General features: G+C 48.0%; 45 protein-coding genes and 1 pseudogene (2 of these 46 running past the window's edge). 28 read left to right on the top strand and 18 right to left on the bottom strand.

Going from position 1 to position 57,671, the window contains the following annotated elements; genetic code table 11:
* Together S7335_RS16245 and S7335_RS16240 are read right to left on the bottom strand one after the other, a co-directional pair.
* Window positions 1-126, bottom strand: partial view of an SGNH/GDSL hydrolase family protein gene (locus tag S7335_RS16245; RefSeq protein ID WP_006454717.1) — the 5' portion only. The gene continues 957 nt to the left of window position 1, outside the view; only the first 126 of its 1,083 coding nucleotides appear in the window; it begins with the start codon at window positions 124-126; its stop codon lies off the left edge, out of view.
* 139 nt (window positions 127-265) lie between these two features.
* A complete protein-coding gene (locus S7335_RS16240) occupies window positions 266-5,323 on the bottom strand; it encodes a putative Ig domain-containing protein (RefSeq protein WP_038016398.1) in 5,058 nt (1,685 codons plus the stop codon).
* 1,197 nt (window positions 5,324-6,520) lie between these two features.
* On the opposite strand from S7335_RS16240, the gene S7335_RS16230 reads away from it, so the two are divergent.
* The 16 genes and pseudogenes from S7335_RS16230 to S7335_RS16155 all read left to right on the top strand — a co-directional run bounded on the left by S7335_RS16230 (window position 6,521) and on the right by S7335_RS16155 (window position 25,743).
* A complete protein-coding gene (locus S7335_RS16230) occupies window positions 6,521-7,846 on the top strand; it encodes a TldD/PmbA family protein (protein WP_006456553.1) in 1,326 nt (441 codons plus the stop codon).
* A gap of 294 nt (window positions 7,847-8,140) precedes the next feature.
* Window positions 8,141-8,485: a cation:proton antiporter subunit C gene (locus S7335_RS16225; protein WP_038016388.1), complete on the top strand. Its 345-nt coding sequence runs from the start codon at window positions 8,141-8,143 to the stop codon at window positions 8,483-8,485.
* Window positions 8,486-8,496: 11 nt separating this feature from the next.
* A complete protein-coding gene (locus S7335_RS16220; RefSeq protein ID WP_006456432.1) occupies window positions 8,497-9,984 on the top strand; it encodes a cation:proton antiporter in 1,488 nt (495 codons plus the stop codon).
* A complete protein-coding gene (locus tag S7335_RS16215) occupies window positions 9,981-10,418 on the top strand; it encodes a Na+/H+ antiporter subunit E (protein ID WP_038016385.1) in 438 nt (145 codons plus the stop codon). Before S7335_RS16220 ends, S7335_RS16215 begins: the two co-directional genes overlap by 4 nt.
* Window positions 10,415-10,666: a hypothetical protein gene (locus S7335_RS16210; protein WP_006455666.1), complete on the top strand. Its 252-nt coding sequence runs from the start codon at window positions 10,415-10,417 to the stop codon at window positions 10,664-10,666. Before S7335_RS16215 ends, S7335_RS16210 begins: the two co-directional genes overlap by 4 nt.
* Window positions 10,667-10,673: 7 nt before the next feature.
* Window positions 10,674-10,997, top strand: a complete 324-nt coding sequence (locus S7335_RS16205; protein ID WP_006454609.1) for a monovalent cation/H(+) antiporter subunit G — start codon at window positions 10,674-10,676, stop codon at window positions 10,995-10,997.
* Between the two features lie 67 nt (window positions 10,998-11,064).
* Window positions 11,065-11,253: pseudogene (locus tag S7335_RS28900) on the top strand (hydrogenase subunit MbhD domain-containing protein); the annotation flags it as partial.
* Between the two features lie 59 nt (window positions 11,254-11,312).
* Window positions 11,313-12,014 (top strand): Na(+)/H(+) antiporter subunit B, encoded by a 702-nt coding sequence (locus S7335_RS16195; RefSeq protein WP_006456958.1) that lies wholly within the window; start codon window positions 11,313-11,315, stop codon window positions 12,012-12,014.
* Between the two features lie 594 nt (window positions 12,015-12,608).
* On the top strand, window positions 12,609-14,402 hold the full coding sequence (locus tag S7335_RS16190; RefSeq protein WP_050766003.1) for a sedoheptulose 7-phosphate cyclase: 1,794 nt from the start codon (window positions 12,609-12,611) through the stop codon (window positions 14,400-14,402).
* Between the two features lie 315 nt (window positions 14,403-14,717).
* The gene (locus tag S7335_RS16185; RefSeq protein ID WP_006455008.1) at window positions 14,718-15,662 is read left to right on the top strand and encodes an O-methyltransferase; all 945 of its coding nucleotides are present in this window, start codon (window positions 14,718-14,720) and stop codon (window positions 15,660-15,662) included.
* A 54-nt stretch (window positions 15,663-15,716) separates the two neighbouring features.
* Window positions 15,717-17,123 (top strand): hypothetical protein, encoded by a 1,407-nt coding sequence (locus tag S7335_RS16180; protein ID WP_006456065.1) that lies wholly within the window; start codon window positions 15,717-15,719, stop codon window positions 17,121-17,123.
* 19 nt (window positions 17,124-17,142) lie between these two features.
* A complete protein-coding gene (locus S7335_RS16175; RefSeq protein ID WP_006454201.1) occupies window positions 17,143-18,192 on the top strand; it encodes a methyltransferase in 1,050 nt (349 codons plus the stop codon).
* 63 nt (window positions 18,193-18,255) lie between these two features.
* A complete protein-coding gene (locus tag S7335_RS16170) occupies window positions 18,256-19,464 on the top strand; it encodes a NupC/NupG family nucleoside CNT transporter (protein ID WP_006456224.1) in 1,209 nt (402 codons plus the stop codon).
* Window positions 19,465-19,798: 334 nt separating this feature from the next.
* Complete coding sequence (locus S7335_RS16165) at window positions 19,799-21,787, top strand: calcium-binding protein (RefSeq protein WP_006454412.1); 1,989 nt, start codon at window positions 19,799-19,801, stop codon at window positions 21,785-21,787.
* A 1,290-nt stretch (window positions 21,788-23,077) separates the two neighbouring features.
* Window positions 23,078-25,363, top strand: a complete 2,286-nt coding sequence (locus S7335_RS16160) for a heavy metal translocating P-type ATPase (protein ID WP_006455808.1) — start codon at window positions 23,078-23,080, stop codon at window positions 25,361-25,363.
* A 119-nt stretch (window positions 25,364-25,482) separates the two neighbouring features.
* On the top strand, window positions 25,483-25,743 hold the full coding sequence (locus tag S7335_RS16155; RefSeq protein WP_006456539.1) for a hypothetical protein: 261 nt from the start codon (window positions 25,483-25,485) through the stop codon (window positions 25,741-25,743).
* A 125-nt stretch (window positions 25,744-25,868) separates the two neighbouring features.
* Here S7335_RS16155 and S7335_RS16150 read toward each other — a convergent pair whose 3' ends face one another.
* The gene (locus tag S7335_RS16150; protein ID WP_006456535.1) at window positions 25,869-26,834 is read right to left on the bottom strand and encodes a YegS/Rv2252/BmrU family lipid kinase; all 966 of its coding nucleotides are present in this window, start codon (window positions 26,832-26,834) and stop codon (window positions 25,869-25,871) included.
* 525 nt (window positions 26,835-27,359) lie between these two features.
* Window positions 27,360-28,097, bottom strand: a complete 738-nt coding sequence (locus S7335_RS16145) for a DUF2993 domain-containing protein (RefSeq protein ID WP_006457080.1) — start codon at window positions 28,095-28,097, stop codon at window positions 27,360-27,362.
* 343 nt (window positions 28,098-28,440) lie between these two features.
* Between S7335_RS16145 and S7335_RS16140 the strand changes: the two genes are divergently transcribed.
* Both S7335_RS16140 and S7335_RS16135 read left to right on the top strand, forming a co-directional pair.
* Window positions 28,441-29,316: a TIGR02587 family membrane protein gene (locus tag S7335_RS16140; protein WP_006457516.1), complete on the top strand. Its 876-nt coding sequence runs from the start codon at window positions 28,441-28,443 to the stop codon at window positions 29,314-29,316.
* Window positions 29,317-29,367: 51 nt separating this feature from the next.
* Window positions 29,368-29,832 (top strand): TIGR02588 family protein, encoded by a 465-nt coding sequence (locus S7335_RS16135; RefSeq protein ID WP_006455198.1) that lies wholly within the window; start codon window positions 29,368-29,370, stop codon window positions 29,830-29,832.
* A gap of 1 nt (window position 29,833) precedes the next feature.
* Here the strand turns inward: S7335_RS16135 and S7335_RS16130 are convergent, their stop codons facing one another.
* The 4 genes from S7335_RS16130 to S7335_RS16115 all read right to left on the bottom strand — a co-directional run bounded on the left by S7335_RS16130 (window position 29,834) and on the right by S7335_RS16115 (window position 34,884).
* The gene (locus tag S7335_RS16130; protein WP_038016381.1) at window positions 29,834-30,553 is read right to left on the bottom strand and encodes a hypothetical protein; all 720 of its coding nucleotides are present in this window, start codon (window positions 30,551-30,553) and stop codon (window positions 29,834-29,836) included.
* Window positions 30,554-30,648: 95 nt separating this feature from the next.
* Window positions 30,649-32,121 (bottom strand): 1-acyl-sn-glycerol-3-phosphate acyltransferase, encoded by a 1,473-nt coding sequence (locus S7335_RS16125; RefSeq protein WP_006456072.1) that lies wholly within the window; start codon window positions 32,119-32,121, stop codon window positions 30,649-30,651.
* Window positions 32,122-32,269: 148 nt separating this feature from the next.
* Window positions 32,270-32,737, bottom strand: a complete 468-nt coding sequence (gene infC, locus S7335_RS16120) for a translation initiation factor IF-3 (RefSeq protein ID WP_227500069.1) — start codon at window positions 32,735-32,737, stop codon at window positions 32,270-32,272.
* Window positions 32,738-33,102: 365 nt separating this feature from the next.
* Window positions 33,103-34,884, bottom strand: coding sequence for a vanadium-dependent haloperoxidase (locus S7335_RS16115; protein WP_006454446.1), 1,782 nt, complete (start codon window positions 34,882-34,884; stop codon window positions 33,103-33,105).
* Window positions 34,885-35,123: 239 nt separating this feature from the next.
* Between S7335_RS16115 and nudC the strand changes: the two genes are divergently transcribed.
* Window positions 35,124-36,011 (top strand): NAD(+) diphosphatase, encoded by an 888-nt coding sequence (gene nudC, locus S7335_RS16110; protein WP_006457552.1) that lies wholly within the window; start codon window positions 35,124-35,126, stop codon window positions 36,009-36,011.
* A gap of 100 nt (window positions 36,012-36,111) precedes the next feature.
* On the opposite strand, the gene S7335_RS16105 is transcribed toward nudC, so the two are convergent.
* Complete coding sequence (locus tag S7335_RS16105; protein ID WP_006455968.1) at window positions 36,112-36,924, bottom strand: sulfotransferase; 813 nt, start codon at window positions 36,922-36,924, stop codon at window positions 36,112-36,114.
* 382 nt (window positions 36,925-37,306) lie between these two features.
* Here S7335_RS16105 and S7335_RS16100 point away from each other — a divergent pair, with 382 nt between their 5' ends.
* From S7335_RS16100 to S7335_RS16070, 8 genes are all read left to right on the top strand, one after another.
* The gene (locus tag S7335_RS16100; protein ID WP_006453516.1) at window positions 37,307-39,094 is read left to right on the top strand and encodes a GAF domain-containing protein; all 1,788 of its coding nucleotides are present in this window, start codon (window positions 37,307-37,309) and stop codon (window positions 39,092-39,094) included.
* Between the two features lie 496 nt (window positions 39,095-39,590).
* Window positions 39,591-40,337 carry a response regulator transcription factor gene (locus S7335_RS16095; protein WP_006456980.1) on the top strand — a complete coding sequence of 249 codons (747 nt, stop codon included), beginning with the start codon at window positions 39,591-39,593 and terminating at the stop codon, window positions 40,335-40,337.
* A gap of 395 nt (window positions 40,338-40,732) precedes the next feature.
* Window positions 40,733-42,406 carry a glucose-6-phosphate dehydrogenase gene (gene zwf, locus S7335_RS16090; protein ID WP_006457230.1) on the top strand — a complete coding sequence of 558 codons (1,674 nt, stop codon included), beginning with the start codon at window positions 40,733-40,735 and terminating at the stop codon, window positions 42,404-42,406.
* A gap of 188 nt (window positions 42,407-42,594) precedes the next feature.
* Window positions 42,595-43,650: a class 1 fructose-bisphosphatase gene (gene fbp, locus S7335_RS16085; protein WP_006453579.1), complete on the top strand. Its 1,056-nt coding sequence runs from the start codon at window positions 42,595-42,597 to the stop codon at window positions 43,648-43,650.
* A gap of 281 nt (window positions 43,651-43,931) precedes the next feature.
* Window positions 43,932-44,108, top strand: coding sequence for a hypothetical protein (locus S7335_RS28485; RefSeq protein ID WP_198011383.1), 177 nt, complete (start codon window positions 43,932-43,934; stop codon window positions 44,106-44,108).
* An 82-nt stretch (window positions 44,109-44,190) separates the two neighbouring features.
* A complete protein-coding gene (locus S7335_RS16080) occupies window positions 44,191-44,952 on the top strand; it encodes a 2OG-Fe dioxygenase family protein (protein WP_006456252.1) in 762 nt (253 codons plus the stop codon).
* Window positions 44,953-45,123: 171 nt separating this feature from the next.
* Window positions 45,124-50,433, top strand: coding sequence for a GAF domain-containing protein (locus S7335_RS16075; RefSeq protein ID WP_006455581.1), 5,310 nt, complete (start codon window positions 45,124-45,126; stop codon window positions 50,431-50,433).
* Window positions 50,430-51,068 carry a response regulator transcription factor gene (locus S7335_RS16070; protein WP_006455292.1) on the top strand — a complete coding sequence of 213 codons (639 nt, stop codon included), beginning with the start codon at window positions 50,430-50,432 and terminating at the stop codon, window positions 51,066-51,068. Before S7335_RS16075 ends, S7335_RS16070 begins: the two co-directional genes overlap by 4 nt.
* 47 nt (window positions 51,069-51,115) lie before the next feature.
* On the opposite strand, the gene S7335_RS28480 is transcribed toward S7335_RS16070, so the two are convergent.
* Window positions 51,116-51,268: a hypothetical protein gene (locus S7335_RS28480; RefSeq protein WP_198011382.1), complete on the bottom strand. Its 153-nt coding sequence runs from the start codon at window positions 51,266-51,268 to the stop codon at window positions 51,116-51,118.
* 355 nt (window positions 51,269-51,623) lie between these two features.
* Here S7335_RS28480 and S7335_RS16060 point away from each other — a divergent pair, with 355 nt between their 5' ends.
* A complete protein-coding gene (locus tag S7335_RS16060; protein WP_006454282.1) occupies window positions 51,624-52,226 on the top strand; it encodes a thioredoxin domain-containing protein in 603 nt (200 codons plus the stop codon).
* A 228-nt stretch (window positions 52,227-52,454) separates the two neighbouring features.
* Here the strand turns inward: S7335_RS16060 and S7335_RS16055 are convergent, their stop codons facing one another.
* The 8 genes from S7335_RS16055 to trmB form a co-directional block, all read right to left on the bottom strand.
* A complete protein-coding gene (locus S7335_RS16055) occupies window positions 52,455-53,237 on the bottom strand; it encodes a response regulator transcription factor (protein WP_006456331.1) in 783 nt (260 codons plus the stop codon).
* A gap of 376 nt (window positions 53,238-53,613) precedes the next feature.
* Window positions 53,614-54,873 carry a Y-family DNA polymerase gene (locus S7335_RS16050; protein WP_006456263.1) on the bottom strand — a complete coding sequence of 420 codons (1,260 nt, stop codon included), beginning with the start codon at window positions 54,871-54,873 and terminating at the stop codon, window positions 53,614-53,616.
* Complete coding sequence (locus tag S7335_RS16045) at window positions 54,870-55,340, bottom strand: LexA family transcriptional regulator (protein WP_006457434.1); 471 nt, start codon at window positions 55,338-55,340, stop codon at window positions 54,870-54,872. The genes S7335_RS16050 and S7335_RS16045 overlap by 4 nt, the downstream gene beginning before the upstream one ends.
* Before the next feature lie 108 nt (window positions 55,341-55,448).
* Window positions 55,449-55,700 (bottom strand): hypothetical protein, encoded by a 252-nt coding sequence (locus S7335_RS16040; RefSeq protein WP_006456226.1) that lies wholly within the window; start codon window positions 55,698-55,700, stop codon window positions 55,449-55,451.
* A 151-nt stretch (window positions 55,701-55,851) separates the two neighbouring features.
* The gene (locus tag S7335_RS29520; protein WP_006457534.1) at window positions 55,852-56,259 is read right to left on the bottom strand and encodes a TIGR03643 family protein; all 408 of its coding nucleotides are present in this window, start codon (window positions 56,257-56,259) and stop codon (window positions 55,852-55,854) included.
* 188 nt (window positions 56,260-56,447) lie between these two features.
* Entirely contained in the window at window positions 56,448-56,903 is a 456-nt protein-coding gene (locus S7335_RS16030) for a cupin domain-containing protein (protein WP_006456195.1), read from the bottom strand.
* 120 nt (window positions 56,904-57,023) lie between these two features.
* A complete protein-coding gene (locus tag S7335_RS16025) occupies window positions 57,024-57,452 on the bottom strand; it encodes an HHL1-like protein (RefSeq protein ID WP_006456965.1) in 429 nt (142 codons plus the stop codon).
* A 41-nt stretch (window positions 57,453-57,493) separates the two neighbouring features.
* Window positions 57,494-57,671 carry the end of a tRNA (guanosine(46)-N7)-methyltransferase TrmB gene (trmB, locus tag S7335_RS16020; RefSeq protein WP_038016376.1) on the bottom strand. Its footprint extends 488 nt past the window's final position, so 178 of the gene's 666 nt are visible here — the last part of the coding sequence; its start codon lies beyond the right edge, outside the window; the stop codon is at window positions 57,494-57,496.

The following is a 57,671-nucleotide window of genomic DNA, read 5'->3' as shown; positions in this document are numbered from 1 at the left end:
GTCGTCTGAAGGGGCAGCTTCTACAGCTTGTGTGTAGCTAAAAGTGATGCTGCTTATGAGCGCTATACCTGCAGCTAGTAGTGTGAGGCGATTTCTCAGAGTTGAGTTAAAAAAGTAGCTATTCATGAGGGTTGCTCAGTTCTTAAAACAGAGATTATTGAGGGACCTCTCTATCTCATCAAACGAGCAACCGAGATCATGACTGAGTTTGTATGACTTATGACTCACTTTTAGTCAGGTATGGCTTTTGTCCCTAATGAAGTTGCTAGGCGATGTCGACTTTTACAACGACATCGTTGAAGTCTTGGTCGCCCATGCCACCCATGTCTTCAAAGCCAAAGATATTATCGCCCAGTGCCTTCACATGGTCATTGCCGCCGTTCATGCCCATGCTGCTGAAGAATAGATCATCGTTAGTCGCATCGCTTCCGTTTGAAATGAGATAGATTCCGAGGAAGCCGCCGCCCTCTAGAGTGGTAGAGAAGATAGAGACTTCCCTGTTGCGAGTCGAGAGCTGTACATTTTGCTGACGAGAAAGTGCAGCTTCCCTATAGCCATCGTCACCAGGCTGTAGAGTCTCACCAGTCAAGGGATCGATGATACTGCCATCGGCATCGTCAGTACGGTAGAATCCGACGATGCTGTTGAATGCAGCTTCTCTATATACAGTGAAGTTGAGGGTAACGTCGCTACCGTTCTGTTCAGTCAGATCGAGCGTTGTTGCATCGTTCCGTAGTAGGTTTGGCGCGGTGTCCTCATCGTTGAGTAGAACGGCTAGTCGCGCATTATCACCGAAGTCAAAGACAGCCCGATTATCGTTTTCCAACGCTAAGGTGCCAGTACGAACATTACCATTCTCGACTAGCTCAAACTGTAGCTGTCCGCCAGAGAATAGTAGGTCACTATTGATTGAGAAGTCAGCTCTGTAGTCGCTAGAGAGTCTTTTCCCATCGAGTGAAAAGAAGCTGTCAATTCGAGTTCTGCTGCCGTCTTCTTCTACGTTATAGATAACTAACTCGCCTACCCCCTTAAGGCCAAAGTCGTCGAAGCCTAGTCGAAGCGATTTGGCAGAGCCGATGTCTTCGATGCTAAGTCCGCCTGCTTGCCTACCAGTATTTAACTTAGATACGGAAGAGGCGATATTTAGTTGGAAGTTGCTGCTAACTGAAGCGGTAGATGAGTCTGTTGCGGTGACCTTGATGTTTACAGTGCCGATATCACTTCTAGAGGGGATGCCGCTGAAGGTTCGGGTAGCCGGGTCGAAGCTTAGCCAGCTAGGTAGAGGACTGTCATCGGCGAGCGTCGCAGCGTAGGTAAGTGGATCTGAGTCCGCATCGGTGAAGCTGTTTTGAGGAAGAGAGAAACTGAACGGAGTGCCTCGGAATACTGTCGGGTCTGAGATTGTTTGGCCTACTACTGGTGTGAAATTAGAGGCGACATCTAGTTGGAAGTTGCTACTAACCGAAGCGGAAGCGGGGTCCGATGCGGTGACCTTAACGTTTACAGTGCCGACATCACTTCTAGAGGGGACACCGCTGAAGGTTCGAGTAGCCGGGTCGAAGCTTAGCCAGCTAGGTAGAGGACTGTCATCGCTGAGCGTCGCAGCGTAGGTAAGCGGATCCGAGTCCGCATCGGTGAAGCTGTTTTGAGGAAGAGAGAAACTAAACGGAATGTCTTGTGTTATTGCCTGGGTCGAAATTGCCTGACCTACTACTGGTATGAAATTAGAGGCGACATCTAGTTGGAAGTTGCTACTAACTGAAGCGGTAGATGAGTCTGTTGCGGTGACCTTCACGTTCACAGTACCGACGTCACTTCCAGAAGGGATACCGCTGAAGGTAAGAGTAGCCGGATCAAAGCTTAGCCAGCTAGGTAGAGGACTGCCATCGGCGAGCGTTGCAGTGTAGATGAGAGGATCCGAATCCGCATCGGTGAAGCTGTTTTGAGGAAGAGAGAAACTGAACGGAATGTCTTGTGTTGCTGTTGGGTCTGAGATCGTTTGGCCTACTACTGGCGTGAAATTAGAGGCGACATCTAGTTGGAAGTTGCTACTAACCGAAGCGGAAGCGGGGTCTGATGCGGTGACCTTAACGTTCACAGTGCCGACGTCACTTCCGGCAGGGATACCACTGAAGGTGAGAGTAGCCGGGTCGAAGCTCAGCCAGCTAGGTAGAGGACTGTCATCGGCGAGCGTTGCAGTGTAGGTAAGCGGGTCCCCCTCAACATCGGTGAAGCTGTTTTGTGGAATAGAGAAACTAAACGGAATGTCTTGTGTCGCTGTTGGGTCTGAGATTGTTTGGCCTACTACTGGCGTATCGTTTTCAGCATCTACAGTGATGGTAAAGGTCTGAGAAGCGCTGGTATCGACGCCGCCGTTTGCAGTACCGCCATCATCTGAGAGACTGACGGTAACGATTGCACTCCCGTTCGCATCTTGTGCAGCAGTATAGGTCAGGTTCCCTGACGCATCAATACTAGGTAGAACGCTGAAGAGTGAGTCATTGTCAGTGCTGACGTTGAAGCTTAGGGTCTGGTCTGCTTCGTTATCTGCTCCTGCCGAGATATTAGTGGCCCAACCGGTGATGCTCTGTGCGCCAGCATCTTCTGTAACCGTTTGGTCTGCCCCTATCGTGAATAGGGGAACATCATTTACTAAATCTGTGAAAGTACTGTCACGGAAGTCAACGTCGCCACCAAATTCTAGGTCACCATCTGCATCGGGTAAAGTTGTGGGGTCATCAATGATGCCGTTTACGTCACTATAATCATCCGAAGATTCGGCATCGTTATCAAGACCATTCGCTCCGACATCAAGGGTGTTGAGTGTTAGCTCTGCTTCTTCAGTGTCGCTTATGCCATCGCCATCGCTGTCAATGTCGATGTAGTCAGGAGCTGAGTCAGAATCACTATTAATAGGAGTGAGACCAGCATCTCCTGCACCTTCGTATGCATCGTCTAAGCCATCGTTATCACTATCGCTACCAGAAGGGACTATGTAAGAAACTGTTGATTGAGCTTCGATGTTGTCAGGAAGTCCATCATTATCAGAATCTAAATCGAGGTGGTTGGCGATTCCATCACCATCACTGTCAACGGCAAAGGTGATCTTGGCGACTTGTGTATCTTCGTCTGCATCTTCATCGAGAAGTTCAATTTTGCCAACATTGAAGATGCCTCCGAGATCAACAGTGTAAGTGATTCCACCACCTGAGAGGTTGCTGCGATTGACTTCGGCTCCATCAGCATCATAGACAACTAGTACATCCCCATCGTTGACACCAGCAGTGGCGACTTCCAACGTCACTTCACTCATGTCCTGAGGAGTGTTCAGCGTGTATGTGAAGACTGAAAGCTCAGGCTCTGCAAACGACTGAATACTGCTAAAAAAACCAGCATTAGCCTCTTCATACATGTTGACGTCGCCAACCAGGATTAGATTTCCTGTGAATCCGTCCTGCATATCAGAAGAGTCATAAACGACACCATAGATATCACTGTTGGAGTCGTTGACGATGAGCTGGTTTTGAGATGAAATAGGCTGACTGTCTTCTCGGCTGAAGATGCCTGAAGCTGCAGTTGTGACGCTACCTGACGCACCAACTAAGTTACCTTCTGGAGCTGAAGATGGGCCGCTACTATCACTATCGATGCGTAGGTTGAAATTAAGAACCCGGTCTACGATTTGGCTAAACTTAGCTTCGTTTTGAGTAGTGAAATTAAGGTTCTCGAATCCAACATACAGGGTGCCACCATCGCGAACATAATTCAGCATGGCAGTTGCTTCAGCAGTAGTAGGCGATGCATTGAAGTCATGCCAGACGACCATTGCATGCTTTGATGCATCAATTTCTGCTATGTCAGAGCCTGTGGATTTAGGCTCGCCAAAGAATGAATCTACGTTCCGGCCAGAAGGGGGATTATATATGTATGTAGAAGTAGATTCAGAAGCACCACTATCTACTGGTTCTACTTCCCAATATGTCGTGGCGTCGCCATCGACGGCGTTGCTAGCTTCATGCCCGGCTGTCGCGCTGACCACCGTTGCGGTTCCGGCTCCTGCTGATGCAATTGTAAATCCTTCTATTGAATTCAAGATGCCGTCGCTGTCTGAGTCGAGATCAACGTCGTTGTTAATACCATCGCCGTCTGAATCTTCAACGGTATTCACGATGTTGTTACCAGAGTCATCGATCAGGCGACCGTTAAAAGTTTGTACCCGAACTCTGTGCTCGTTTGTTGAACCACCAGTTGCAGCACCAAAACCCCAGTAAATAAGATTACTGCCTCCAAAGTCTGAAGTGATGAGGTCTTGCGTGAGAGAGTCTATGTCAATGCTATCAATGCTGTAGCTTAGAGTTTGGGCACCCGCATCCCAACTGACAACAACCGTATGGTAATTACCATCTTCAAGGTTTGGTAGAGCGCTTGGCGATGTGAAAGATGATTCTGTTTCAGGATCTAGAATCGACGTGTGATCAGAAGAGATATCACTAGTTCCACTATTGAAGAAAGTATCAAACTCAATACCCACTGACCTTTCTACGCCTGCAATACCAAGTCCCCCTCCAGAAAGACCTACAGCTCTGTCACCATCAGGATCGTTATGTAGCACAAAGCCGATACCATCTGCTCCGCCATCGTTTGTGCCAAAATACAGGTCGAAAGTAAAGTCCCAGTCAAAGTTGAAGTCAATGCGAGCATTGGAATAAGCTGAACCACTTTGGCCGTTAGCGTTTTCAGTAAGTCGAATTTCGTTGGCACTAGTTCGAGACGCATTTCCATTAATAGTGAAAATTTCATCCACGTCAGGTAATGCGGCTAAAGCATGAGCATAGACGTGAGTTGTGAATGGATTGATCGCCAACTCAACATTTTGTTGATGAGTAGTGACATCTAGCATCCAGTTGCCATCAAGCGCTGCATTTCCAATTTTGGTACTGGACGCAGCGATGGGTACTCTAGTCGAGCGATAGAGTTTTGTGATAAATTCTTCGCCTGCATCACCCGCTGCAACGTTACAGCCGTAGAGTAGAAGTTCATCAACCGGCCAAGTTTTCAGCTCCTCTACATATCGACTCAGATTTTTGAGGCTGAGTTCACCATCGCCTAGGTAGAGGGTACCAGGTGCACCGTGGGAGACAATATGGAGAGATGAGGAAGTTGTAGGTTGGTGTGTAAGAATTTCGGTGATTTGCTGGACGCCGTCGCGGTGGGAGTCGAGAACAAATACTTCTGCTCCTTCAATTACTCCATCAACAAGCACTTGATAGTCGTCAACGTTAGAATCAATGATGACTAGGGAACGTTGAAGTAATTTGTTCATGTCAGGAATAGCACTCACTGTATGTCAACTATGTGGCAGTAAACCAAAGCCAAAAGTGTTCGATAAAGACGAGCAAGACGAAGATAGTATCGGAACGTATATTTCTTGTTGCTTTTATGGCTTTGTTGTTTCGTTGCCTAAAGAAGGATTCCCAAGAATCAAGTTCAAGAATCAAGCCAAAGTTACAGCAGCAATTCTCAATTCTAAGGTGCACTTATGTGAAACCCCTGATTCTCCGCCGGAATTCAAATCTGCTTAAATTTAAGCTGGGGCCTATAAATGGTTAAAGCAATAGGGGGTTTATGGTGAACCTAAGCTGGGAAATTGATTTACCTGACTCGGCTTCAAAACTGGACGCGAGGTAGGGTAGACAACCAGCGAGCTGCTTAGACAGACACTTTTCCAATTAATCCCTCTCCAAACCACGCATGACCGCTTTCCGTATCGTGGCTTTCTAGTAATCCCGACGTGTAAGGGCTTTTACGTCGTGGCATCCTTGATCCACACAATTCACATTCCTGAGTCAGAAGAGGCTCTAGCAATTCGCTCCGCTTGCTTCAGGTTCGGCTATGACTTTGCTCATCGTTAAGTGTGACCCATTTTTTCCAACGCAAGGGCACCGCTCCAAAGTGAAACTCTAGAGGATTCTTCGCGCCTCTTTTTATCACTACTTGTAGAAGCTTTAGAACACCCTCACGCACGCCCCTTCGACAGCAGACGACAGTTCAGCTCAGCGCGACCAAATATCTGTTGTTTATGTCTCTTCGATCAAATGTTCTAAGCTTCTACTTGTCAGTTGCTGACTTCTAGAATGACGTTTGCCTTGACCGCCACATCATCTTCTATCAAGCTCTTGGAAAAATCTGAGATCCTTCGGTAGAGCTATTCACCACTTGCCTATTTGTATTAGACGTTTTCACTCAGCTTCCGCGACATCGAGGAAGCGATGCTCTTCAGTCCGATCAGGCCGTTTCAAAATACAGAAAAGAACGACGTGTTAGCGGCTAGAAGGTTGACGCTCATTGACAAGGTTGAGTGTGATCGCACAAGCTGGGCTGATGATGTTCATTCAACAAATCTAACCTAGAGCCGGCTAATCAGGCTTAATGTGACAATGCCTTGTAGATATTGCTATTCTTTGAAGCTAGTTCGTCACTCGTTTAGATACACTTTAAACTTCTGAACGTAGTGAAGGACATGGCCAAGACAGTAAAGGAGAATGATTTTGTCGCTGATTTGCCAGAGCAGCTTTTAGATAGGGCGATCGCAGCGGGTGCGCAGGCAGCAGAGGTCTATCAGTCTAGCTCGTTTGATCGGCCTGCTATCTTTGAAGCCAATCGGCTGAAGCAAGTTGAGACAACGCAGGCTGAGGGCGTTTCCTTACGGCTATGGAAAGAGGGCAGGCCCGGTGTTGCAGTAGGCTATGGCCCCGTTGAACCCAACGTACTCATCGAAAAGGCACTAGCGGTGAGTCAGTTGAACCAGTCTGAAACTCCCCGGCTAGCAAGTGGTCAGCAACTAGACTTTGGTGCGATTGGGCATTCAGTGCCAGTAGAGCAGCTAATTGAGCAAGGCCAGGCGGCGATCGCCCATATAAAAGAGCACTTTCCAGACGCTGTCTGCGAAGCAGAACTCTCTTGTAATGTGGAAACGACTCGGCTGATTAATTCTAAGGGTCTAGATTATCGCCATCAGGATACGACATTAGGCGGCTATCTTAATGCTGATCTGATTGGCCAAGATGATTTTTTGAGTGTAGGCGACGGGGTGATTGGACGCGATCGCATTGACGTGATCAGGGCTGCTAATAGCATTGTAGAGAGAATGGCCTGGGCGCAGCAGACGGTAGCTTCTAGAAGCGCTCAGATACCCGTAATTTTTACGACAAGAGCAGCAGGTCTGCTCTGGGGCACATTGCGATCGGCGCTTAATGGAAAGAACGTAGTAGAAGGTACCTCGCCTTGGGGAAATAGGTGGGGCGATTGTGTTATCTCGCCAGCGATCACACTGCGCCAAGATCCTCAGATAGGGCCTTATAGCTGTCCTTTTGATGATGAGGGAGTATTGACTCAGCCAATTGAATTTGTAGATAAAGGCGTAGTCAAAAACTGGTATACAGACTTAGCAACTGGGCTGAGGACTGATATTCCTAGTATCGATGGATCGAGTGGCAATGGCATCCGACCTGGATTAGGCGGATATCCTACGCCAGGACTGATTAATCTGTTGGTAACTACTAGCGACTTATCGTGGAACGAGCTGATTGCCCAACCGACTGAGGCAATTATCGTCGATCAGATCATGGGAGAGGGCGGCGATATTGCCGGCAACCTTTCAGTCAACTTAGACTTAGGCTATCGAGTCAGTGCCGGGGAGATAATTGGCCGTGTGAAAGACACTATGGTTTCTGGCAATGCCTACGTCGCCTTAAAGAACCTAATTGCTTTAGGGAGTGATGCTGAATGGAGCGGTTCTACCTATACGCCCTCGGTAGTAGTAGATGGTCTTTTTGTGACAGGCTAAGCGTGGTGATTAGCTCTTGTGTTGCTCCTCGATTCGACCACATAAAGGTCCATAGTTAGAAAAGTACACGAACTAACGTAAGAGAAGAAACGAGCTGGTCTGCAAGTCATTTGATTCATTTCTAGCCGTTTATCTGCTATGAACTACAGTCTATAGACCACATCCTAAAAGCTAAAGATAGAGTTTAGTCAATGAAACATTATCTACCATTGACTAATAGCTATGAACCTTTCATAATCTATAGACTATCAAGTATGTGTTGAGAAGTATGAGCTACGAACTCAAGGGGGCAATATGATCTTTTTAGAAGCGTGCGTGTTCACCACCGTATTATTTGGATTTTTTGGTATTTTACTCAAGAAAAATCTGCTGATGAAGGTGCTATCGATGGACGTGATGAGCACAGGCGTCATCTCGTTTTATGTCTTGGTTGCGGCGCGTACGGGTGTGTTTACTCCTATTCTCTCAGATGAGTCGCCACAGGCTGTTGCCTATGCAGACCCCGTTCCTCAAGCAGTAATCTTGACAGCAATTGTGATTGGTCTGTCGATCCAAGCGCTGATGCTAGTAGGGGTAATGAAGCTCTCAAACCACTACCCTTCTCTAAACTGTGATGAGATAGAGGAGTCAGTTGGGTGATAGAGACCGGGATGATTGCTTGGCTGGCGATTCCATTATTTGTAGGGTTTGCGGTTTATCTACTACCTCAGCTAGACCGAGCTTCGGCCTTTACGGTAATGCTCGTTTCTATCTGCGTAGGGCTTTTTCAGGTTTCTTTGCCTTCGCCACTAACAATGCAGCTAGTAGACAGCTTCGGCGTCACGTTGCTGGTCAACCAGATGAGTGGGTATTTTGTGCTGCTAAATGCGCTAGTGATGATGGCCGTCGTGCTCTATTGCTGGCCAACTGAGAAGGGTGCTTTTTTCTATACGCAGATCCTAATCTTGCATGGTAGTGTGAATGCCATTTTTGTCTGTGCGGACTTCATGAGTCTGTATGTGGGGCTAGAAGTAATTGGGGTGTCGGCTTTTTTGCTGATGGTCTATCCACGAACGGACCGGGCGCTTTGGATCGGACTGCGCTATCTGCTGATCAGTAATACAGCAATGCTGTTTTATCTGCTAGGAGCCGTACTGGTCTATCAAGCCAATCAGTCTTTTGCCTTTACTGGGTTAGCCACCGCACCAAAAGAGGCGATCGCGCTAATCTTTGTCGGACTGTTGACCAAAGGCGGTATCTTTGTCTCTGGTCTGTGGCTCCCACTAACTCATTCACAATCCGACACGCCTGTTTCTGCCTTGCTATCTGGCGCAGTGATTAAAACGGGCGCATTTCCCCTAGTGCGCTGCGCATTGCTCGTTGAAGAAATCTCACCTATTGTTCAATTTTTTGGGGTGGCGACGGCTGTATTGGGAACTAGCTGCGCCATTTTGGAGAAAGACACTAAGCGGCTGCTAGCGTGGAGCACAATCTCACAGATGGGATTTGTCCTGGTTGCCCCAGTCGTCGCTGGCCTATACGCGCTGAGCCACGGCCTTGCTAAGGCAATGCTTTTTTTGATTGCTGGTAACTTGCCGAGCCGTCAGTTTGAGGTGCTACAGCAATCGCCGCTAAAGCGAGAGCTGTGGGCTGGGCTTGCGATCGCCTCCCTTTCGATCTCAGGTTTTCCGCTACTAGCAGGCTATGGAGCAAAGGCACTGACGCTTGAGGCCTTAAGCGGCTGGCCGCTGTGGATACTTAGCATCACAGCTGTTGGTAGCGCGATCGCTTTTGCAAAGTTCATATTCCTGCCGTTTGTAACTAGCTCTGAAGCCAGCGAATCCTTGGTTGCAAGCGATCTTTCTATAGCAGCTAAATCTTCGAAGGGTAGAACGGATAGTTGGTTTTGGGCAGCTATAGTGCTGCTGACGGTGGGGCTAGTAGCTGTTAGCGGGCTGACATTAGAAGCCTACAACGTTCAGAAGATAGTCCAATCGCTAGGGACGATTGCGGCTGGCTGGCTGGCCTATCTGCTGATATTCAAAAGAGTTAAAACAGCTTTGCCTAAAGCGCCCGAACGGTTTGAGCATCTAGTAGGGGCTATGAGCCTAGTACTAGTCATATTTCTGTGGGGTATCTCGAGGAAGGGTTCGATATGAATAGGCTCTTTGGCTTTATTTTCAAGCTGACACTCTGGCTGCTGCTAACAGCAGATACAGGCCCAACTAATGTAATCATTGGCATAGCGCTCGCCGCGCTGCTCCCGCATCAAAGAGTGAGGTCATCAGATGCTTCAAGGCCGCGCTCTGATTCCTTAAGAGAGTGGTTAAGCGTAGGCCGCAAACTAATTATTGCCATTCCAACCGCGTATATAGAAGCGGTAGAGATGATTTTTCGACCTCATTCACATGAGACAGTTGGGCCCATTAGATCTAAGCCTAGAAGGCCGCCTGCTTTGGTTTTTTTAGACGTGTTTTTGATTACTTACACGCCCAAAACAATTGTTATCCGACATGATGAGAACAATTTTTATGAGGTTCACTATGTAGAACCTCCTCGTCAGAACAGACGCAGCAAACAGGAGCAGCTATGAATGGATTGTTGATTGTGATGATTTTGGCGTTGTTGATTCCTATCGCAAGCGCCTGTCGCGATGAGGGCGTCTGGGAGCGAATGCTAGCGTTTGCCAGCATCTCTACGAAGACTTCTTTAATTGTGCTGATAATTTCAGTGCTAAGAGATGATTGGATGATTGGGCTAGCTGGTGTGTTAATTCTGAGCATGGGAAATGCGGCGGTGATGCTACTGTCGCAAGCGTTGAGGCTAGTAGAGAGTGACTGAAACAATTATGAATTCTCTAAGTTTGTTTTGTATGGGTGTAGGGACTGTGTTCTGGGTGTGGGGTAGCTGGCCGCTGCTGGGTAACCGCGGTATTTTGTTTAAGCTGCATGCGCTTTCAGTTTCCGACACGCTAGGATCGATGGCCATTGTCGTCGGACTGTTGTTTCGAATTCCTAGAGAATGGCCTTTGTTAGTGCTTGCTCTGATTTCTCTTTGTGTTTGGAATACGGTTTTGGGCTACGTGCTTGCTTACTCTTGTACAGTTTGCGGTGCGGCTGGCCCTACAGTTAATTCGAAAGGCAATTCTACAATAGGAGGCCTAGATGCTTGAGTATCTTTTTGGGAGTTTCTCAGAGAGCCTAATAGACCAGAGCTACCTGCTGGTAATTGTGGCATTAATGCCGATGGTAAGTGGTTTGCTGGTGTTCCAGACGAGCCCTTATCAGGCGCTGATACTCAGAGGAATTTTGGGTGCGATCGCCGCGCTGGTCTATGCTCTGTTCGGCGCCGCCGACGTAGCCCTAACCGAGGCTCTAGTCGGTACGATGCTGTCGATGACGCTCTATATCGTAGCTATCTTCTCCTCTCGAAAGTCAGAACAAGAATCGAGTCAACCACTTTCAAGCAAGACCATGGAGGAATCATCATGAGAAACCTCTATCTCGCTGCGGGAGTCATCTTATTTATAGAGATTCTAATCTCTCCTAGTTTTCTGCCTTCGGTAACGCTAATGGGTACTGCAGTAGATCCTGGGGGGACACTTGGAGTCTCAATTGTTGATGCTATCGCTCAGGAAAGCGAAGTTCCGAACACGGTTTCTGGGATTATCTTTAGAAATCGGCTATACGACACCATCTTCGAGGTCGTTGTTTTTACACTGGCGATTATGGGCGTCCGATTTTTGCTCTCTGATGAGCAGCCAGCTAGTAACATTCGTCAATTCACCGACTACCCGTCAATTGTATTAGCCAAACTAGGCGCTACGATTGCGGCGTTGATTGCAGTCGAGCTGGCCATTCGAGGTCACCTTAGTCCAGGCGGTGGATTTGCGGCGGGTGTAGCGGGAGGCACAGCGATTGGCCTAGTGGTGATTGTTTCTGATGCGAAGCTGATGGAAACACTATATCAGCGCTGGCGAGCATCGACTTTAGAGAAAGTTTCTGTTCTGATTTTTATCGTATTTTCAGCGCTGTCCTTATCTGGGGTAATGGCGCCAGACTTGGTACCAAAAGGCACGCTACTATATGGCGGTTGGATTCCTGTATTGAATATCCTGGTTGCTGTTAAGGTTGCCTTGGGCAGCTGGTCTGCTGTGCTGTTGTTTATTCGCTATAGAGGGTTACTGTGAGTGTGAGTCTTTAGACAGCTAATCTATCCCCGAGCAATCGAACAAAGCCCTTCCACTAACCAGAGATCTCTTCAGAAGAGTCTTCGTGACAGAAGCTTTTGTGATGGCTGTAACAAATGAAACCGTCAAACGCTCTTTTCCACTTAGGTCTAGCAATTTTCTGCCTAAAGATACATTGACTCTAAAACGTAGTTATGGAGATTGAGAACAGTGAATTTTCACTAGATTATTTCTCTAGATTAGACCACCTAATTTAATACCGTGCTATCTTAAATGCAGTCCGTACAACTGCTTTAACAACAGAATAACTAAACGTTTAAAGAAAAAGATTAACTACTAGAACGATCTAAGTAGATCAGCTTAATTTGATTGAGGATTCAACCAAGCTTCGAGATAACTTCTTTGAAAATGAGCTTCTAAGCTTACCTGCACTGAATTATTTTGTATGTGCGCCAGTCATCGTGCTGGCAGACTTAATTCTAAGACGCTGGTTGAGGAGGAATGTATCAAGTTCTTGTCATCTTTAATTGAATTTGCTTGTCTTTAGGGGTAGTTCTCTCGTCGTTTGTGCATCAGTCGCTATCTAGCTCAGATATGACCACTTCTATTGCTCCTATGCCCGTCGCTTCTGTATTTCAGGCTTTTATAGCCCATCAAAAAGCCAAGCCACTAGCTACTACTTCTAGCTTAGAGAACGATCTTAGATCACTCTTCTCTACGGAAGCGTTCAACAATCTAATCTTGACGCTAATAAACAGCCCAGCTTTCTCTGCGAACCTGGGAGAAGAGTTTGCTGCCGTGGAAGCGATCGCCGGAATATCTGCCTGCCGCAGCTTAAGAAGCTGCCTTAACTTTTCATTAGGTCAGTTTTTTATTACGCTAGCTGAGCTGTTCTCTGCTTTTGATTCAGCGACAGGAGAGCAGTGGTATGCGCTTGCCAATCGGGTGCTTCAGTCTGATCTAAATGATGTGAAAGTGCTGAGCTATCTTTTGCAAGGGGAGCGAAAAGACTTCTATACAGATCTCGTAGGGCAGTTGACTGAGTCGAATCCACACGCTATCTATCCTACATCTTGTTTTAGAGAGAGTGCTGGTTTTGTTGAAAGCACCGCAGATGATCAAACGGTAGAAGCGGTGGTAAGTACCCGTACATTTACCACTGTCAGAATCGTCGACAACACACTAAATGTTGACAACCTGCTTCTAAGAGATGTTTACATTGCACATGGACGCTGCGTTTGTCTGATTGATCAAAACGTAGAACAGTATTATGGCGAAAGACTAGAGTACTACTTCGCGCATCACAATATTCCGCTACATAAACGGGTGCATAGAGCTATGGAAGTAGACAAAGGCATCTATACCGTAGAGAAGATGCTGGGAGAGTTTAAGCAATTAGGAGTCTCTCGTAACGAACCTGTCTTGCTTGTAGGCGGTGGCGTTCTAGCTGATACAGGTGGGCTAGCCTGCGCGCTTTATCATCGCAATACTCCATATGTAATGCTTTCTACCTCTATTGTGGCTGGAGTTGACGCAGGACCATCGCCTCGGACATGTTGCGACGGTTTTGGCTACAAAAATCTCTTTGGTGCCTATCATCCCCCTATTCTTTCTATCACCGACCGCTTCTTCTTTAGCACGCTTAGAGAGGGCTGGCTGCGTCATGGCATCATTGAGATTATCAAAATGGCTGTCATTAAAGACATCGAACTGTTCGAAGCTTTAGAAGTGGCTGGACCCAGACTTATCTCTACTCGGTTTGGGACTACGGGTACTCAAGATGATCAGAGTATCAACGCACTTTCACAGAAGATTTTAGGTGGCGCTATTCGGAGCTACGTTGCCGCCGAATACAACAACCTGTACGAAACACATCAATGCCGTCCTCATGCCTACGGCCATACCTGGTCTCCTGGATTTGAGATTGAGGCGGGCTTGTTACACGGTCATGCAGTTGCCATTGGTATGGGATTCGGCGCGTATCTTAGCTGTCGTATGAACTGGATTAGTGAAGCTGAATTCCATCGAATTATGACTTTGATTAGCTCATTTGGTCTGAGCTTGTGGCATGACGTTCTTAATAACAAAGAGACGTTGTGGGCTTCGCAGCAGAAGATCTATCAAAAACGAGGTCAGAACTTGGTGGCGCCCTTACCTAAGGGTGAGATAGGTCAGTGTGGCTATTTGAACGAGTTGAGCAAAGCGGATTTGTTCCAGGCCATTGATGACTATACCGACATTTGCGCTAGCTACCCCAGAGGCGGTTGGGGAGTTGAACCCCACTGTAGCGATGTGGGGCTAGAAGATCCTTCTACGGTTGGTCAACCGCTCTCCTCGCCCTTACTACTAGAGGAAGAAAGCTCTCTAGGGGCGCTATCGATAGCGTAGTTCTCATTTGAGACTTAGAGACTAAAATTCGTGCCGTCTCTTTGGGTATCTCTCTACCTAGAGGCGCTAGAGACTGCATCTGTAGAAATCTATCCTAGCAGAAGAGGTAGCTCGTAACCGAGTGAGGACGTTCATGAAGAACGTTTATGCAGAAAATGTGCTTAGAGCGTGTATGGCTAGCGTCGGATACTTGGCCCAAAGACACGTCTGTGCTCACGCATCCTTGCCAAACACTCTGCGCTTTTATATCACTTTTATACCACTTTCATACCAAAGGTTTCTCCCTAAAAATTAATGTATGGGGCAAAGTAGCTGATGCTACAGAGGAAAACTGCTCCGATTGGACTAGCCCAGCTCACTGGTTCAACTTACTGGCTCAATTTAATCGATCGACTTATGACAATTAGACCTACATCTCCTAAGGAGACAGCCTGGCCAGTAGCCCGGCCGGTTACTCCGCACGGCATACTCGTAGAGCAACTAGAACGGCTTCAATCGGCTGCTGAAACCGAGTCCGTTACTGCTCAATTTAAAGCAGATCTATCACAGACGACTCGTCTAGCCGCTGGTCTTGATCCTTATCTAGAAGCTTGTACGACGGCTGAGTCTCCTGCCCTAGCACAGCTAGCCAAAGCCACACAGCAGGAAGACTGGAGTAAACACTTTGATAGTGGTGCGACGGTCAAAGAACTAGAGCAAGAGATGCTCTCAGGTCATATTGAAGGACAGTTCTTGAAGATGTTAGTGGCGATCAGCCAATCTAAGCGAGTGCTAGAGATTGGTATGTTTACCGGATATTCCGCGTTGGCGATCGCAGAGGCCCTGCCCGAAGACGGTTTGTTGATTGCCTGTGAAGTGGACGCCTACGCTGCAAAGTTTGCCCAGCGATGTTTTGAGGCCTCCTCGCACGGCGATAAAATTCAGGTAAAAGTTGCTCCTGCTGCAGAAACGCTGCGTGAATTGGCCACAGCGGGCGAATCTTTTGACATAGCCTTTATCGACGCAGACAAGGGTGGCTACATCGACTATGTCAATCTTCTGCTGGAGTCTTCGCTACTGACACCTGATGGATTTATCTGCATAGACAATACGTTAATGCAAGGTCAGCCTTACCTTGATAAGACTAGTCGAACCGCTAATGGAGAAGCGATTACCCAGTTTAATCAATTCCTTACTGAAGACGACCGAATAGAACAGGTGATGCTACCTATTCGAGATGGCTTCACCTTGATCAAGCGGCGTTCTGATAGGCCTGTATAGCCAAGAGCAGAGTAAGCCAGAGCCAGCAAGCTAAAACACAGCAACAAAAATCATATGTCACAGGTTCTAGCCCCACCACAGCCTAGCGCTAATCTTCTCACCAACTTCTTGCTAGTATTCTTCAAAAATGTAGGCACGCTGTGCTTGCTGCTGCTCTTACTGCCGCTAAACGTCAGCCTGATTCTCTCATCTATTGCAGTAAATGCTCTTTACGAGAAAGTAGGTTCAAAGCGGCAGTTGAAACTGCCTAACGAAAATACCCAAACGGTGCTCGAAAGCAAGAGAATCCTCATTACGGGTGCGAAAATGACGAAAGCGCTGCAGCTCGCTCGCTCTTTTCATCGCGATGGCCATGAAGTATATTTGGTCGAAACCCATAAGTACTGGCTGAGCGGACATCGGTTCTCTAGATCTGTTAAGCAATTTTTCACGGTCCCTGCTCCAGAGAAAGACAGTACTGGCTATTGTCAGGCGCTCGTAGAAATTGCAAGAGACCACGATATCGATCTGTTTATTCCTGTTTCTAGTCCGGTTGCTAGCTATTATGATTCTCTTGCCAAAGTAGCGCTCTCGCCCTACTGCGAGTCTCTTCATCTAGATCCGGAAGAAACTGCGCTTTTGGATGACAAGCACGCCTTTTGTAGCAAAGCTGCGACACTGGGTCTGTCTGCGCCTAAAGTCTTTCGGATCACCGATCCGCAGCAGATCCTAGCGTTTGATTTTGAAAGTGATGGCCGTCAGTACATTATCAAGAGCATTCCCTACGATTCGGTGCTGAGGCTAGATCTGACTAAATTGCCGTTTGAAGGCATGGAGGATTATGTGCGATCGCTTCCTATCAGCGAAGATAAACCTTGGGTGATGCAAGAATTCATTCGCGGTCAAGAATACTGCTTTCACGCCACTGCTCGTAAAGGGAAGATCAGACTCCACTGCTGCTCAAAATCTTCTCCATTTCAGATCAATTACGAACAGGTTGATAATCCTGCGCTCTATCGATGGGTAGAGACCTTCATTCGAGAAATGAACCTCACAGGTCAAATCTGTTTTGACCTGGTTCAAACTGAAAACGCTCAGGTCTACCCCATCGAGTGTAACCCTCGCCTGCATTCGGCCATTACCATGTTCCACGATCACCCTGGCGTCGCTAGAGCTTATCTCACCGACAGTGAACCTAACGAGCCACCTATCACACCACTACCTAATAGCCAGCCAACCTACTGGACTTACCACGAGCTTTGGAGGTTACTCAGTATTCGTTCTGTCAATGACTTTAGTACCTGGTGGAACAAAGTCACCGTTGGAACCGATGCTGTCCTTAGCCCTGACGACCCGCTGCCTTTTTTAATGCTGCACAACTGGCAAATTCCTTTGCTTTTACTCGATAACCTGCGTCGGCTCAAAGGCTGGGTCAAAATCGATTTTAACATTGGCAAACTTGTCGAACTTGGCGGCGACTAAACTCCCCACTACAAAAACAATGACAACTATCCAAAATCCCAACAGCGAAGCCAAGCAGAAAGTCTTTGATCTTATGCTCGCCTTTGTTAAAAGCCAGTGCCTCTACGTTTCTGCTCGCTTAGGCATTTTTGATCTGCTAGACGATAGTGGAGAACAATCTGTAGACTCGCTAGCTGAGCAAACGAACACTGACGCCGATAGGCTGTATTTCATTCTTAGGGGGCTTGCGCACGTAGACATTCTCGAAGAAAAGCCGGGTAGGATTTTTGCCCCGACAGAGGCTTCTAGCCTGCTTGTGACGAACAAAGCGCCTTCTGCTGGTCACCTGGCTATGCACCTAATCGAACCTGCACAGTGGGATGCTTGGAAAGTTCTGCCTGAGGCGCTAGAGAAAGGTGTTGTTCCCTTTGAACTTGCTAATGGTAAAGGCGTCTATCCCTACTGCTATGAAAACGAATGGAGCAAGGATACTTTTATCAAGGCAATGAGCTTTCTAACAGACTCTCAGGTAGAGGGGCTATTAGAGGCTTATGATTTTGGTCAGTATAAGTGTGTGATGGATGTAGGCGGCGGACAGGGCGGGCTAATTGCCAGTATCGTCAAGCGCTACGGCTGCAAGGGTATTCTCTTTGACTTACCAGATGTTGCCCATACGGCTAAAGACTACATTGCTAAACGAGGGGTCGATCCAGACGTAATTGAAATTAAGACTGGGAATGTCTTTGAGTCAATACCGCAGGGGGCAGATGCCATTGTCATGAAACACTTTATCTCCGCGTGGAGTGATGTGGACGCGAAGAAAATTCTGGCTAATTGCAAAGTAGCGCTACCAGCCGATGGCCGGCTAATTCTACTACAGTCTTTTGTTCCAGATATTGACGAACCAAAGATAGAAGCCGATGGGATTATGCCAGGTATCTTTGCTGTACAAATCAATGTTGCTACGCCAGGTGGTGGCTGGCGTACGAAAAAGCAGTTTCAAACATTGTTTGAAGAAAGTGGCTTCAAGCTCGAAAGAACTATCAGAACCTCGAATAGTCTTTCAGGAATGGAATTTAGTGTGGCGTAGCTTTCAGTATGGAACACTTATGCCTGGTAGTATTTGCGATATCTACTGGTTTGGAGTGGGCCTATGGAACGACTGGTTGGACTATTAGGGCTAGGTGTATTCGTTGGATTTGCTTATTTGGTGTCTGTCAACCGTCAGGCGGTACGCTGGCGACCGGTACTGTGGGGATTTGCGCTCCAGATATTTTTTGCGCTGATTATCTTGAGAACGGCGGTAGGGTTAGCCGTCTTTCAATGGTTGGGAAATATCGTTAGCGCTTTTCTAGACTACTCAGACGCAGGTGCTTCTTTTGTTTTCGGTGAAAATTTTGAAGACTTTTTCTTTGCATTTAAGGTGCTGCCGACGATTGTCTTTTTCTCTGCCTTCATCAGTATGCTGTATCACTATGGAATTTTGCAGTTTGTGGTGAATGCGATCGCCCGCCTGATGGTTCGCACCATGAAAACCTCAGGCTCTGAAACCCTCTCTGTCGCTGGCAATATCTTTGTGGGTCAAACCGAAGCGCCGCTACTGATCAAACCCTACGTTTCTAGCATGACTATGTCTGAGCTGCATGCGGTGATGACTGGCGGCTTTGCTACGATTGCCGGGGGCGTTTTGGCAGCGTATGTCTCTTTTGGTATTCCTGCTGAGCATTTGATCGCGGCCTCAGTGATGTCGGCTCCAGCAGCGCTGGCCATTTCCAAAATTATGTTTCCAGAGACCGAAGACTCTCCTACCAAAGGAAATGTCAAACTGATTGTTGAAAAGACGAGCGTCAATGGCATTGATGCACTGACCACCGGTACTTTAGACGGACTGCGCTTAGCCCTAAATGTCGGTGCTATCATCATTGCTTTTCTTGGCATATTGGCGGCTGCGAATGCTTTGATCGGCTTTTTTGGTGGACTAGTTGGCTATCCAGAACTTTCTTTAGAATCTATCTTGGCGGTATTGCTAGCGCCGATTGCTTGGCTAATGGGTGTTCAATGGGCCGACTGTAGCGCGGTGGGTACGCTGCTAGGAAAGAAGACAATTCTCAATGAATTTATTGCCTATCTCGATTTGCAAGCCTTGATAGAAGAGAATGCTATTTCGGAGCGATCGATTGTGATTGCTACCTATGCGCTGTGTGGCTTTGCGAACGTCGGCTCAATTGGCATTCAGATTGGTGGCATTGGTGGTATTGCTCCTAAACGGCAATCAGATCTGGCTAAGATTAGTATTAGGGCAATGGTCGCAGGGACGCTCGCCTGTTTTACCACTGCTTGTATCGCTGGAATATTGCTGTGAGGGGACTGTAGTGATTCAAGCTTAGATCTACACGCTGCCCCTTTTGTAAGGCTGAGAAAGGAAAAAGAGTGTCAAGTCGATACGGTTGTTCTCTGAGTTGATGCTTAATAAGCAATCGAGAAGAACTCGGGAAGATTTCTAGCCGTCTGTGATCTCTTACCTATGCTTGTTTCTATCGTCTTTTATCAAGTATAAGAAGTCAGTCATAAGTCATACAAACTCAGTCATGATCTCACTCATCGATTGGATGAGATAGAGGTGTTCAAAAGTAGCTGCGACGAATGGCCTACGTAAACAGGCTGTTGCAGTGAAGCCTCTATAGAAGGACAGCAAAATGACTTTTCCAGCACAGTTTGATTTAAGTTCGCTCGACGGTAGCAACGGCTTCGTCATTAATGCCATCGATGCCAGTTTTAACTCCATACGTAGGGTGAGCAATGCAGGTGATATTAACGGCGACGGCTTCGATGACATTATCCTTGGCGCCGATGCTGCCGACCCCATGCAGGAAGGCAAAAGCTACGTCGTGTTTGGCAGTAACACGGGTTTTGCCGCTCTTGACCTTTCTAGCCTAGACGGCAGCAACGGCTTCGTCATCAACGGCGTCGACGCATATGACTTCTTTGGAAGTTCGGTAAGCGGTGCGGGTGACATCAATGGCGATGGTATCGATGACATCATTATTGGTGCGTATGAGGCTGGATATTCTGGATATATCGGCGAGAGCTATGTGGTGTTTGGCCGCGATACAGGTTTTGGTGCGACCATAGAGGTATCTAGCTTGAATGATAGCACTGGCTTTAAACTGGAAGGCTACGAGAACTATGACCGGTTTGGACGTTCGGTAAGCGGCGCGGGCGACATCAATGGCGATGGTATTGATGACATCATTATTGGTGCGCCTAATGCCAACCCTAATGGCAACAATTCAGGCAGGAGCTACGTCGTGTTTGGCAGCAGCGATGTGGGCTTCGGTTCTGACCTCAACTTTTCCGGCTTATCGGTCAGCTTGGACGGCAGCAACGGCTTCAAACTCGATGGCATCGATGAAAACGACAGATCGGGCCACTCGGTAAGCAATGCGGGCGACGTCAATGGCGATGGTATCGATGACATCATTATTGGTGCGTATAGTGCCGACTCTAATGGCAACAGTTCAGGCGAGAGTTACGTTGTGTTTGGCCGCGCTGCCGGCTTTGCCTCTTCTCTTTCGTTTTCTAGCTTGGACGGCAGCAACGGCTTCAAACTCAATGGTATCGATGTAGGCGACAGTTCTGGTCGCTCGGTAAGCGGTGCAGGCGATATCAACGGCGATGGCATCGATGACATCATTATTGGTGCGCCTAGTGCCAACCCTAATGGCAATGATTCAGGTGAGAGCTACGTCGTGTTCGGCAGCAGTACAGGTTTCGGTGCTACTCTTGACCTTTCTAGCCTGGACGGCAGCAATGGTTTTGTTATCAATGGTATTAGTGCAGCTGACTTGTCTGGTTTCTCGGTAAGCGGTGCAGGTGATGTTAACGACGATGGTATCGATGACATCATTGTCAACGGAGGAGGCGAGAGCTACGTCGTGTATGGTAGCGATGCAGGCTTTAGCGCTACCGTCGAACTGTCTAGCTTAGATGGCAGCAACGGCTTCGTGCTTGATCAAGGTCGTGTGGTCAGTGGTGCGGGCGACGTCAACGGTGATGGCATCGATGACATCGTTATTGGTGGTTATGGAAGCGAGAACTATGTGGTGTTTGGCGCCGCTAAGTCCGAGACGCTTACCGGCACTGATGGTAATGATGTACTCATCGGCGATACGGGTAAGGACACGCTCGATGGCAAAGCTGGCAACGACTTCCTCGATGGCGATGAAGGTGACGACACGCTCTTTGGCGGAAAAGATGCAGACATCTTGATTGGTGGCGATGGCAACGACTGGCTTACCGGCGGGCAAGGCTTCGATACCCTCTATGGCGGCAACGGCAACGATACCCTACTCGGTGGTAACGGCAAAGATACGCTTATCGGCGGCAACGGCAACGATATTATCAAAGGCGAGGTGGGTAAAGATACGCTTATCGGCGGTATGGGTGATGACAATCTCTTTGGTGGTGCAGGTGACGACATCTTTGTCCTGGGAGTTGGCGAAGGCAGGGATATTATTGTTGACTTCAGTGGTCGAGACCGGATTGGCTTAGCCAGTGGACTGGGCATCGGCGACCTCTCCTTTTTCGGGAACCAAATCATACATACTGATACGGCTGAAATCCTCGCCGTTGTTAAGGGCGTAAACACTATGAGCTTGAACAACAGTCAGTTCGTACAGGTCTAGGCTCTTTCGTATCACTACCGTTCAGGCATGGAACTAATAGGGAACTGGCTACGCGCTACGGGTTATGAAATCTCTTCTAATCCCGTAGGCATCCCTTAGAAACGCTCATCTTGGGCAAGTAGATTCATTCCCGGTTCACGGTCTGAACGGTGAGGAGGTCTGTATGTGGAGTCTCATACCCCTGCCTTACTCACTACCGAAGCTTGCAGATATCAACTTTGTTGCTTTCTATATTCAAGTCTTGCTATGACAGTTACGCTAAGTACGCTACCTCAGAATCCTATGCCATTGCTGCGATCGCCCGAACTAACTGTCTCTCTAGACAAGTAGCCGATGACTGGCGCAACCTAAAGAGCAAGTAGGGGCTGTGTGATAGACGTGCAGAACAATGAGGTCGTGATCGTCGCGAGGAAATAAAATCTTGGCAGCGACTCAACCCTGAGCGTAGAGAGTCTTAACGAATGTTCACTAACCACATATACCACTGCTCTACGATCAAGCGTTCTATGTTTGCGCGATATGCTAACGCCCTAAGCGTTTGCCCCTGGCCAAACGGCTAATGCGTGAAGTACCCTATTCAACCCATCCGCTGCTAAAACCGTCCGCTACCTCTGTGGTATAGAGCAGATATATGGATACTCACATTAGGTAACCATCTATGAAAATGTGCCCAGAGTCTTTGCCACTCCGTACAAGCATAGCCTTGAAGCATCATACTCATATCACTCTCCTTATTAATTATTCGCAGAGGTGTTGAATTACTCTTCTACTCTACAGAAAGATGTTGAAGAAATTGTGAGTTTGAACAGTATAGGGAGTATGGAGTCCTGAACGTTAATAGAAAACTTTTGAATATGTTTCTTATTTACAAACTCAACTATCTTGACTACCAGGAGATATCTAATTAGAGCTAAGTTGTCGCTAATGGGAACAATAGTTGATAAGTCATCAGCGGTGATCGACGAGCATTCACTGGTCAAACGAAAGCCACTAAGCGGGAATCTCTACAATAGTTCATTTAACTACTTTTGCATAATTATTCCCGTTTGGTTTAAAGGCAACCACTACTTTTAAATCAAGCTGTTAGTTGGTTACTAATACCTAGATAATCCTCGACTTTTTCGATTCCATCCCGTTTTACTATGCACTTGGGCAGAGTGTTTATGCTACTCACTATTCGTAAAACAGATTGGTTAGAAGTATCGTACTTACTAGAGTAAATTGTTTTATCTTTTCCTTTGCTAATCCATTAAGACTTACACAAAAAGACCTATATAGTAGAAATCACCAATGACAGAGGCCACCTTAAAACTCAAAGGCATGAGCTGTGCCGCTTGTGCAAGTAATATCGAATCCGTAATTGCTCAAGTAGCAGGAATCAGCAGCATACGGGTAAATTTCGCAGCTGAGCAAGCCAGCGTTGAATATGATGAGAGCAGCACCAATATAAGAAAGATTCAGGCCGCTATCTCTGAAGCTGGTTACGAAGCGAGTGCTAGAGTCAACTTAAGCGTAAAACAAGAAGATATTCAGGCACAGGAAGAGAGGAAAGCCTATCAGAAAGAACTACTAACCAAAACAATTGTCAGCGGTATGGTTGGATTAGTCCTTACTATAGGCATGTTGCCAATGATGTTAGGTGTTAGCATTCCTAACTGGCCAATGTTTTTACATAATCCTTGGCTACAGCTTGTACTAGCAACACCTGTATTGTTTTGGTGTGGTCAGTCATTTTATACAAATGCTTGGAAAACGTTTCTGCGCCGAGCTGCCAATATGAATACGCTGGTGGCACTAGGAACTGGAGCTGCCTATATCTATTCTCTTTTTGTCACACTGTTTCCTACCGTCTTGGTGTCTAAGGGGCTAGCGCCAGATGTGTATTATGAAGCAGCAGTTGTGATTATTGCGCTATTGCTGCTAGGACGTTACCTGGAAAACAGAGCCAGAAGTCAGACTTCAGATGCCATTCGCCAGCTTATGGATTTACAGGCAAACACAGCTCATATTATTAGGAAGGGCGAAGAAGTTGAACTTCCTCTAGAAGATGTGATTGTTGGTGATGTGGTTGTTGTTCGTCCTGGTGAGAAGATTCCTGTAGATGGTGTAGTTATAGCAGGTATATCTACTGTAGATGAGTCGATGGTGACTGGAGAGCCAATGCCTGTCAAGAAAGAGCAGGGCGAAACAGTCATCGGTTCGACAATAAACAAGACAGGTAGCTTTAGGTTTAGGGCTTCGCGGGTAGGCTCTGATACTATGCTGGCGCAGATCGTCCAGCTTGTTCAAGAAGCTCAAGGATCAAAAGCACCCATCCAAAGGGTAGCCGATCAAGTAACAGGATGGTTCGTTCCGGTAGTAATTGCGATCGCGCTGCTCACTTTCATTCTCTGGTTCACCCTGATGGGGAACATTACATTAGCATTGCTGACAGCGGTAGGCGTGCTAATCATCGCCTGTCCGTGCGCTTTGGGCCTGGCAACACCAACCTCAATCATGGTGGGTACTGGTAAAGGTGCAGAAAATGGCATCCTCATCAAGAACGCCGAGAGCCTAGAACGTGCCCATAAGCTACGAGCAATTGTTGTCGATAAGACTGGAACCCTGACGGAGGGAAAACCTACCGTCACTGATTACCTAACCGTTCGTGGTACGGCAAATAGTAACGAGATTAGGCTGTTAAAAATGGCCGCAGCCGTCGAGAAAAATTCTGAGCATCCTTTAGCAGAAGCCGTCGTCAACTATGCCAAAGCGCAGGGCATTCAGCAAAGCACACTTGATGACGTTCAAGACTTTGAAGCTGTCATTGGCAAAGGCGTTCAGGCCACTGTTGAAGGCCGTTTAGTGCAGATTGGCACCGATCGCTGGATGCGAGAATTAGGCATTGATACCCAAGTGCTCCAGTCTCAACGACAGGCATGGGAAAGCGCTGCCAAAACAACGGCTTGGATCGCGCTTGATGGCAAGGTAGAAGCACTGATGGGTATCTCAGACGCTTTGAAAGAGACATCTGCTCGAGTGGTCCATACGCTTCAGAAGATGGGCTTGGAAGTAGTGATGCTAACTGGAGATAATCAGCAAACAGCAGAGGCGATCGCTAAAGCAGTCGGTATTCGTCGTGTCTTCGCAGAAGTTCGCCCTGACCAAAAAGCAGATTGGATCAAGCAGCTGCAGTCTAAATCACCCTACAAAAGTAGACAAAATAGGCAAGTGGCGATGGTCGGCGACGGCATCAATGATGCGCCTGCCCTAGCCCAAGCCGATGTTGGCATCGCGATCGGAACAGGAACAGATGTCGCGATCGCAGCTAGTGATATCACTTTAATTTCTGGCGACCTACAAGGCATCGTTACTGCCATCCAACTTAGCAAAGCCACTATCAATACCATCCGTCAAAATCTTTTCTTTGCCTTTATCTACAACGTAGCGGGTATCCCAATTGCAGCAGGCATTCTCTATCCTGTGTTTGGTTGGCTATTAAATCCTATGATTGCAGGAGCAGCAATGGCATTTAGCTCATTTTCTGTAGTCACTAACGCCCTTCGACTCAGAAACTTTCGACCAGAGATGTACTGAAAAAAAGTGTTCATTCAGGTGACTTAACTATGATGAAAACAACTTCTATGACTATCTACTCAGATAAAAAGTGGCGATTTAGGAGATGGGTTAGGGATAATCTACTTTCAAGCGCTCTTATGCATGGCGCAATAGTGAGTGTACTGGTAGGTGGACTAGTAGGCGTTTCTCCAACAGCAATGGCTCATACTATAGAAACAGACCAAAGTAAATTTCAGCGGGTCGATCAACCCATCGCTTTGAAAGTAGGGGTTGCCGCTACTGGACTTGGATTGATCGCCATAGAGCTATGGTGGTTCCTAAGCAGCCGAACCAAAGCCCAAACAAATCAAAAAACCGAAGAAGGACATCAATCTGTTCAATCCAAAAACGGCCTATAAAAATCATTCCTGCAAAGTAAGCTATCGTGCTGCTGACAGCCTGTCTTCCACCTCAACTGAAATATTCACTAGATGCACTATAGCAATGGCCGGGTGCATACTCTGCGAGAAGGCAAAGCCTACAGTCATTGCTGACGTTTGTATTTGATCTCTAGCTCCGGGAGATCTTCTAATTTTTCTAACGGATCGAAGTTGCCATTTGAAGGCGTCATCAGCATTAATCCGTCTGGAATGCACTGAATATCAAGCGGGGTAGGTCCAATCATCTCACCGTCTAGAACTACTTCTTGCTCAGGGTCTGTTGTCACCTTGACTGAGCTACAGCGGAAGTAGCCAACATCTTCTCTTTTGGTCGAGCGTTTATTAAGCGCAGTTTGAAAGAGATTATAAGATGCTGCGATCGCCCCGCCAGTCCCTTCAGGTGCAAAGATAGTAACGTCTAACAACCCATCGTATGGCACCACGCTAGAGGATCCTTGAGCTAGCACTGAAGTCGCAGGTGCAACATTGGCAACGGTGATTCCAGAGGCTCTGACGGTAATAATTCTATTGGGCGTTTCCATCACTGCTTTGAACGTTTCTAGCTCTTGCACCTGACGAAACGCCGAGAGGATGTAGGCAGCGCTACCAATCTTATTTTTAAGCTGACGATTAGCTTGAGCGATGACATCTGCTTCTAGTCCGATTCCGGCAAGCAGCAGTAAGGGTTTGCCGTTGCAGATGGCGACATCGATGTTATGAGGGTTACCCGTAAGAATTGTTCGACAGGCTTCGAGCAGATCTGTCGAGATACTAAAAGCCGATGCGATCGCATTTGCCGTTCCTCTAGGCACAATACCTAACGTCGCATTACCTTTGATCAATGCGCCAGCAACTGCCGAAACTGTACCATCTCCCCCCGAAGCGATTACGCAATCAGCGCCTCTATTGACAGCCAACGCAGCTAACTCTTCGGCAGGGTCTTCTTTTGTAGTTTCTAAAACTGTCAGCGGAGCGCTAGGTTCTATCTCGCTACGAATGGTAGCAAGATCCTGAACAGGATCTCCTTGTCCAGAGACAGGATTAAAAATCAGATAAATGTTCTTGAACATAGCAGCCGCAACAAATTGAACAAACTATCTGTAGCTTTGGCCACCTCACTCTGTACATGATTGCTCTGTACGGTTTTGCTCTACAAGTTCTACGATGAGTTCTACGATCCAGACATTGGGTCAGAAGACCGTATCAGAAGACCGTAAGAAGCCTCAATGGAGATAGCCTCAGTGAGGTAGTCTCAACGAGATTAATAGAGCAAAGTGGCTCGCTAGCATCTATAGAAGCGGTGCGATATCACAGTGGCACCTGCAACCTTCTCTATGAAGAGATGGCATCTACCAGCTAGCTCTGACAAAGCGTTAGCAGAATCTAACCAGATTAGAAGATTCTTTCATTGTTATCTTCTATACATAGATACAGATATCTAGACACGATAGGTAGATAGAAGATCTGTCACTTTACAGAGTGCGGATGGCTACTAGAGTGCGAGTAGCGACTACTGTTTACGCGGAGTCGCTTAAGACATGCCCACCGGCTAAAACCGTTACAAGGCTGATAGCCAAAGTCTTGCTAGCGCAAAACTACTCAGGAGAAAAGCTATTGGGATCACCAATAACTTCCATACCAATACTCTCACCTGCCGCAACCACAGAAGCAATCTCTACTTCTATTGGCAGATCTTTTAGGTCAGCGAGCGGATTTATGGCTTCAGAGAGACGGTCAGCGGCGATCGCGCTAAGATCGATACCCGCAGCGCTAACGCTATCCACTTCGAAGCGAAGTTGCGTATCTTTCCCGACTAACTCACCGCCGACATCAACCGTAATCCCATTAGGCAAGGCAAACTGATCGATCTGAGGTCGGATACGAAGCGCCGCTCGATTTGGCGCTTGTAGGGTCACTTCGGCTTCTCGAACGTTTCGATAAGTCTCCAGAAAATCTGATAAGTCTGGCGTTTTGACCACGGCTGTAAGACTGACGCTTTCTACATCAGAGAGTCTTTCCGTCTGTTTGTCGTAGACGACACCCGAGAGATGCAAAGAGAGCCGATCAATTACAGGTGCGCCTTCTGGCCGAACTCTTTCTCCCACAGCAACAACACTATCGGCGCTGGCCCGTTTAACATCGAGTCCTGCGATCTCGACGTCGTAGTGCTCGGCCGGACCAACGTATTTAGGCAGCTCACGTTCAATACCCTGCTCAACTAAACTAGTTGGCGTGCAGCTAGCCAAAAATAGTCCGCAAATCACCCCTGAAATACCGACTGTCAGCCGGGATGGCGAGATATGTACTTCTCTACGCGGGAGTACGATGATCATGGGTGCCCTTCGCTGAGTAGGCGCTGCTAAGTAAACGCTTGACCGATGGAGTCGGGATTTGCCTTAGGTACTGAGGACTCACTGATGATGGGTCTGTGCCCAAGAAATGCTCTTGAAACAACTCGACACCAGCTCGAAGTAAGCCGCAAAATAAGCCCCGAAATGAACGTATTGAAATAAAGCGTCAATCGTATCAATTTAACTTGTCGCTTAAGCCTAACTTACCCTCAAGCTAAACCATTCCATCACAGTTAGCTATTAACTTTCGTCTATTCCCCACTAGTTTTGATAAACCATTATAAAAGTACAATACATAATGATTGGATTAGAGCGGCAAAATTCTATGTGGGTAGTTGAGCTGCAAGCGATTTTGCGAGGAGCCGCAGGGAGCTTTTTGTTTGGTATTCCACTGCTCTACACTGTCGAAGTTTGGTCGATTGGCTCCTCTACTAATCCCCTGCGGCTGTTAGCAGTGCAGGCAGTGACATTTGTTGTAGTGCTGTTGTTAACTCAGATAGAGGGCTTTCGGCGATCGCTGTCAATTAGGCCACTAGAGACCGTATTAGAAGCTATTGAGGCACTAGGCATTGGCATCATCTGCGCGGCGATCGCCCTGCTCCTGCTACGTCGAATTACCCTTGAAACGCCTCTTTCAGAAGCGCTGGGCAAGCTGATCTTTGAAGGCGTTCCGTTCTCTTTGGGCGTGACCTTAGCGCGATCTACTTTAGAGCGACGTCGAACCAAACAGCGACGCACGCTGAGCATCGACTCGGCATTGACGGTTAACATACGCAGCACGATGCAAAACTCAATCGGCAGTGCCTTAGGCGATACGCTGATCGATATCGATGCCACTTTAATTGGAGCTATCGTAATCGCATTTAGTATCGCACCTACTGAAGAGATTGCAATTATTGCCGCCGGGATGCCGCCTTGGTGGCTACTGTTAGTGATGAGCTTCTCTTTGGCAATCTCGTATATCATTGTGTTTGCTTCCGGGTTTACTGATCGCACTGAACGGACACAAAGGGGACTGCTACTGAGTCCGATTACTGAAACGCTATTGGCCTATATTGTGGTGCTAGTTGCTTCGACGCTTATGTTAGTCTTCTTCCAGCAGCTTACTGGAAATGATCCCTGGCAAGAATGGCTTGGTGACGTTATTGTGCTGGGTCTACCGGCTTCCGTTGGTGGAGCAGCAGGTCGTATCTTGGCCTGATGCCTCAGTTCGCTAGATTGCTACGACTGGGTTGCTACAGCTAGATTGTGGATGAAGATGACCGACGTTGATGTCACTAAATTGAAAGGCTCAGCCGCAGAGAGATCAGCCGCAGAGAGATCAGTCGCAGAGACACCTGGTACCCGCTCTTTGGCCGAATGGCTGACCCTAGCTATCTCATCCTTAGTACTGTTAATTATTGTTGCCCTAGTCCTCTATGACTGGCAGCTCAGCAAAAATCTACCGCCCGCTTTTCAAGTCGAAGTGAGTGAGACTAGCAGACTGATAGAAAAACAATACTACGTACCGTTCACGCTCAAGAATACAGGGGGCCGAATTGCGAGAACGGTTCAAGTGATCGCAGAGCTAACCCTTCCTGATGGCAGCGACGAAAGCGGAGAACAACAGTTTGACTTTCTATCTGGAAATGAACAGAAACAGGGGGGATTCGTGTTCGATCACGATCCGCAAACAGGAGAGTTAGTGGTGCGCGTAGCCAGCTTTGGACTACCCTAAGCTACACTGCTTCATTCATTTCCGCGTCCAAGTCAGCTTCAATTAAATAGTCTTCTAGCAGGCCATCAACTCGCTGCTGCTGATCGGCTGGAATGCTAAGTATCATATACCGGCGAGATAAGAAGGTGCGAGGATAGGCCTTTAGAATAAGCGTATTGGGGTTATCATCGTCCCAACCAAAGGCTTGAATCCGTTCCCAAGGCTGCCAGGCAAACAGATAGCAGAGGCCATTTTCTCTGATCTCGAGTCTGCTGCAGCCTAGCAAGATAAACAGTAGAGCCAGACTCCACCAAAAGGCAAGTTCGACAGCGCCAGCAATCACGCCGCCCGTGGTAACTAAACTACCTGTGAACTGATCGAGCCGTGAAAGCGTAATTGCGATCGCCAGTCCCACTTGGAACAAGCCTAACCATAGCAGCACCTTACTCTGTAGCGTTCTACCAATGCGCAGCAATAGATCGCCAGCCTGCTTTTTCCGCAGGGGCCAGCTCAGCATCCAGAGCAACGCGCCCGCTGCGTACAATCCATATAAAATGACTAGACCATAGCGACCGACAAAAGCCAGTGCCAGCGGCAGCAACAGTCCAATTAAAATAGCGGGCACGGCATATATTAGGCTACGGCGGGCCGAGCCCGGTCCTAGAACCCTACTCAAGATAAGGTAGCCTAAGCTAAAAGTGAAGGCGACTACGAGAAGAAACAGGCCTAAATTCAATGCCATGCCTACGTGCCCCTAAGTTTTTGGCTGTAGGCAAGCCTACCATGTCGTCTAGCTCATGTAGAATACGGATCTGTAGAATACGGATCTATGGGCGCTCAACCGTCCGACTGCTCGATGGTGGCTTCTAGCGACAGACGAATTTCTTCGGTAAGGCTTGCCACAGCAGCGCGTCCCGCCCGTCTATTCTGCTGGTAGTCTGCTAAGCGATCGCTCACCGAAATAGGTGGCTGCACCACCATAGTCACCCGGCGTTTTCCTAGCCGAGGCCGACCCGCACCTGACCTATCAGCAGGTGAACGATCACCAATCTTGGTGACTAGATCAAACATCAGCATCGCCATCTCAGCGCAGCGCTCGAAAGACGGTTTTTCTTTCAAGTATTCACCATCTACTGCCACAAAGCTTTCTACAACGCGCATGTGCAGCTCTCTTAGACTTGCTTCCTGCGCTGCCCAGTCTGCTAGACCTCTTTCAAAAGGCGAAAGCGTAGAGAGCGCTGGTAGATCCTCGCGATAGATGACCTGCCAACTCGCTTCTTCTATGCGCCGACAGCGATCGACAACAGTGCCTTTATTAGACAGATTAAAGAACTGTTCGGCTACTTTTAGGGCCCCATCTAGTAGGGAGCGTAGCCTGTCAGAATAAGTTGCCGGGTCTATGTCTGCAAGTTCTAGATAAGAGAGCTTCTCGACATCTATAGTTTGAGGAGTTTGAGGCTCAGCTTGAGACTTAAAAGTACGCGGATAGAACCGATCGTAGAAGGATTCCATCGTTGTCAGCAGATAGATACCCAGTCTAAGAATGCGTAAGTAGCAGTCTTTGTCGGCGCTCGGTGCAAGGTTTTCTTGTCTAGATAGACCGCTTTCTTTTTCCAGTCTATTCAACAGGTGTTGTAGCTGAGGCCAGTAGGCTTGCTCGTAGCGATACCGAATCCCTATCGGCAAGATAAAGACTTGCTCAAGTCGCTGCTCTCGGGCCAAATCTTCTGCGCACCAGAAGCCTAGCTGAGCCACCCCCGGCTCTAGCGGGCCTAACCGTTCACTGTGACCATTCGTCGCCCCTTCTGGTGCGACCACCATCGGCATCGTCCCTTGTATCATTAGCTTTCTAGCAGCTTTTAGACTTACCCAGTCTGGTCGCCTGCCCCGGCGAATGGGCACGCCGCCGATACGTGAAAGCATCCATCCTAGCCCTTTGCCAGCCCAAAGAGTCATTCCCCGCTCATACAAAAAGTGTGTGTGGATGGGCTGTTGTAGTGGAATGCCTTGCGCTTTGGCCGCTCGCTTTACAGCTCGAGAGCATAGATAGAGACCTGTGAGTGGATCGTCTACTTCAACATGTCGCACCGCCATCAAAAAACGGGACTCTCCCGCTTCTAGTTCAGCATAGAGCTTAACCAGTCGCTCCACATTCTTTACCTCTATTCGAGTGATGCCTGCCGGCAACCAAGGACGAATACGAAAGCGCATCAAAAAAGGCAGTGCCCAGTGAACCAGCCGCATTATCCATGGACTATAGACGGGGGGGATGAAGGTGAGCGGCGGCGCAGCGCGGCGGGTTTTGGGCATAAAAGAGAAGGCGGGACTCCAATTGGACTATACAAAAAGACCAGAGCATACGATAAGGATTGCCCTGGTCTTTTTTATTATCTGGTCTTTTTGATACCAGTCTTTTTGCTGTGAGGCTTTTTACTGTGAGGTTGTTGGCTGGTCTATTCTAATTTGGAACGACTTGAACCATTAGCGATCGCCGATCAAAGGTCTGCACTTTGCTGACTTTTGATAGATCTTCTATAACCCGGTTGAGCAAATCGGTAGCGCGATCACGGTGCTGATGTTCGCGCCCTCTAAGACGAACCTGAAATTTGACCGAATCACCACGCTCTAACCACGCGATCGCTTTATTGATTCGCACCATATAGTCAGAGTCGCCAACATTAGGACGCAATCTAACTTCTTTGACAGAGGTACGAGCGCTTTGTTTCTGACGCTTACGGCTTTGATACTGATGCTTGCCATAGTCTAGAATCTTGGCAACTGGCGTATCCTGGTCAGGTGAGACCACTACAAGGTCAAGCTTGGCCGCTTTAGCTAAGGCCAGCGCCTCTGGTGTGTCGGTCAGGCCGCGATTGGTACCTTCATTGTCAATCAGAAGAACCTGCGCGGAACGGATCTGTTGATTGATGAGTGGTTTTTTAGCGATTGTATTTTCCTCTTAATTTAGAACGCAACAAAGGGTATCAAGATTAAACCCACTCTTGTGAAGAGATGAGCAACTTTCTAGAAACGTATCCCCTCTAGAAAGAACTTGTAGAACCCACTCTCTACAGAATTACAATTTACCTATATATAGAAGCCTATACAGGTAAATAAGTAATTTAAAGTACCCTTTACAAGGGTTGGCCCTACGGAGTCACTGTGCAAAACTAACAGCAAAACTAAAAATCTTGCGCAGTGACTAGTAACGCTTGATTCCCAATATATAAAATATTTTACGCGAAGTTGCTAGGGTAACATCACACCCTAGCAACTTGTCTTTACAAAGGGTCTCTAGATCTGTACAGTCCCGCCGTCAAATAGAGGAACTGTCATGCTGAAATTCTCTCTATAGGTCAGCTTTTGCTCTTCTAATATCCCTATTGCAATCTGCTCACCCATCCGCACGGATTCATAGTAGTCAGTGAAGTAGTGAACCCCTGCCCAGTTACGGCCAATTGAGATATTAGAAGCTAGTTTGTTGAGTTCGCCTTCTATTGTTAGGCTAAGTTCCTCGCTAGGAACCCTTTGTAACTTTTGACCATTGGTACTCGGTGTGACATAGGGCCCTGGCAGCACGTAGCTGTGATCGAAGAAGGCTTTGAGGATAGTGACACAGGCACCAGCGACAGCGGCATGACCTGCACCGTACGAAGGATGCATGGGCGATCCTTCCGCAAAGGCCATCGGCAAGAGATAAACCTCGTCGCGGTCAAATTCTTCGCCGCCTATCGATGACTTGTACTGGTCATTTTGCGCTTTGTTATGTGCTTTTACCGCCTGCAAGGTTTGATTGATTTGGGTGCTCAGTTCGGCGACAGGCGCAAGGTTAGTAGGTTGAGTATTGCGCCACTGATGAATGCGTCCGGCGATCGCTTCAGGGCGCAATCGACGGTGGATATTAAACTTCTGATAGCGAACGGCTTTGAGCGCACGCGTAGCTACTTCGGTCACTAAAGAGAGCACGTGAGGACCCCCGAACTGAGCAAATCCCTGCTGGTGATCAAGGCTATCAGGCGCTTGAAAAGGAATACCTGGATCGAAAGGAATACCCCAAGCGAGCATCGCTAAGCAGGCATTAAGATAAGCCTGATAGAGGGCATCGTAGTGAACATAAGTTGCTAAGTCTCGAGGAGTCGCGATATAGCGATAGCGATTGCGATCGCGATTACTGCCTGAAGAGTAAGCTTCTGTTCCCCGTAGGTCTGCGCCGTTTTGCACATCGAGCCACCATTCCCAGCTAGTCATATAGTCCTGGTTGGGGGTGGCAAAACGAACTCTGTTTCTAAAGGCGATCGCACCGTAGGCAACTCGGCCATCTAGAACATTGTCGTATCTAAACCCTATTTCTGGGGTGCCGCGAGTGAGAAACTGTGAAAGGTAGGGCCCCGTGGTATCTCCAAAGGTCGTTCCTCGAAAGGCGTTTTGAGAATTGATCTTGCTTCGCCGCCGCTTAGCTGCTGCCGTGCTAAGACCTGGTAGGTTTGCACCCTTGAACCACTCAAGTTTGTTTAGCCTTCTGATAGACGCGGCTACTTCTAGATTAGAATCAAATTCGCTGAACGGAATATCTCGCAGCAGCGCCATCTCATAAACTTCAGCGACTTCGGCAGCTAACTCGTCGCTACCAATTATCGGTGCTGGTGGCATTGCCACAGCTTGAGCATCTGGGCCTTCTAAATCGAAAGTGAGTCCTGCGCCTGCACTTTCCCACGCTCTGACTTCAACGCCATGACGCTGCGTATAGCTAGATTTCCATTGAATAGGGGTGTCTGGTGTCGCTCTCTTTGGACCTAGCGGCGTTGCTATAAAGTCGTTTGGATCACCTGAATTAATGCCCTTAACAAAAAGCTGGTAGTCGTCTGGATCACAAATTAAGCCATCTACCTCACTGTGCGGCAGTCCCTTTGTGTAGTTCGCTAAGTAAGACGGCTGACTACCTCGCGCGGGGTCGGTGCCATCGAAAAGGTAGCTGGACTCTTCGCCGTTGGGCTGTTGTGGAGGGTGAGGCCGATCATAGGCTAGCTTAGCAGCGGCAACACGGACATCTAAAGCTTGCTGCTTACGAGATTTCATAAGGTTGTATCCTTTACGTTTACGATTGGTACAGCTAGCTGGTTTTGTAATGGGTTCAATCTAAGCAATTTCACTTGTAAAGGGTGGTACCCGTCAGGGTGACTTCTGTAGTAGTCATAGGTAGTGACATTAGCAAGTCATCCCGTGGGTGTTGTTCCGTAGGTTTTGTTTTAGGTATTGTTTTCGACTACCGATCTAATTTTGAGTGTTGCTACTCGGTCTATCATTCAGGCAATCTTTTGTATCCTCCTAATCCATTCGCTATTCCCAATCACTTCTGGTTAGCGACAAGTCCTCAAGGCGATGCTCCAGGAGACAATCAGAAACTTACTACTCAGCCCACACTTAGCTGGTGGTTTCTCTGCAGTGGCTCACACTTATTGATTAATAACGCGGATTTCACCCTCCCTTTGTTGGCTGATGCCGAAGTAATTGGACAAGCCATTGGAATAGTGCCGTTGCGAACTCAATTTCTGGGATACCTAGATAGAGTGCCGTGTGTAGCCGCTGAGGTGAGTAGAGAAGCGGCTGTGCCAGAGGGATTAGACTGGTATCATTTGCGATCGCTCTATCAAAAGATGGATGAAGTCGGGTTTGCGATCGCGGCCCTTGCCGTTCAGATTGTTGATTGGGATCGTACTCACCAATACTGTGGTCACTGTGCAACGCGGATGACACAGCTACCAACAGAGAGAGCAAAGCGCTGTCCTAGCTGTGGCTTGAGACAATATCCAAGACTTTCTCCGGCAGTGATCATGCTGATCTATAAAGGCGAAGAAGTGCTGCTAGCTAGAGCGCCACGTTTTCGAGCCGGCATGTATAGTGTGCTCGCTGGCTTTGTAGAACCTGGTGAATCTTTAGAAGAAACGGTGGCGCGTGAGGTCAGAGAAGAAGTGGGCATAGAGATCAAAAACATTCGCTATTTTGGCTCTCAACCCTGGCCTTTTCCTAATTCACTGATGATAGGCTTTGTTGCAGAATATGCAAGCGGAAAGCTCATGCTCGAACCGACAGAGATCGAATCAGCCGCATGGTTTTCAAAAGAGGATCTGCCACCTGTTCCTGGCAAGCTAAGCATCGCAAGAAAGCTGATTGATTGGTTTATCGCCCAGCCTTCGGTTCCATAGTCTCACTAACTTATCTCTATCAGAAACATAGCTTGATAGCAGCAGTCAAACGTAGCTGAAATGGCGCTAATATGACACTTTTATGACACTTTGTTGTATGCTAATTCATCACTTCATAGCCAAAGAAACCTATCAGCTCAGTGTCAGACTTTAATTTGTGACTAACACACGCTAAATCCTCGTCCGTTAGTTTTGATATCTGCCGTTCGTTTTGATTAGAGATAGGTTGGTCTTCATAGTCCTTTACCTTTATGTTTGCTTTGAAGTTGATCGTGTCAGCTATACCATCAGGAAGTTTCAGTACTTCTAACATTGAAGAAGGATTGTGGCAAAAATTCTCATAGGTCAACAGCGGAATATTGTTTTCTATGATTAGCTCTCTTAGTTTGTAACTTCTTGTCAACCAATCTTGTGCTAATTGTTCAAGCACTAACTTGCGTTGTGTTGAGCTAATATTTTCAGGATCATGACGGCGATATAGGATGCTCGCGCAGTTTGCATACGGATTTCTATTGTTAGCTACAAAGGAACAATCAACAAACTGTGAAGACAGCTCCTTAAGCCTAATTAGATTGGGAGGACTTTTCTCTATAACAACGTCAATATACGGTTCTATTCTCTTTTTCTGTTGAAATGTGCTGAGCCACACTGCTTTTACGGATTCATAATTCACTGCTTTATCTGGATTCCAGCGATCTTGCTCGCACAACCCAGGCACTAGCCATTGCCCTTCTCCATTCTCTTTCAGAATCATCGTTCTAGGACTCGAGTTCAATAACTTCGCTATCGTTGTTGAACCAGAATTTGGTGGAGTAATGATGAATAGGAAATGCGGTTGTATTGTCTCGTCGTATCGTGGCTTAGGCCATCTAGGTTTAGACCTTGTAAAGAGTTCTTTCAAGAGAGCCTTCATAGATAAGCCTCAAAATACGACTATTTAGTAGACTATTTGCTACTGGTTACAGAAAAAGTTTTAGCTTATGATTCTGCGAAGGTAGAAAGCTTTTGTCCCTTTTGTCTGAGTGTCTAAATATAGCTGATTATAAAGCTATCAGCAACGTCTCGGGAGTTCACGCTACCTAGTTGTATAGCGGGGTTGTATAGCAGGCGGAATGCCACTGCTGCCTCGGCTGCTCGCTATGGCAATAGTTCAGATGCATGGTACCCCCAAGAATAGATATTTCAGTCTTTTCTATTCAAGCTCTCATAATTTGTTCTTAGTCGTTTCGTATACTTTTAGAACTTATACTCAGCTCAGCATCTTAGTAGTCCGCAGTATAAAAAGTTATTTTCTTATGGTTACAAAGATCCAGCACAACCAACAACCTACTGAACAGCAGGCTCTTTCTTTTCAGAACAAGCTGCTGAATGGTGTTGCTGAGGCGGCGCGAAGGCTGCTGGCAGTAGAAAACTTTGATCAGGCTGTTGACGGTGCGCTAGGGGCGATCGCCCACGCTGCGAATATCGATCACATAGCTGTCTACGAGCATCATGCTAGATCTAGGAGCCAAAGCCAGAACGAATCTTCGACTTGTCCTTATGAGTGGCCAGTTGTAAAACTGAAAGAAATCCAAGAGACATCTGCTCAATTTTGTGAGTTCTACGATGATATAGCAGGATCTAAGGAATGGCTTGCTGAACTACAGGCTGGTTGTTCTGTGCAAAAGTTAATCAGGAGAAAGTCAAAGTCAGAGCAATCCAACCAGGAAGGAGAGAATACCCTTTTGGTGCTTAGAATCCCAATCTTCGTCGGCGAGACATATTGGGGCAGCTTTGAATTTGATAACTGTATGAGCGAGAAAATATGGGATGAAGCCGAAATCGCAATGCTACAGATTGCGGTAGCCTTTATCGGCAGTGCGATTGTCAGAGAGAGGGCACATAGCGCTCGCGAAGCCGTAGCTACAGGCCGTACTACCACATTAGCGACCTACAACCAAGAGCTGCACGCTCATGATCGCCTACTTCGATGCGTCAATACCGTTACCCAGTGCCTGATTGCCAATGACGATCTTGCGCTTGCCTTTCCTGCAACTTTGCAAATCATCGGTGAAAGTATTCATCAGTGCCGCGTCTACATCCTTCGCAACTCTCATCACAGCGATACCGGCGAACTCCTCTTTAACCTCCACGCTGAATGGAAATTGCCCTCTGTTCCTAGAAAGATAACCTCTGGGGCTAAGTTCCCTGTCTCTGTAAGCGCTTTTCCTGATCGCCTATCAGCCTCTCTAAAAGCAGGACAGGCTATTCAGTTCTTTGCTCGCGAGCTAGACGGTATCGCCTCTGAAGATCGCCCTGTAGGGCAGGCCAAATCGCTTCTGGGTATCCCCATCAACGTTGCTGGCGTATGGTGGGGCCTGCTTGGCTTTGATGACTGCAATGAAGAGCGGGTGTGGGCCGATGCCGAAGTTGCTATTCTTGAGACGGCTGCGACGGCGATAGGAAATTCTATTGAGCGTGATCGCACTCGAAGAGCCCGCGAAGCGGTCGAACGAGAAATGCTCATTGTGCGTGAGCGGGTCGCTAGAACCGCTGAGCTAGAAGCTGCTAATGCAAGCTTAAGCGCCTGTGATCGCTGGCTAGAAATTACAGCCGTCGCCAACGAGCTACTTTCAGTGACAGATATAGCGACCAGTGTTGACTCAGCCCTAGCAATTATCGGAGAAAATCTAGAGTGCGATCGCCTTTTGATAATGCGCTATCTCTCCACCAATGATTCCCACCCATTAGGGGCAATGCAATCGCTGTACGAATGGGACGCTCCAGACATTCGATCGCAGATCGACAGGCTTGGGCCTAGTACAATCTCTGCTGAGGGGCTAGAGGAACGGTTTTTAAAATTTTTAGCCGGTCAATCGGTGAGCAGTGGGGCAACCGACTTTTCTGAACCCATGTGGCCGGCTCAAAAGCAGCTAGAGATAAAATCTACCTATTCGGTGCCTGTTTTTGTAGAGGGTGCACTTTGGGGAATTGTTGCTATTGATTACTGTCATAAAACTAAGCAGCTAAGCTTAGCTGAGCTGTCCGTATTCAAGACGGCAGCGACTTGCCTAGGCAGCGCTATCTATCACGCGAACATGTGAGGCAAGCATGATTTTCCCTTGACTAATCCTACACCGGCTAAGCAAATAGTCATTGATAGAGTTCCCGACTTACTGTACCCGACTCATTGGATAGGTTGTCTGCCTACTACTGCTAGGGGTAGCGCTTATATCCTTTTGCTTATCTAGTTCCCTGCTAAGCGTCTGAGCATAATTTAGCCTTGCTACTAGGCGCCTAGCGACGATTACTTCCTTAGGATAGCTATATTAACTCAACCGTGTTGCTACTGAAGTTAAAGCTACAGCAGCGGAATTGTTTATATAGCAATCTGTCAAGTACATACTTGAGGAGACAGTCGCGCTCACAGCAGACTGCGAAGTACTGCTTTATCAAACTGGTGTTTGTAGCGCTTGGTAGTGGTGAAATCTAAACACTACTTACCATTCAACACCATTCAACTAAGACCATTACACACCTTTAGTTCAATCAATCTACTCTAACTCTCTTTGAAAATTTCCTGCAAAGAAAGAAAAAGCTATGGTTTATGATTCGCCGCACAGACTAAAAGACAACATTCAACCGTCCTCTCAAACGGGTAGGCGAAAATACATTATGCTGATCTCCGATGATGTAGAGCTGGCCGAAACGCTACAGATAGAGCTAGCTAGCGAAGGCTATCAGGTCAGTGTCATTCACGACGGGATACGCGGTCTGCTAGCGGTGAATCGAATGAAGCCTGATCTGGTCGTGATGAGCTGGTCCCCCCCTCGGCTGTCGGCCCTTGAGATATGCGATCGCCTGCGTACCAACCGCTGTGAAGGCGCCATTATCTTACTTACTGAAGAAGATAACCCGCAAGATCGAATTGCAGCCCTAAAAGCGGGTGCTGATGATTGTCTCTCTATGCCAATTGTCAAAGAAGAATTCATCGCTAGGGTAAAAGCTAACTCAAGCTATCGCGATCGCGACCAATCTAGAGTCTCAGTTTTACGCTGCTGCGATATTGTGCTCAATCGCGACACCCGCGAGGTGTTTCGATACGGTCGCTTGATTCGGCTGACTGCAACAGAATTTAATTTGCTAGAGTACCTGATGGAACACTACTTTCAAGTACTCACCCGCAGCCAGATTCTAGAGAGCGTCTGGGGCTACGAATATACAGGCAGCTCCAACATCATTGAGGTTTATATTCGTTATTTGCGCAACAAGCTAGAGACGTCTCCTGAAGATAGGGTTATTCACACAATTCGCAGCGTCGGCTATATCTTGAGAGAGCCTATCTAAACACTTCTGATGACTGTATTGTAAAAAGTAGAAAAATTTTTAGAAGATAGCTTACGAAGAAAGAACTTTTTAGTTATTCTCCTTTGGATTATCCACCTACAGTTTGCATCGGCATGGCGTAATGAACGATTCATTTGCAATGTAATCAACTAACAGCTTGTTCATAGTGTTCTCACCATTGCCTAATCGATACCCCCCAGCATGGTTGCTATAAGTCTTACTAGATCAACTGACTAGATCGAGATCAATACGCTTCAACCTCAAGATTTTTCTCGCTGTGATAGCAGCAAGGAGTTTTTCCCATGCAATTTGAACGGGCTAGCTTAGGTCAGGTGGGGGCTAATGTCAGCGGCTACTTGGTACAAGATGGACACATCGGGGGCGCGAGATAGGGTATGGCTTCTGTTATTTCTGCGGATCCTGCTTCAAATATTGCTTCAGATCCAAGTTTGGATACTCCTGCCAACGGGTCTGTGACATCTGCTGCTGACTCGAATCGCGAGTTACAGGGTCATATTCGAGCAGTTGGCCCTTGTATTATTGTTATCTTCGGGGCTACGGGCGATCTGACTAAGCGTAAGCTGATTCCAGCACTCTACAACCTAGTCGAGCAGAACCTACTACCAGCACAATTTGCAATTGTCGGAATTGGCCGAACCGAGGCACCGCTCGAAACGTTTAAAGGCAAGATTTTAGATGCGCTCAGAGAATTTGCAACAAGGGATATAGATGAGACGCTACTAGACTGGCTAGGCGATCGCCTACATTATCTAGCTGGAAACTTTAAATCGCCCGAGACCTATCAGGAGTTGGGCGAGCTATTAGCGCATATCGATCAAACTCAGGGGACTTCGGGTAACTATCTTCACTATCTAGCAACTGCGCCTAGCTTCTTTGAAGAGATTACTAGACGGCTAGGTGAGGCAAACCTGGCGCAGGAGACTGAGCTAGATAGCAGCGACTCAAAAGAGGGTAAAAACAGCGAACCCAAAGCAAAAGAACAGTGGCGTAGGGTGATCTTTGAGAAGCCGTTTGGCCGCGATTTGGCTTCTGCTCAAAAGCTCAATCGAGATATTGGCCTAGTGCTCAAAGAGAAACAAATCTATCGGATTGACCATTATCTAGGCAAAGAGACAGTCCAAAATATTCTGATATTTCGGTTTGGCAATGGTCTATTCGAGCCGGTTTGGAACCATCGCTATATAGACCACGTTCAAATTACGGTGGCCGAACAGGTGGGTGTAGAAGCGCGAGGCGGCTACTATGATGAGTCTGGCGCGCTTAGAGACATGATTCAAAATCATTTATTTCAGCTACTGGCGATGGTAGCAATGGAACCGCCGGTGTCTTTCGCGGCGGACGCGGTACGCGATGAAAAGTCTAAGGTGCTTCGGGCGATTGAGCCGTTAAGCGCAGAAGATGTCTTACGCAACGTGGTGAGAGGTCAGTATGGTGCAGGCCAGGGAAAGGTAGACGCTGATCAGCGCGAACAGCAAGTAGCCTATCGCTCGGAGCCTAAAGTTGCGGCTGATTCTCAGACAGAGACCTTCGTGGCGATGAAGCTAAGTATCGATAACTGGCGCTGGGCGAGCGTGCCGTTTTATCTGCGCACAGGCAAACATCTGCCAGAGCGCGTCAGTGAGGTAGCCATTCAGTTCAAACAGGTGCCGTCGCTGCTGTTCCGGGAGACGTCTATGGACGAACTGGTGCCTAATTTCTTGGTGATTCGCATTCAGCCAAATGAAGGAATTAGTCTGCAGTTTGGTGCAAAAGTGCCGGGGCCAAAGGTACAGATGGGCAGCGTGAAGATGAGCTTTTGCTATGCCGATTACTTTAATGCATCGCCAACAACCGGCTACGAAACGCTACTTTATGATTGCATGACCGGTGATGCGACGCTCTTTCAGCGTTCGGACAATGTAGAGCTAGGGTGGCAGGTAGTGACGCCGATCTTAGACGTGTGGCAGGCGGTGCCCGCTAGAGACTTCCCTAATTATCCAGCGGGGAGCTGGGGACCAAAAGCGGCTGATGATTTACTCGCTCAAGATGGCCGATCCTGGCGAATCTAGCTGAGTTCTAGCTGGCAGATTCATTGAGCTGGTCATTAAGCTGACATAGAGAGCTGGCATAGAGAGCTGGCATAGGGGTAAGGAATCATGCAGCCCGAGAACCGTAGCGTTTGAGAATTTCAGAATTTTAGAATTACCGAATCCAAGAACAAAAGAATCCGAGAATACTTTCACCCAGTGAACATATCATGATTGCAACAGCAACAACTCTCAATCATCACCTATGGCAACAACAGCGCGAGTCTAAGCATCCGATTGAGCTATCTATTCTATTGACTCGGATGGGGTTTGTCGCCAAGGTACTCACCCGGGAGATTTCTCGGGCAGCTCTGGTCGGAAAGCTAGGTCTAGTCGGCGAAAAAAACGCGACCGGCGACGCGCAAAAGAAACTAGATGTCTTTAGCAACGAAGTCGTGGTGTCAGCTTTTTCTGAGACTGGACTGGTCGCGGCGATCGCCTCTGAAGAACTTGACCAGGTGCAGCTTGTAGAGTGCGGTAGCGAAGCTCAATATATCTTGTGTACTGATCCGCTAGATGGATCGTCTAACACAGAGAGCAGCGCTGCTGTCGGCACTATTTTTGGCATTTATCGTCGAACGACTGGGGGTAGGTGTGGCAGTGAAGCAGATGCGCTTCAGCCGGGGAACAAGCTGGTAGCTGCTGGCTATGTTTTGTATGGCACCAGTACGGTGCTGGTCTATAGCACGGGCGATCGCGTTGATGGCTTTACGCTTGATCCGACGCTAGGCGAATTTATTCTTTCTCACGAAAATATTCGCTGCCCAGAAGACGGTAAGCTTTACAGCGCTAACCTCAGCTACTACCAAGATTGGGGCACCCGAGTCCAATCGTTTGTTGATTATTTGGGCGATCGCACTACCGACTCTTCCTACTCTTTGCGCTATAGCGGTGCATTGGTCGCAGATGTGCATCGCTGTTTGCTAGAAGGCGGAGTATACTTCTATCCCGGTACGCAAGATCAACAAGATGGCAAGCTACGGCTGCTCTACGAGAATGCGCCCTTAGCTTTTGTCGTAGAGCAAGCGGGTGGCAAGGCCAGTACTGGATGCGATCGCATTCTTGATTTACCTATAGAGTCTATTCACCAGCGATCGCCTTTGGTCATCGGTAGCCTTGAGCTAGTAGACCTGTACGAGTCGTTTGTACAAAAAAGCAAACAAACTCGATATTCATCTATAGACGAGGAAGAAGCTGCCTCAATGTATGTAGGCGGCTGTAATTAATCCGTAAAGAACAATCTGGCGAAAACAAGCTGCCAAGAACAATCTGGCGAAAACAAGCTGCGAAAACAAAAGTGTGCCTTAGATATCCAAGCTGAGGGGCGCTTTTTTTGGCTGGTAGCCCAGATAAGTATTTTCACAGAAAAGTCTCAGCGCTAGCTTAGGCCGCTATGTGCCGAGGTTCAGGGACTTCGCTCACTATAAGAACTATAGAGGGCAGCGAACCAATCAAGCCGGTTGGGTTTACGCCCTAATTGAACTTTTGGACTTTGAGGTTATTGATGATGAAACGGTTTGTGATATCTGCTTTAACGGTATTGGCTTCCGTCGGTGTGTTGACTACAGCGGCTAGCGCTGCTCAGGTGTCTCTGGGCAATCCGGTTGCAGATCTCAACGGAGATGGCAACGTTACCCTGCATGAGGTTGTGCTGTATAACCGCGATCAAAGAGATAAGAGCTAAGAAATAACAGATACAACGGCTAAGGGACAACAGTTAAGACGCGATGTGTGCATACCCGATCAAATTTAGTAAGAGATTTTCCATGAAGACGCAAGAACAAACATCTACTTTAGAGGAAGTTGCGACTCTGATGCCTCTTTTGAGCGATGCTGAGACATCAGAGCTAATCGCATCGAGCGGCGAACTTGGGCAAGATCCAAGCTCAGACTATTTTACGACTCGCACCAAAAATGTGGCTTACGTTTTGTGCCTAAATGGAGACTGGTTTCAGATTCGGGCGCACTGCTTTTTACAAGCTAGTCAATACAATGATTTTTCGGGTGGCTATAAGCGCTGCTATCGGGAAATGCCGAAACAGTTTATAGAGTCGCCAGCGACAAAAAAGGTACTGAACGCGTTTAAGCTGGCCTACGATATTCCAGATAATGAGCCGGTGCTAGTTCAGGTGCAGAAAAGTCATATCACGGCTGAGAATGAAGGCCAGTGTTTGACCGGGCAGGGTATTCACTCGGATGGGGCGGACCGGGCGATGTTGGTGTGCTTGGATCGCCACAATATTGCAGGGGCAAAGAGCGCGATCTATGCGGATTTGGACGGAGCGCGATCGCTGATCGATCCGTTTGTCTTAGAGGCGGGGCAGGCAATGCTGTGGCATGACAATAAGGTATTTCATAGCGTGGAACCAGCTCAGGTAGTTGACCCGCTAGAGCAAGGCACTCGCACGGTTCTGATTGCTCACTATCCAGCTATTCACTACCTAAGCGGGACGATAAACCCCAACAATCAGCTAGGCACGAATAGCGTCGAAAGTAAGAAACGCTTGCGTCAGCAGTCAAACGGTTGAGAGGTTCATCTGATCACGCTTTTTGAACCCTCTAATATCGGCAGCTTTGTTTCCAGGTTTGGAAACCTTCTACTTGCGACGAGTAGCTATCCTTACCAAATAGCCAGGTCTGCGCTGTTATGCTTTGCGTTAGCATTTTGGTATGCGATTGAGATGATGGTCTAATTCCCTATGGTTTCGACAGTTCAGCAGAACCAGCAGCATAACTCGCACCAGGGAACAAGACAGACTTTTGCATCGCGGCAACGTCAGCTACTAAGCGGGGTAGCGGAAGCAACACGCAAGTTGCTGGCTGTAGCGGATTTTGATGCGGCGGTGAATGGGGCCTTAGAGGCGATCGCGACTTCAGCAAATATAGATCGCATATACATCCTCGAAAACAAAGTCGATAGTGCAAGTCAAGAGGTCGTTGCAGAGTGTCCTTATGAGTGGACGGCTGAGGGGGTTGTCAGAGGCAGCGATAGTCCAGGACGATTTCCAATGACCTACACTGTCTTTGGCGATTGGCTAGATCGCTGGCAGCAAGGAGAATCTATACAGGCATTGGCTCGCGAACTATCCAACATCGCGCAGGCATTACAGGAAAAAGATGAGGCCTTATCGCTACTGACCGTCCCTATCGAAGTAGAGAATCAACTCTGGGGCGTAATTGGCTTTGACGATTGCACCACGGAGCGGGTGTGGGGCGAGACAGAGATTGCGGTGCTAGAGACAGCGGCAGCGAGCTTTGCGGGAGCTTTGCAGCGGCAAGAGAATGAGCGCGCACTGGCGGAACGCGATCACATCCTAGAGGCAACGGCAGCAGCCTCTGCAGTTTTGCTTAATGGAGAAGATTTCAACACTGCAGTCATAGCCGCGTTCCAAATTTTAGGGGAAAGCATAGGATTTGATCGCATTGCCGTTGGCCAGCAGATCGATGACCCAACTGGGAAGACTTCAGGATTTGTACGCTTTCTATATGAGTGGAATAGGCAGGGCATTAGCGCTCAGCTCAGTGACCATGAAGATATGACTGACTTTTGGTGGGATGAAATAGGCATACACCATTGGTATGAAGCAAACTTAAGAGGAGAAGCTTTTGGAGAGCTAATCGACAACCTACCAGAACCTTTTCGAAGTCTGATGGCACCAGTAGATGTCAAATCTACCCACAACATTCCTATTTTTGTCGAAGGTCAGTTCTGGGGTGTTTTTGGCATTGATCATTGCCGTAAGAAGAAGCTGCTTAGTCAGAATGCCCTCGATGCGCTCAAAACGGCTGCCAACTGTGTGGGGAGTGCGATCGCTCAAGACCGGCTGCGGCAAGATCGGGCAGCGGTGGTAGAAGCGCATAACAAAGCGCTTGCAGAAAGAGATCGCATTCTAGAAGCAACAGCAGCGGCGGCGAATGTGATGCTCACGGAGAGCGATTTCGACCTGGCGGTGAACCGAGCGCTGAAGATTGTAGGGGAAGGGCTAGACGTTGATCGAGTTGGCTTAATGAAGTACTTTTGGCCAACGGAAGAACAAACATATGGCTATCATCATGAAATGTATGAGCAGGTTACGCTTGGTTTACCTGCGCAGATAAAACACCCTGAATTAGAAAAAATTAGCGATAAGGGGATAGAGTTTGTTGTTGAAAATCTAAAGAAGGGAGAGATTTTTGGCGGCATTGTTGATGAATTAGCAGAACCCTTCCGTAGCGGTCAGAAGGAGTTACACGTACAGTCTACCTATTGTATTCCCGTCATGATAAAGGGCTGCTATTGGGGCTCTTTGGCCTTAGATGATTGCCACAAAGAGACGCACCGGAGTGAGGCAGAGCTAGGAGCGCTGATGACGCTGGCAAACTGCATTGGCAGCGCAATAGAACAAGATATCAATAGAAAGGCGCGGGAAGCAGCCGAACGCATGGCGCTGATTGAGCGAGAGCGGGCGGCGCGGGCGGCAGAGCTAGAGGCTGCTAATGCGGTGCTAACAACGCGTGATCGCTGGTTAGAAACCACTGCTGCCGCTGCCAACGAACTGCTTTCTAGCAGCGATATTGAGGCTAGCGTGCAGGCCGCGTTGCAAACGATCGGAGAAAATTTAGAGTGCGATCGCCTTTCCGTACTACGCTACATCCCCGACCCCAACGAACATCCGCTTGGCGCATTGCAGGGCATTTACGAGTGGGACGCAGTAGGCATCAGACCGCAAATTAAAGATCTCAATCTAAGTACAATCTCTGCTGAAGGTTTTGAAGATTGGTTTGAGCAATTATTGAAGGGTGAGTGGGTTGGCAGTAGCGTCTCTGAGCTGTCCGAACCTGCTCGAAGTGGTCAAGTCGCGTTGGGCGTACTCTCTACCTACGCAGTTCCTATCTTTATTGAAGGGCAGCTTTGGGGCACCGTTGCGATGGACTACTGCCATGAAGAAAAGCAACTGAGTGCAGCAGAGATTTCGGTGTTTAAGACGGCAGCTTCTTGCGTGGGCAGTGCGATTTATCAGGCACAGGTGCGGCGAGATAAGGCCGCGCAGGAGCGATCGCGCTTACTAGGCAGCGTAGCAGAAGCGGCGAATTTGCTGCTGCGTAGCGCGGACTTTACAGAGGTATTGCCGGAGGTGACGCGGCTGTTGGGTGAGGCGGTAGGAAGTGATCGCTGTGGCATTACTCAAGATATTCTCCTAGAATCTTCGGATGAATTAGGAACAAGACTGTTAGAAGAGTGGTGTCGCGAGGGCGTTATCCCCGCAGTTAAGGTTGCGCCCGATGCTTTCCCAGAAAAAGATACCTTTTTGATAAAAGGTGATTTCCTAAGATTTCATCAGGCGCTGAGGCGAGGGGAAATAGTCAACTTTCATGTTAACGATCTCTCAGATGATGAAAAAGCATTTTTGGAAGCTCAAGGCAATACCTCAATGTTGATCGTGCCAATCATGGTACAAGACAAAATTTGGGGAAGCATTGGCTTCGATAACTGCGGCGAACCGCGCCTATATGATGAAGCCGAAATCGCCATTCTCAAAGTCGCTGCCGAAAGCATCGCGGCTGCTGTGGCTCGTCAAGCACAGGATGAAGCACTACGCGAGTCGGAGAAAGCAGTCTTAGCAGAGCGAGAAAAAGCCGCCAAAAAGAGAGCTGCACAGCTAGCAAAGACTAACGAGGCGATCGCCCAAACCCTCACCACTCTCGCCGCCAGCCCAGAACTCGATCAGTTTTTGGGCACCATCCTGGCCGAAATGTCTCGTCAGCTCAACGCGGCCAAAGTCCATCTCTTCCTTTACGATCAGCCAACACATACGCTGACTCAGCGTGTCGTAGTTCAAGCAGGAGAAATGTATCTTGGCGTTGGGCCGGACGATCCAGAGATGTTCCGCCGTCCTATCCCAGCTGACATCACGCCCGCATGGGAGCGCATCATCAATGGCGATAAACCACTCACCTACGACGAGACCCAGCCAATTGACGAAGAAATTTGGTGGCCCGAAACTGTCGCATGGCACCAAGCGCAGGGTCATAAAGCAATTACCTGCATTCCTCTGAGAGCAGGCGATGTGCCCATCGGTTTTATTGGCTATGCCTTTTATGATCGCACCTTCCTTAGCGACGAGCAGCTCGAATTCATGCAAGCTCTTGCAAATCAAGCCATCGTCGCTATTCAGCTCACCCGCTTAAGCGAAGAAGCCAAGCAAGCCGCTATCTTGCAAGAGCGGGAGAAAGCTGCAAAGAAGCGAGCCGCACAGCTTACTCGCTCCAACCAAGCTCTCAAGCGCAGCCTCGATTCTCTCGCCCAGCAGCCCGAACTAGAAGCCTTCCTTCAGCGCGTGGTAGATGAAGCGGCTGCGCAAACTGGGGCCAAAAGCGGACATCTTTTTCTCGTTGACGAAAAGGCGAACTGTTGGTTTTTGCAAGTTTCTACCGACAATGGCGGCGACTGGCGAAGTGTGGCTGATATGGAGCTGTGGCAGCGGCCACTTCCATTAGACGCTGCCCCTGAGTTTTCGGCGAAGATCTTGCAGAAGCAACCAATCGTTATTGAAAATCTAAGAGAGACTCTAAGACCTGGGCCACACATCTGGGAGCCTTCTATCGCTTGGCACTTGCAGCGCAATCACACTAGCATTATCTGCGTACCGCTAGTTCTGGGCGATCGCGTTCTGGGCTTTCTGGGACTCCCCTTCGTTGGCGCAACTCATATCACCCAAGACGACATAGAACTTGCCCAAGCCCTTGCCAACCAAGCCACCCTTGCTATCCAGCTCACTCGCCTTGCCGAAGAAGCAAAGCAAACTGCCATCTTGCAAGAGCAAGAAAGAGCTGCTCGTCAACACGTCACCGAACTCGCCAAAACCAACGACGCGCTCAGCGAGACTCTGACTGCCCTGACTGCCACCCCCGAACTCAACGACTTCCTCGGCCAAAACCTTAGCAAAATGGCCGAACAAGTCGGTGCTAACGCCGCTCATCTCTTTCTCTACGACGCAGCTGCGCATACCCTGCGCCAACATATCACTGTCCAAGACGGTAAAGTCTACCAGGGCAACGCGCCTACCGACCCAGATATTTTTCGCCATCCTATCCCTGCCAATCTCACCCGTGCTTGGGAAATTGTTGTTAACTCATCCAAGCCTTTCACCCTAGACGAAAATCATCCTGACGCCATTGAATTCTTTTGGCCTGAGTCTATTCTCTGGCACCAAGCCCAAGGCCATACCTCTGCTGTCTGCGCCTGTATGAAAGTCGGCGACCAACCTCTCGGCTTTATCGGCTTTGCCTTTACCGACAGAACCCTTCTCACCGAAGAACAGCTTCAATTCATCCAAGCTCTTACCAACCAAGCCACGCTCTCTCTCCACCTTACTCGCCTTGCCGAAGCAGCTCAAACTAATGCCCTCAGCAGCGCCCTGACCAGCGAGCGCAACCGCCTCGCCCGCGAAATCCACGACACCCTCGCCCAAGCCTTCACCGGCGTTTCGCTGCAGCTAGAGGCCGCCAAAGCCGCTGCCCCCGACAACCTCGAAGATAGCACCTACCACATCGACCGCGCCGGACAGCTCGCTCGCCGAGGTCTTTCTGAAGCTCGCCGCTCAGTTCATGCACTGCGATCGCAGGCCCTCGAAACCGACACTCTGCCCAATGCCTTGCGCACTGCCCTCTATGAAATGACCCAGTCTAGCCCTACCCAGCCCCATTTCCGGCTAAAAGGCACCCCCTTTGCCCTCCCCGAAAACATTCAAACCAACCTACTACGTATCGGCCAAGAAGCGATCACCAACGCCCTGCGCCATGCCCAAGCCGATAATCTAACCCTGCTTTTAGAATTCTCTCCTGCCCAAGTTCGCCTGTCCGTTACCGACGATGGAACCGGCTGCGAAATCTCCTCCTTCTCTGAGTTAGAAGGCTTTGGTCTAATGGGTATGCGCGAACGCGTCTACCGCTTCGACGGCCACTTTTCCTTCACCAGCCACCCTAGGAGGGGTACTGTAATAGATATCACCATCCCCACTTGCCCATGAGCGCCGAGCCGACTATTAAAGTTCTTGTTGTCGAAGACCACAGCGTCGTCAGAGAAGGCATTGTCTCTGTCCTCAATCGACAAGAAAACATCACGGTCGTCGCCGAAGCTAAGAACGGCAAAGAAGCGATCGCCCTACATGCGGATCATCAGCCAGATATCACCTTGATGGACCTGCGAATGCCCCAGATAGAAGGTTTAGAGGCCGTCATTCAGATTCGCACTGCATCCCCTCAGGCCCGCATCATCATCCTGACCACCTACGACACCGATGAAGACATCTATCAGTGCTTGCAAGCAGGTGCTCGCGGCTATCTTCTCAAAGACGCTACCTCCCAAGAACTCACCCAGGCCGTCCGTCAGGTCTATCAAGGAAAGCGCTTCATTCCTGCCGACGTTGCCATGAAACTCGCCGAACGTATAGAAAGCGACGAGCTTACCGCTAGAGAGATAGACGTTCTTGAAATGATGGTGCAAGGCAGCAGCACCGCTAAGCTCTCCGAAGCCCTCCACATTTCAGAAGGCACCGTGAAGTTTCACGTCAACAATATTTTGCAAAAGCTAAACGCCCATGATCGTACTCAGGCGGTCGTCACTGCGCTGCACCGAGGAATCGTCAGACTCAAGAGAGATTGACACATTTTGTCTGTGATTGGTGTCCAGCCAATGATGCCACCTTGGGCTCACAGCATCTGAATGGTGGCTTCCTTAAATTTTGCAAAATAGTTGGTGGTACAGTCTTCCGGCGGCAAACACTCGTAGCCGTGATCGTTCGCTAGGTGATCTAATGAATCAGATAGCGGATAGTCGTAGGGCAGCGCCGGAATAGTGTTCATGAAATTGTTGTGGTAGCGTTCTTTGCGAATCACCGATTAATCAACCCAATTATTAATCTGTCTGTAAGTTAACGAATAGCTTGCTGGTGGTAGTTTATCAGTGGCCCACCACGACGTGCCCAATGGCTGCGTAGTCTGCGATCTGAGTAGGGATGAAATCAACGGCGGCAAAGGCGTTGCCTCATGTTTGAACATGCTTCCGGTGCTAGCTACTGCGAACCCAGTCGCCTGTAAGCGTACAAATGTATTTATATGCATACGATACCTAGCCGATCGCTCAGGTAGAGAACTGAGTAATCGCCTCACAAATATTCTTTGTCAAAGGTAGTCGTACTGTTCTTCGAAAAAAACCAAGATGGGTGGAACAACCCACCATAAGACTAACCCTCGCTCAAACTTCAACAATATGAATGACATGCCGACGCTCAGAGATGTTGACCACAGCCGGGGTTCGCTATCAGCTGCGCTTTCGATCATGACCTACGGTAGCTATCAATGTCCTCAGTCTGGCCAAGCTCACAAAACAACCAAAGAACTGCAAAAGTCCTTAGGCAATCAGCTTTGCCTGATCTTTAGACATTTTCCCCAACCCGAGCGCTACCCTCAGGCGCTAACAGCAGCCGAAACTGCCGAAGCAGCAGGCAGTCAAGGAAAATTCTGGGAAATGCACGACAAACTATTCGAGAACCAAGACGCTCTCGACGATGCTTCTCTAGTAGAATATGCCAGTGAACTCGATTTGGACATCTCCCAGTTTCTTTTCGAGATAACTCACAGCGTCCATCTTCAGCGTATTCAATCTGATATCGATAGTGCCTCAAAGGACGGTGTCGACGATTCTCCAACATTCTTCATCAGCGTTCGTCACAAAGGAAGCACCAACCTAGCTGCTCTAGTTCGTCAGATTTTGATAGCCACCGTAGACAATGGGAGCGAGGAAGACTTGCGCCCCACCTAAACACTTGTTGCGTTTGACACTTGCTTGGGGAGTATAGCTCTTTGGTTAAGAGGCTCGCAAAACAACTAGCCAAGTTATCTACGTTTCTCTAAGTTTCTCAGATACAGTGGATTTAGAGATGAGCTGTAGCCTCATCCGTCAAGTACTACAACCCTTGATGGATGAGGCTATATCAATCTGTTGAATGCATACTCAAAAAGGCTACGCCTACAGCAGATTATCAAGCAGTTAGCTGCACTGTTCTCTTAGCATATACCCAACGCCTCTGACCGTATGAATCAATCGCTTTTTATCAGTATCTCCTAGCTTGTTTCGTAAGTATCGGATGTAAACCTCGATAGTGTTAGAGTTGCCTGTGTAGTCGTAGTCCCACACATCTTCTAGGATTTGAGTCCTCGTTAGCACTTGACAGTAGTGGTCCATTAGAAACTCTAGCAAGCTAAATTCTTTCGCAGTTAGCTGGATAGAAACACCCCCACGAAAGACTTCTCTTGTCTCGCGATTGAGCACAATATCAGCACATCTTAGAATAGCTGCTGAGTCGTTAGAGACCTGGCGAAGAGCTAACTTAGCATTGATCCTAGCAACGAATTCTGCCTTTACAAAAGGGGGAGAAATACAGTCGTTGGCGCCTGCTTCAAATCCTTCAATTCTCTCTTGAACAGCATTCTCACTTGTGAGTAAGATGATCGGCTTTTCCCGATCATGCAAGCGTAGTCGCTTACAGATGCTTATCCCACTTAATCTAGGTGGATTCCAGTCGACGATGATCAGATCAGGAGAGAACCGCTTAACCGCCATCAGCCCTCGTAGGCCATCGTGAATAACGCTGACTTGATATCCTTCATAGGACAGCTCAGTCTGAATTTCTTCTGTGAGTTCTATCGCATCGGAAATAACAATAATATGTTTGAGAACTCTAGCGCGATCGCCGCCCTGAATACGATTGCTTTGCCAAGATAACTGTTGCTGAGCTGTTGTAGAGGGAACTTGCTGTAAAGAGGTCACCATTGCGCTTTCTCTCAGTTATGTGGAATTTACGTGGATCTACTTACATTCTGCCGATAGCGAAGGAGTAAATCAGTACCTTATGAAGAAATCATCTTTCCAGATATAGAAAGCACATTCTCGTCAAACCGCTATAAGTACTGATATGAGTAGCGTTAGCCATAGATGCTTAAGAGAATCAATAATTAATTTTCCTAAGCAACCTTTAAGTCTTCTAAGCGTTCTTTAGAGATCTTGCCTAAGAAATGTTTCTAAAGATTATCTTCTAAAAAATATAGTGAAGACATTGTCACAACAATTACTTGTGAATGAATTACTGGTGAGTAAATTACTACGGATAAACAATCGCCATAGCTAAATAACAGCCTTTGGAACCCGCTCAGCAGCGTACTTTCATTAGCTCATTCCACCTTGTTGTATAGCGTGGCGATCGCCACTGCTGCCTCATCTGCCAGCTTCTATTGATACCTTGCGCTGCAAACGTTACCGTCCCTCGTCCCATTTGCGAGTTGAGCCGATCGACTACCTGCATTAGCCGTTCGCTACGGTGATAGTCAGGCGCATAGAATAAGTTGCCTTGTATGTCACTATCAGGGGCGATCGCATTGAGCATCACACCGCATTTGGCATAGCGAAACCCTACTCGATACAGATTGCCTAGGCACTCCCTCGCTGCGTGAACAACCTCTCTCGTATCATTTGTTGAACAATCAAAAACCCATGTAGTATTTGCTTGATATTGTGGCTCACTTGCGCGAAAGTGATTCGTCGTCAGAAAGACCTGTAGCGCTCCACATCGACTATGCTGAGCGCGAAGCTTCTCAGTCGCTCTGCTCGCATAGCAAGCGATCGCTTCTAGCAGCTCTGCTTTACTAATCACTGCCTTTCCAAACGAACGTGAGACCACAATATTCTGCTTCGGTTGAGCAGTCTCTAGGCCCAAACAGCTAACGCCGCGCAGCTCCAGGACAACGCGCTCAGCAACAACACTAAACTTCTGTTGTATCAGACTAGATGGCGTATCGCGCAGATCGAGTGCCGTTTGGATACCCATAGCACCAAGCTTCTTAGCCCATCTTGGTCCAATTCCCCAGACCGCTTCTACCGCAATAGTCGGTAGCGTTGTGTCCTGCGCATGGGGAGAAGAAAGATCAAACACACCCATTTCGCTCCGTTTAGCAACATAGTTAGCAACTTTTGCTAGGGTCTTCGTAGGCCCCAGTCCAACGCACACAGATAATCCTGTCCACTGATAGATTCTTTGTCTAATCTGCTGCGCGTACTTCTCTAGCTTCAATTGTTCGAAGCCATCTAGCTTCAAAAATGCTTCGTCGATAGAATAGATCTCTAACTCTGATGAAAAGCCTTCAAGCGATCGCATTACCCTTTGCGACATATCACCATACAGCGCATAGTTCGAGCTGAACACAGCCACCCCATGCTGTTGACAAAAAGCTTTACGTCGATGCCAGGGCTCTCCCATCTTGATACCCAAAGCTTTTGCTTCAGGTGATCTGGCAATAACACAACCATCATTGTTCGATAATGTGATAGCCGGTCGCCCGATCAGAGCCGGGTCAAACACCCTTTCACAAGCGATGTAAAAGTTGTTCACATCAACTAAGGCATAGACTGTCATTGCTTACTTTCCATCATATGGATAGAAGCTTTGACTACTCCCCAAAAGTGAAAGCTGCAAAACTCTGTGACTTCTATCGGTGGATAGTTCCGGTTATCAGCAGAGAGAACCGTTCTGTCTAATGTTGTGTGCAATCGCTTCACTAACATTTCTCCGTTGAGCGCTACCACCACCACCCGACCGTTTCTAGGCTCAATGCTGCGATCAATAATTAGCAGATCCCCATCAAAGATTCCGCCTGGCTCCATTGAGTCACCACAGGCACGAGCGAAGAAAGTAGCGGCAGGATTCTCGATTAGATGAGCATTAAGATCTAGAGTCTTTTCGATGTAGTCATCAGCAGGCGAAGGAAAACCAGCCGAAAGTCGACAGCTATAGAGAGGTAGTTCGACTTTACTGCCAGCTACCTGTAGAAATATATCTGCGACGTTCGCACCCAATGAATTGAACTGTCCAGAATCAGACACACTAAGCCCCAAAGGAAAACGGATAGGAGTAAACTTCGTAACCCTATGACAAAATAGTACTTTTGAACTACTCCCTAATTGATAGATTACCCAAATCAATCGCCGAAATCAAGCAGCTTTCTTTAATGGCAATAGCGATCGCTCAATGCATTCGGTGGTCGCTAACCGCTTAGCCTCATATGCATGAGCGGTTCTATCTATCGCGACCGTGTAGAGCCGCGACCGTGTAGAGCTACGAATGTATAGAGCTAAATGGAGATCGCTATAGGCATCAGACGCTATTCCCAAGCTAGAGCCAGAGGTCAGGAGCAGTAGAGTAACCGCCAAGTTCTGGTCGATGAAGCGTCGTTGACTAAACATCAAAGCTTGGGTCGCCGACTGTGGCGATCGCTATGGCACCAGGCATCAACTAACGCGCTGACCACGCTGCTTATCGCAACAAAACAAGCATTCTAGAAGACTTCCACCATTCTAGAAAACTTTTAATATCTAGCGAATATCAGCAGCTTTATCAATAATTTTTCTGATTGCTAGAGCGAAATCGCCCTACTTCAAACGCTCGCTTCTTCTGATGCTTGGTCTGACGGCCCGCTACTCGTTTGCGCCACATCTTGAAGCTTGAGCGTTTCATATATCGTCGCATGAGTGCGATCACATCTTTCTCTTTTAACCCAAACTGTTCTTCAGTTACACCAAACGGAGTGCGGTCTTCCCAAGCCATTTCAATGACGCGATCAACTGTTGCTGCCTCTAATTCTTTTATATTTGGTCTGCTATGGGCTGATACATCAGCAGCTAGGCTACTGGAATTCTCTTTGTTTCCTTTATGCCGCAGATCAAACTCTTCTAGCTTAAATTCCTCTAAGGTAGGTTTCTTATTGACCTGCTTGAGTGTTTCAGACTGCGGTTTAGACTGCATAGCTACTTCGTACTCTTCATTCCTTACTTTCTACCTTTGCTTTTACCTAATAGATACAGTCTTCTCTACCTTTAAGAAAACCTACCTAGGTACGAAGCTAACGATTTCTATCACCTTTAGCCAATCGCAACCAGCCTTATTCACGCACAAGCTACATACGGATAGTTGCGTACAAACCCTACGCCTACCTAGCTCAGGTCTCCGGGCCGCGCCGCTAGATAGTCGTCACCTTTTAGCTGCACGACCATCAGCTTTGCAGGTTCATCGCCCACACAGCCAGAAGTATGACCTTTTCTTCCTTTTGCATCTGCCTTTGTGTTTTGATCTGCTCCAAAAGAAATCTCACCGGGTCCCATTTCTACTCGCATACCATCCATAGTTTCTACGTACCAAACACCAGAAATTGGAACAATCCACTGCGGCCTAGGATTCTCATGCCAGTCTCCAACCCAGCCCACTGGGAGAGTGGCAAACAACACTTCGGCATCGTCATTCATGAGTCGATTGTTCCACTGTGGCGCAGCATCACCGCCCATACTTTCCTGGGTGAAGTCTGTGAGTTCGCATTCTGTTTGATGACTTACACCTTCGTCATCTGTCCAAACATGCCAATAAGAGAGTGAGGGTTTGTTGAGATTGCTCATATCTTGAAGAAACTAGCACAGGTAACGCAGAAAATCTAACTTGGAAAACACCGCTCAAGCTAATGTAAAAGGGTAACAATAGAATCACAGAAGAAGATGGCAAGCATATCGGTCGAGATATCAGTCGGCTGCTTTCTTCTGGCCAAACAGCCCTTTGACACTATTCACTAAACCTAACAAGCCACGTTCAGATCGATCGCGTTGTTTTACAGCAAGTTCAATGTCGTCTTCGGTCTCACCTTTGAGTCGATAACCATACTCTAGGTTGTCTCTACTCTTTTTTAGAACCGGAAAGGCTCGAAACGCACCTTGTAGCAGGTCCTTCTCGCTATGGTAGATAGCGCGGCTAATCTGGCTAGATCGACGAACGGCGATCGCCCCAATCGGATACCACTGTTTTGAGCCCACGCCTCGCACATACACCTCATACTCCGGCAACCCTTTTGTTTTCATTTTGTCGTACTGCTTAGAAGCTTTTTCGCGCTGCTTCGTTCGCTCAGACTTAGGTTTTTTGGGGGTCTTCTTGCCAAATCCAACTGGCTCTGCCATAACTTTCACAGGGTAGGTCGTTCATAAAAGTTTACATCGTTTTAAGGCAGATCCCGGCGGAAATACATCGCTCGATACACGGGTAGCCCTTTTTCCTCACTGACCTGTTCTCGATCAGTCTTGGCAGGGAAAGGGCTTGCCCCTAGCCATTGGTTGGCTGGCTGCTCGAAGACTCCTCTATATGATCTTTCAAAAGATGCATTCTCAGCGAAGCGATCA

Source organism: Synechococcus sp. PCC 7335, from assembly GCF_000155595.1.
In the GTDB taxonomy this organism is placed as follows: Bacteria; Cyanobacteriota; Cyanobacteriia; order Phormidesmidales; family Phormidesmidaceae; genus Phormidesmis.
Note: the sequence above shows the minus strand (reverse complement) of the source record. Positions and strands in the feature narration are given on the sequence as shown.

Coding starts and splice junctions, on each gene's coding strand:
- S7335_RS16240 (WP_038016398.1), bottom strand. CDS start 5,323: ATGAACAAATTACTTCAACGTTCCCTAGTCATCATTGATTCTAACGTT.
- S7335_RS16230 (WP_006456553.1), top strand. CDS start 6,521: ATGGCCAAGACAGTAAAGGAGAATGATTTTGTCGCTGATTTGCCAGAG.
- S7335_RS16225 (WP_038016388.1), top strand. CDS start 8,141: ATGATCTTTTTAGAAGCGTGCGTGTTCACCACCGTATTATTTGGATTT.
- S7335_RS16220 (WP_006456432.1), top strand. CDS start 8,497: ATGATTGCTTGGCTGGCGATTCCATTATTTGTAGGGTTTGCGGTTTAT.
- S7335_RS16215 (WP_038016385.1), top strand. CDS start 9,981: ATGAATAGGCTCTTTGGCTTTATTTTCAAGCTGACACTCTGGCTGCTG.
- S7335_RS16210 (WP_006455666.1), top strand. CDS start 10,415: ATGAATGGATTGTTGATTGTGATGATTTTGGCGTTGTTGATTCCTATC.
- S7335_RS16205 (WP_006454609.1), top strand. CDS start 10,674: ATGAATTCTCTAAGTTTGTTTTGTATGGGTGTAGGGACTGTGTTCTGG.
- S7335_RS16195 (WP_006456958.1), top strand. CDS start 11,313: ATGAGAAACCTCTATCTCGCTGCGGGAGTCATCTTATTTATAGAGATT.
- S7335_RS16190 (WP_050766003.1), top strand. CDS start 12,609: ATGACCACTTCTATTGCTCCTATGCCCGTCGCTTCTGTATTTCAGGCT.
- S7335_RS16185 (WP_006455008.1), top strand. CDS start 14,718: ATGCTACAGAGGAAAACTGCTCCGATTGGACTAGCCCAGCTCACTGGT.
- S7335_RS16180 (WP_006456065.1), top strand. CDS start 15,717: ATGTCACAGGTTCTAGCCCCACCACAGCCTAGCGCTAATCTTCTCACC.
- S7335_RS16175 (WP_006454201.1), top strand. CDS start 17,143: ATGACAACTATCCAAAATCCCAACAGCGAAGCCAAGCAGAAAGTCTTT.
- S7335_RS16170 (WP_006456224.1), top strand. CDS start 18,256: ATGGAACGACTGGTTGGACTATTAGGGCTAGGTGTATTCGTTGGATTT.
- S7335_RS16165 (WP_006454412.1), top strand. CDS start 19,799: ATGACTTTTCCAGCACAGTTTGATTTAAGTTCGCTCGACGGTAGCAAC.
- S7335_RS16160 (WP_006455808.1), top strand. CDS start 23,078: ATGACAGAGGCCACCTTAAAACTCAAAGGCATGAGCTGTGCCGCTTGT.
- S7335_RS16155 (WP_006456539.1), top strand. CDS start 25,483: ATGCATGGCGCAATAGTGAGTGTACTGGTAGGTGGACTAGTAGGCGTT.
- S7335_RS16150 (WP_006456535.1), bottom strand. CDS start 26,834: ATGTTCAAGAACATTTATCTGATTTTTAATCCTGTCTCTGGACAAGGA.
- S7335_RS16145 (WP_006457080.1), bottom strand. CDS start 28,097: ATGATCATCGTACTCCCGCGTAGAGAAGTACATATCTCGCCATCCCGG.
- S7335_RS16140 (WP_006457516.1), top strand. CDS start 28,441: ATGTGGGTAGTTGAGCTGCAAGCGATTTTGCGAGGAGCCGCAGGGAGC.
- S7335_RS16135 (WP_006455198.1), top strand. CDS start 29,368: ATGAAGATGACCGACGTTGATGTCACTAAATTGAAAGGCTCAGCCGCA.
- S7335_RS16130 (WP_038016381.1), bottom strand. CDS start 30,553: ATGGCATTGAATTTAGGCCTGTTTCTTCTCGTAGTCGCCTTCACTTTT.
- S7335_RS16125 (WP_006456072.1), bottom strand. CDS start 32,121: ATGCCCAAAACCCGCCGCGCTGCGCCGCCGCTCACCTTCATCCCCCCC.
- S7335_RS16115 (WP_006454446.1), bottom strand. CDS start 34,884: ATGAAATCTCGTAAGCAGCAAGCTTTAGATGTCCGTGTTGCCGCTGCT.
- S7335_RS16105 (WP_006455968.1), bottom strand. CDS start 36,924: ATGAAGGCTCTCTTGAAAGAACTCTTTACAAGGTCTAAACCTAGATGG.
- S7335_RS16100 (WP_006453516.1), top strand. CDS start 37,307: ATGGTTACAAAGATCCAGCACAACCAACAACCTACTGAACAGCAGGCT.
- S7335_RS16095 (WP_006456980.1), top strand. CDS start 39,591: ATGGTTTATGATTCGCCGCACAGACTAAAAGACAACATTCAACCGTCC.
- zwf (WP_006457230.1), top strand. CDS start 40,733: ATGGCTTCTGTTATTTCTGCGGATCCTGCTTCAAATATTGCTTCAGAT.
- fbp (WP_006453579.1), top strand. CDS start 42,595: ATGATTGCAACAGCAACAACTCTCAATCATCACCTATGGCAACAACAG.
- S7335_RS28485 (WP_198011383.1), top strand. CDS start 43,932: ATGAAACGGTTTGTGATATCTGCTTTAACGGTATTGGCTTCCGTCGGT.
- S7335_RS16080 (WP_006456252.1), top strand. CDS start 44,191: ATGAAGACGCAAGAACAAACATCTACTTTAGAGGAAGTTGCGACTCTG.
- S7335_RS16075 (WP_006455581.1), top strand. CDS start 45,124: ATGGTTTCGACAGTTCAGCAGAACCAGCAGCATAACTCGCACCAGGGA.
- S7335_RS16070 (WP_006455292.1), top strand. CDS start 50,430: ATGAGCGCCGAGCCGACTATTAAAGTTCTTGTTGTCGAAGACCACAGC.
- S7335_RS28480 (WP_198011382.1), bottom strand. CDS start 51,268: ATGAACACTATTCCGGCGCTGCCCTACGACTATCCGCTATCTGATTCA.
- S7335_RS16060 (WP_006454282.1), top strand. CDS start 51,624: ATGGGTGGAACAACCCACCATAAGACTAACCCTCGCTCAAACTTCAAC.
- S7335_RS16055 (WP_006456331.1), bottom strand. CDS start 53,237: ATGGTGACCTCTTTACAGCAAGTTCCCTCTACAACAGCTCAGCAACAG.
- S7335_RS16050 (WP_006456263.1), bottom strand. CDS start 54,873: ATGACAGTCTATGCCTTAGTTGATGTGAACAACTTTTACATCGCTTGT.
- S7335_RS16040 (WP_006456226.1), bottom strand. CDS start 55,700: ATGTTTAGTCAACGACGCTTCATCGACCAGAACTTGGCGGTTACTCTA.
- S7335_RS29520 (WP_006457534.1), bottom strand. CDS start 56,259: ATGCAGTCTAAACCGCAGTCTGAAACACTCAAGCAGGTCAATAAGAAA.
- S7335_RS16030 (WP_006456195.1), bottom strand. CDS start 56,903: ATGAGCAATCTCAACAAACCCTCACTCTCTTATTGGCATGTTTGGACA.
- S7335_RS16025 (WP_006456965.1), bottom strand. CDS start 57,452: ATGGCAGAGCCAGTTGGATTTGGCAAGAAGACCCCCAAAAAACCTAAG.